This is a genomic window from Candidatus Pantoea symbiotica (genome assembly GCF_056491525.1).
Window position 1 is genome coordinate 509,692 of sequence record NZ_JBSZHR010000003.1, and the last position, 57,671, is coordinate 567,362.

The following is a 57,671-nucleotide window of genomic DNA, read 5'->3' on the forward strand; positions in this document are numbered from 1 at the left end:
CACCGGCAAACGCCGCCAGCACGCTGGCATCAATGCCGCTGTTCGGCACCACCTGAATAAAGGTGAACACGCTCGGGAAACCAAAGGAGTAAATGGTGGTGTGCCAGAAGCCGAGGATCGCCGCGCCCAAGGCGCCACCGATGCAGCCGAAGATAAACGGACGACGACGCGGCAGCGTCACGCCATACACCGCCGGTTCGGTGATGCCGAAGATGCTGGCGGTGAAGGCCGATCCCGCCATCGCTTTGAGTTTCGCTTCACGGGTTCGCAGGAAGATGCCCAGCGTCGCGCCCGCCTGGCCCAACACCGCTGGCATCAGCAATGGCAGCAGCGTGTCATGACCAAAGTTGGCAAGGTTGTTCAGCATAATCGGCACCAATCCCCAGTGCAGACCGAAAATCACGCATACTTGCCAAATCGCGCCCATCACCGCACCCGCAATCATTGGGCTCAGGCTGTAAATCCACAGATAGCCTTCGGCCAGCATGCGGCTTAGCCAGGTTGCCGCCGGACCAATCGCCAGGAACGTCAGTGGCACGGTGATCAACAGGCAGCACAACGGCGTAGTGAAATTGCGCACCGCGCTGGGTGAACGCGGATGCACCCAGCGCTCAATCAAACTGGAAACCCAGGCCGCGAAGATAATCGGAATCACTGAGGAGCTGTAGTTCAGAACTTCGAGCGGGATGCCGATGAACGTCAGCGCATTGCCCTGCTGCTGCTGTTGCAGCACCTCGAGAATCATCGGATGCACCAGCGCAGCGGCAATCGCCATGCTGACAAACGGATTGCCGCCGAATTTTTTACCGGCGCTGTAGCCGAGCAAAATCGGCAGGAAGTAGAACAAACCATCGCTGGCAACAAACAGCACTTTGTAGCTGCCGCTGTCGGCGCTCATCACGCCGAGCACCAGCGCCAACGCCAGCAACCCTTTGATGATGCCGGTGGCGATCATCACGCCGATAAACGGGGTAAAGATGCCGGAAACCAGATCGATAAAGCGTGCAAACAGGCCTTGCGGTGCAGCGTTATCTGCGGCCTCGTTCTGATTATCCAGCGCGTGGCGCGCGGTGAGTTCGCGATACACTTCCGCCACCTGATTGCCAATCACCACCTGATACTGGCCGCCGCTCTCCACCACCATGATCACGCCGGGATTGTCCTTTAACGCGGCGGTCTGCGCTTTTTGACTGTTTTTCAGCTTGAAGCGCAAACGCGTTGCGCAGTGCATCACGCTGATAATGTTCTCTTTGCCGCCAACACCGCTAACGATGTCATCCGCCAGTTCCTGATATTGCATCACTCTTTCTCCTGAACAATGCCCTAAACTCATGGCCTAATGCTCGCCAGTTAAGCGTCTTTCGGTCACCATAAATGGCGACCCTACAAAGGATTGGCGCGTTTTTCGTGCAAAAAAAAACCTGAGACGCGCCCTCTTCAACTGAAAAAGGGCGCGTCTCAGGTTTTGCCTGCCGAACAGTAACAATCCTTAACGGGCGCTATCATGCTTACAGCGTGGAAAAAGTGGCAAGCAGTTTTAACGAACGACGTAGAGAAATGTGAAGCTGGTCACCAATTAGCGTCATTCTCACTGACCAACAAAGCCGTGAATAATATGGCCGCACTTTTCATGCAGCCTTATCGCGCAATGTGTAAAAAAAGCCCCGGGACGTAATATCATAAAGACTATTTAAATAGATCATTCCGGTATTTAAATAGCTCCAAATCGCTACTAATACCTAATTTCCTCATGGCGGTTTGCTTATGACCGCTAACAGTTTTACGACTGCGCTTTAACTTCACAGCAATATCAACTATTTCCATCCCCTCCAAATAGCAATTCAACACCTCAGCCTCGCGCGGGGTTAATAATCTGGTTGAAATGAGTTGCTGACTATATTGCCGTTCCGATCCATTGATTAAATCCTTGTCGAGTTTACGCACGGGAACCTGGCTCAACTCTTCAGCAATACGAGGCGGGATATAACGCTGTCCGTTTGCAATGGTGCGAATCGCTGATAAATAGGTTGCAGACTCTTCTCGTTTAGCAATATAGCCTCTCACACCCAACATATAAGCGGTACGAATGACAGCGAGGCTATCTACAGATGTAGAAAGTAAAATCTTTAAATGCGGATAGTGCGCCATTAAATGTTTAATCAGTGATAAGCCATCCATCTCATCATCTTGCAGAATATAATCCAGTACCAGCACATCACATTCAGCAATGCGCAACCAGCTTAATAATTCCCGGCTATGGCCAAATTTCCCGACCACGATTAAATCATCCTGGTCAGCGCACAACACATCAAATGAGCGACAAATAATCGGATGATCGTCAAGCAGAGCCAGACGAATTTGGGACGTTAAAGGGTTCATTGAGACCTCATGTCGTCATGGTGTCCGGAGTGGACAGCATGTGTTCCTCTGTTAGGGTTTTTGCGGCGTTTTCTTCAGCCAGTTCATCAATTGTCCGGCGCTGGCATAACCACGAAAAATCGCGCTATAACCATCAAAGCGATTAGTCACCTCGCCAACACGGTTGTTGTAGTAATCCGACTCGGCGCTTAACACATCCAGCAACGTACGTTTCCCAAGGTGATACCACTGATCGAAGAAATCGAGGCGGATACGGTCCGATTCACGCGTTAGATTGCGGTAGAGATCCGCGCGCTGCAGCATTGACCGCGCGTCCTGATCGGCGGCACGCACCCGTTGTTGCAGGTCATCACGCTGGTTTTCTGACTCTTCCCGCATTGCGCTGGCGCGCTGTACAGCAGCCTGTTCTGCCGCGTTAGCTGAACCACCACGGAAAAGCCCCCAACTGACATTGATACCGGTTTGCCAGGCTTGCTCACGACCGTAATAGTCTTTGCCGGTGTCTTTACTTACTACCCAATTGATTTTTGGTAATGACGACGATTTCAGCGCGTCGGCTTCAGCAAAGGCAGCCTGTGACTGCGCCTGTGCTTTTAGCAGCGTTGGATGCTTGTCGACTGAAGCCAATAAGGCATCGAGTTGTGAAGGCTGCAATTGCCACTGCATCGCGGGTGGTAACGGAACCTGGGTTTCACCTAACAAGCGATACAACTGAATCTCGGTGTCACGTGCTTTTGAAACGGCATTATCCAGCGCTGACTGCGCTTGCAAGAAGCGGCCTTTCGCCTGAGTTAGTTCGCTGCGGCGGCCCTGATCAGCTTCAACAATGCCGGTCAACATGGTGACCAGCTCTTGCATACGTGCTACGTATTGTTTACTCATTTCGATGATCAAACGCTGTTTACTCAACTCCACCAGTCCGCTGCTCACCTGCCATGCCAAATCTTCGATCTGCGCGGTGTTCTGGAAATCTGCGGCCTGAACCGAGAACTCCTTGCTTTTAATGGTGTTGCTGGTCTGGCCGAAATCGATCAGATTCGTCGCCACGTTAACACCCAGAGCCGGCATATTGCTGTCATTGGCATTGCGGTTACCTTTACCAAACTCATAACGACGTGAGTTCGACGTTACGTCAACCTGTGGCCAGCGTTGACCTTTCGCGTTGCTCACGTCTTCTTTCGCAGCATCGATTTGCAGTTGCGTACTGCGAACCTGTGGACTGCGCTGTAGCGCGCTCATCACCGCACTGTAGAAAATATTACGCAGTTCCATTTCACCAGGGCTAACGCGCGCTACTGTCTGCGGTGCACGTGCTACGGAAAGACGCGGCTCAGGGGTTAAAGCAGGTTCATCTGGCTGCGTTAGCGTGGCGGCAACCGATGCCGGCGTTGCCGGTTTGAAGATTGGCAGTTCAGCGCTACTCAGGCTGCTTCGCTCCGCTTCTGTACGGTTTGTTGCTGTTGCCAGTGGTGTTGCAGGCACCTGTGTCACAATAATCGGCGCTTCAGACACAGCAGGTGTATTAATCACCGGCGCTTTCGCTACAGGCGCAAGCGCGGTGTTAGTTAATGGCACAGCAGCAGGCTGAACCGGTGCTGATTGCGTGCGTGCTGCCAGCATTTTCGCCATCTCATCTGCCGACATGGTTTTTACTGGTTGAGCCGCTCTTAATGCTGGCTTCGGTTTCGACACTTCAACAAACATCAGTAGCTCTTCTTCTTCACTCGTTGCCGTCTGTGCGGCGCCGCTTTGCAGCGCGAGGAACGAACCTATTAGCAGCGACAGCAAGCGCTTTGAACATTTAATTTGTTTCATCACTCAGGTCTCAATTAACGTTCGCGGAAAGCTTCACGTGCTTTCATCACCGGCTTCAGCAGGTAATCCAGGATAGTTTTCTCGCCCGTACGAATTTCAACGGAAGCCACCATGCCAGGAATAATCGGCAATGCTTTTCCACCGGCATTCAGGGTGCTGGTCTCCGTCAGAACCATGACGCGGTAATAGGTGTCATCCGGGCGTCCCGCAGCCGCTTTGGCATCATCTTTCAACGTATCGGGACTGATAAATTCCACGTGGCCTTTCAGCCCGCCATAGATCGCGTAGTCATATGCGGTGACCTTTACCGTTGCAGGTAAGCCAGGATGAAGAAACGCGACATCTGAAGGACGAATTTTCGCTTCCACTAACAGTTGGTCTTCTAGCGGAACGATTTCCAGAATGTGTTCGCCAGGCTGAATGACGCCGCCAATGGTGTTAAAGCGAATGTTTTTCACCGTGCCTCTCACCGGTGCGGTAATGGTGGTACGTTCCATTACGTCAGCGCGGCCAATCAGGTTTTCACTGGTCTGCGAAAGTTCGAGCTCAAGCTTGTTCAACTCGGAGTTAGCATCGGCCTGATAGCGGTTACGACGTTCAACAATCTGCGCCTGAATTTCATTGGCCTGGCGACGCATACGCAGCAGTTCTACTTCAGAGAGCAAGCCGCGCGCGGCCAGCGGTTCTGCGAGGCGGATTTCGCGCATCGACAGTTCATAGCTGCGCTGTAATGCGTTAACCGAGTCATCAAGCGCACGTTTGCGCGCCTGATAGGCTTTGGTTTCCTGATCGATAACGCTTTGATCTTTGCGCACCTGCTCATCATCGAAACTCAATGGCTGGCCATATGCTTCAGCACGCAGACGCGCAATCGTGGCCTTTAATCCCACCACTTTATTCAGTGCTTCGCGGTAGCTGGCTTGAGCTCGCGTTGGGTCGATCTTCAGCAGCACCTGGCCGCGTTCAACCTCTTCACCTTCACGCACATTCATTTCCGCCAGGATGCCGCCCTCCAGACTCTGAATAATCTGTTCACGGCTCTTGGAGATGATCTTCGCTTCACCTTTGGTAATTTCTTCGACGCGCGCAAAATGCGCCCAGGTAATGCCACCCACCAGCACCGCCAGCACCACCCATAACACCAGACGTGAACCGGGTGTGCGTTGGGTAAGCAGTGAAGACTGAATGTCATTCATGAAGTCGGCGTCTGCCGCCGACAGTTTGGGTTTACGTTTGAATAAGCTGAACATCAGGCAGAGACCTCAACATCTTTATCCAATCCCTTCGCTGGCACACTGCGCGTAACGATTGGGGATGCAGGTTTGTTAGCTGGTGCCGCCGACTGATTCGCAGCCGGTTGCGGAACAGTATTGGCAGCCGGTTGTTGTGCTGCCGCGCTCACTTTGCCGCTATTGGCTGGCGGAACGGGTTGTCCGCTCAGGCGGGCAAGCACCACGTCTTTCGGCCCATCGATGGCGACCTTTCCGGCATCAATCACAATGATGCGGTCCACCAGTGCCAGCAGTGATGGTCGGTGAGTGACCACCACCAGCGTCTGGCCTTGCGTGGCGGCATGCAGATGTTTCAGGAATTGCTGTTCGGTTTGGCTGTCCATGGCGCTGGTTGGTTCATCCAGCAGCAGCACTTCCGGGCGGCTGAGCAGCGTACGAGCCAGAGCCACCAACTGACGCTGACCACCCGACAAACTGCCGCCGTTCTCGCCTACCGCCAGGTTAATACCCAGCGGATGGCGTGCGGCAATCTGATCGAGACCGGTCAGGCGCAGTACACGCAGAAACTCATTCGGTGCCGCATCGGGCATACCGAGCATTACGTTTTCACGCAGTGTGCCGTAGAACAGACGCGATTCCTGGCTCACAAAACCGATATGACGGCGCCAGTCAGCGGGGTCGATCTGGTTAACGTCGAGGCCATCAGTAAACAGCTGGCCGCCGGTTGGCTGATAAAGACGTGCCATCAAGCGCAGCAGCGTTGATTTACCGCTGCCAATCGAACCCAGGATGGCGATACGCTCACCAGCTTTAATGTCGATATTGATGTTCTTGAGAATTTCCGGGTTAGGCTGCATCGGCGGCGCCGGATAAGAGAAGCCCACGCCTTTTAGGCTCAGATCGCCTTTCAGTTCCGGATTAGCGATATAGTCCTGCTCGCTATCACGGTCGGTTGGCATCTCCATCAGCCTGTTCAGCGAACCCAGCGCCGCTTTTGATGACTGATAACGCGTAGCTAAACCGATGACCTGACCTAATGGGCCAGTAGCACGCCCTGCCAGCATCACCGTACCGATCAAGCCACCCATGGTCAGGTTGCCGGCATCAATCATATAAACGCCGATCAAAATCAGCATCACCGTCTGGAACTGCTGCAGGAAGGTCACCGATGTGGTTGCCAGGGTTGAATAACGCTTTGATTTCGAACCACTGTTGGCCTGTAAAGCACTGAACTTCTGCCAGCGACGCTGCATATGGACGCCGCCGCCAGTGGCTTTCAAGGTTTCCATCCCTTCAATGGATTCGATCAATACGCCTTGCTTCAGTGCGGCATCTTTCAGGTTCTCTTTCATGATCTTCGCCAGCGGCCATTGAATAATGACGCTGATGATGATGATCACTGGCAACATCAGCAGTGGCACGAAGCCGAGTGGGCCGCTAATGGCAAAGATCACGCCCACGAATAACAGCACGAACGGCAGGTCAGCCAGCGCGGCTAAGGTCGCTGAAGAGACAAAATCACGCAGAGACTCAAACTCGCGCAGCTGATTAGCAAAGGTGCCTGACGAAGCCGGTTTGTGCTCCATACGGACGTCGATGGCCTGGCGGAACAGGATGCTACCGACGATCAAGTCGGCTTTTTTGCCTGCGGTATCCAGCAGATGCGCACGAATAAAGCGCGTCAACGCTTCAAACAGCATCGCCACCGTTACACCAATCGCCAGCGACCACAGGGTGACAAACGCCTGGTTCGGAATGACGCGATCGTAGACGTTCATGGTGAAGAAGATGCTCGCCAGCGCCAGTACGTTAATCAGCACGGATGCCACTGCCGCGCTTCGGTAGTAACGGCGATAGCGCCACAGGGTACTGAACAGCCAGTGCTTCTGATTCTCCGGTAAACCCTCTTCAACACGGCGATCCACTTTGGCGGTAGGCTTTGAGAAAATGGCAAAACCGCTGTACCACTCGGCAATCTCGGCGTGTTCAATTTCAACCGGCTTGCTGCCGACTTCAGGCATGACCACTTGATAGAACCAGGTCATCTTGTCTTCAGCATTCTTTTTGCGTACGCGATCAAGCAGGATGCAACCACCTGACTCTTTGCGTACCAGAATGACTGGCATGACCTGCTGAGGGACATCCCACAGGCTGCGCTCAACCAGGCCGGGTGTCATACCGGCACTCTCCAGCGAACTCAGTGCCTGAGAAGGCGTGAGGAAAACATCTTTTGGCAGGCCTGCCGTCAACGCGTCAAAGCTGCGGCCAAGGCCGTAATGGCGGCAGAGCCAGTCCACGCTTTGCAGCAGCGTGTCATCAATACGCGTCTGCACACGCGCCAGCGACTGCAATTCTTGCTCGTGCTGTTGGTTATCAGATTCTGTTGCGTTCATTAACCGCATCTCTTTGTTCGTTATTTCAGGCCCGCAGGGGCGGGGAGTAAGAAAATTCTCGCTTTTAGCCTTCAATGGCGATACAAGCCGGGTCTTGCTTCGTGAATGCCAAGGTGAAAAATCGCATTTAAGAAGCTGATTTATATCGTTTTTTATTATTTCGCGAGAATCTGCACATCCTGATCCGTGTTAGGACAATTCTCGGAACAAGCTGAAATCTGCATGTCGATTAATTCATTCGGTACCGCTGCCATTGTCAGCGCGTTACGCAACGCTTTGGCTTTATCGCGCAGCACAATTCGTGACTCATCACGGGTCACAAGGCGAATGACCACGCTGTGCAGAATGGGATGCTGCTGACGCAGTGTGACGACGGTTTCATTCAGTGAATTGAGGCCTTCATCGGTGAGCAAGGTGCGGCCAAGATCCTGTTTAAACAGCTCACGACTACTGAACAGATACTGACTTTCACTTTGTGCCGCAGCACGATCGAAAACGCAGGGAACGAGGGTGGTTGCACGTGAGTGCGCATGTACCTGACGGCGGTTGGGTTTGATTTCCTGTTCACCTTGCTGGCGATTAACCGCTTTTGGGGCATCCGTCATTTGCTGCTGTTCATCGACACGCAAAAAGTAGGTGCGTGCGCCGTGCAGTTCGGCTTGATATAAGCCCTCAGTTTTACCGCGATATTGCGCATCATTAACGAAGGCACCCAGCGTATGCGGGCCTGCGCGCAGACAAAAACTAGTAAACCCGCCCGGTAACAAACTGGTGTGATAGCGACCGTCAACGTAAACATGCGCCGGGCCGGCTGTCATAACGCCGCTGTTAGCGCGGTAATACACCACCTGCGTCAGCTCTTTGACTACTGGTGGTAGCGGCTTGTATTTTTCACCAAAGGCGTTGGGTGTTTGTAGCGTGGCCGAACTTGATACGGTGGTTAGCAGGCTAGCCATAAGCACAACCGATTTAACCGAAGACATATTCAACACAATTGACCTCTTCAGAATGTCCCGCGTGCTCTGGCATGCGGGGGAAATTAACTAGCGGATGTTGTAATCAGCCAACGGCTGCGATAAGTAACGGCACTCCGTTACTGCACTGGCTCGCGATAACACATGCTCCTGCAGATGTAGGTCAGCCAGCTCGCGCTCCGCCTCAATGCGACGCACAGGCTGAGGTTTGCCATCACCCTGCGTGTTCACGCGGACAAAATAGGTTTTGCCTGGCTTGAGCGTGGTTTGAAAACGGTGGTGGGTGGCCGCTTGCGCGCCCTGAGAGTCCATCCAGCCGCCCAGCGTATAGCTGCCCGGTTGAACGCAGATGCGGGTATACATGCCTGGCAGCAAGGCGGCTTGCAGCTTGCCATCAACGGTCACCAACGCGGCTTGCTGACTGGTTGATGGCTGGGTGCGGTAATAGACAACCTGGGCCTGGTCATTCACTACTTCCGCCTTTGCTTGCCAGCGCTCGCCAAAGGCCCCCGTATCCGGCGCTGCGTTCGCGTGCAGGGCGCAAAATAGCCCGCCAAAAATCACTGTTGGAATAACGATGTGTTGGATGAAATTATTCATAACGCCTCCGCGACGACCTTTCGCCGCTGGTTAAATTGCATCAAGGGGATCAGTTCAGGGGATGGCCGCTCAGCAACTCATCAACTACACGGCTGGCATCATCAGCCGGAGCCATGATGTGGTGTTCGGTGCCCGCATCGTCATATGCAGAGATGTGCGCCCAACTGCTGAGATCGGTGTCCGGCGGTAACAGATCGCTAAGGCTTAGTGTTTCAAGCGGCGTAGGATTCGCGGCAATCACGATTACCGCAGGGTCAGAAGGTGCAGAGACCAAACCTCCGGGATCGGTAGCAATCACCACAAATTCGTGAGTGCCATCAGGCAAAGGAGACGCGGGGGTAAAAGACCAGTTACCTTTGCTATCCGCGATAGCGGTGCCCAGGAATGTGCCGTTGTCACGGATCTCAATGACCGAGCCAGATTGCTGATCGCTGCCGTTGAGTGTTGGTGTGGTGTCATCAGTGACGTCGTTGGGCGATAGAGCGCCCTGCTGCTCACCGAAATCGTCCTGAAGCTTGTCGATAATTGCGACGGGATTCTCCAGCGGATGAGTGCCCTGTTCCGATGTCACTTCCGGGTTTAGGCTGGCAGCGTCGGGCTGTGTTTCTGGATTTACTGCGGCTTCTTCCGGCTTTTCGTCCGGCGGCGGCGATGAGTGGTGGTTGCGGTTGTTGTGCACCAGCACGGCTAAAGCGGCAACCGCCGCCGCGGCAGCCAGTGCGATCATGCCAAACGCCAGTGCGTTGCCATCGACTTCAAGTTTATCCATTGGGGGTAATACGCTGCTATCCAGCGCGGCAGTTGACTGCTCGCCATCCTGTAACGCCTGAGGATCTTGTGCGCGGTCAGCGCTGACTGCGGTAAACGCATGCCATTGACCGTCTTCACCCAGCCCCACGATCTCGCCTTGTTGCGGGTAATAATCTTCGATGATCAGGTTTGACTGTGCAGAATGTTCCCCCTGCAGCATCAAATGCAGATCGTTACCGACACGCTTAACGCTGACTGTGTCGGGTGCGGTTAGATCATCGCCTTCGGCCAGCACATAGCGTGCTCCTTTAACCGCTTTGACGTTCACCGCTTTCTCTGGGTTACGTGGTAGATTTTCCGCCTGGATAATGCGTTTTCCACTGACTATCGCCAGGTTGATGTCATCCATCAATTGATTCCTCATGCACGGCGATGCAGTACCGCAATCGCCTCACCTCCCGCCTCAGGCCGGGGTTCAGGTAAGTAATGGAGTGCATTTGTACAGGAATTATCTGACAGGCGACCACAGGCTGGGTCTTGGTTGAGAGATAGCGTGATTTAACACACCAGTAGCATAAAAAAGGCCAGTGACATCGTCACTGGCCTTTGACTTAACCGCAGTTATTACGATTGGGTTAACGGTGTAAAGGTTTTATTGCCTGTGTCAGGAGAGACGGTGAGTTTCACCGGCAACATTTCGTAATTACTGCGTTTGTACGCGCACCACCACACGGCGGTTAGGCGCATTACACTGGATCTGTTCGGCACGCGTGCCTGAACAGTCATTTACTACCAGTTCTTCACTTCCAGCACTGCTGGCACTGAGGTTGCGTGCTGGCAAGCCGCCCTGAACCAGCAGAGTGCGCACGGTGTTGGCGCGCTGTTGGCCGAGGCGCATATTGGTTGCAGGTTTACCAATCGGATCGGTATGACCAATAACCTGAATGCGGTTCAGCTGCACACCATCTTTGTTGATTTTACCGATCAGCTCGTTAATTGCCTGACGGCCCTGCTGGGTAATGTCATTACGGCCTGATTTTCCGAAGTTAAACAGCACATCACTCGACAGTGCATAATCCATCGTTTTACTGGCGGTGTAGCGACATTGTTCAACTGCAGAAGCACGGTTAAGCGTGTGCACCTGGGCACGTAATCCTTTCAGATCGTTGCTGGCTTGCTGCGCACTCACCACAATCGGCTTCCCTGCACTGTTACCGTCGACCATAACGTAGTAGGTTTTGCCGCCAACAAAGTTGTCGCGATAGGGCTGCGCCTCTTTGCCTTTGTAATACGGTGCATCCTTAAGGAACGCGCCCAGCGAGTGCTCGCCTGACGGTACGCAGAAGGTGGTGTACATGCCCATCAGCAGCGCTGACTGATATTCACCATCCACATAAACGTGCGCCGCATCTGGGCCAGTTACCGCGTTAGTGCGGTAATAAATGACCTGAGCCTGGCTAGGTGCCACGCTGGCCACCGGTTGGTAAGCTGTACCGTAGACGTTAGGTTCAACTGCTGCTTGTGCTGAGAAGGAAAACAGGTTCCCTGCCACCATCATCGCAATCAGCGAAGTGTTTACTTTATTCATGACTCCTCCACGGAGGTCCTTGCGGACCTCCGGTTTTGATTGTGTGTAAATGATTAGTGGTTGTTCAGGTTAGTCTGTACACCCAGTTGCACCAGCAGTTCAGTCTCGGCACCGGTGTGCTGATAAACCTCGTACTGCACGCCACTGACGGTGACGGTGCCTTCCGCTTTGGCCCAGTTGCCTGGGTCAGTGCCGTCTGGCAGCAGGTCGGACAGGTTCACTACATCACCCTCGTCGCCTTTGATCATCAGCTGTTTGGTGTCGTCGGCGGTAAACGCGCCTTCTTCACCGTGCGCCAGCACATCACCGAGGGTGATATTCAGCACGTTGGTCTGACTGTTCGTCATATCCACGGTCTGAATGTTCATATCCTCATGCACGATGCTATCAAAGTTGATAACCGGTTCAGCGGCCACAATTTTCAGTGTGGTGCCGTGCTGTTCAACCGTGGCTTCCGTCTGATGTCCATCATGCTGATTGTCATCAGCAGACGTGATAGCAGCAACATGACCGTCATCAATCATGTTGTGCGAATCATCACTCTGGATATCCGCCATAGATCGGATTCCGGGACCATCTCCCCATGCAATATTGTCAACATAAGACAGTGTGTAAGGTGAGACTATCTCGACTTTTCCAATCAAGACACCTTCAGGAGCCTGGTAGCTGTAGGTTCCCATGTTAGCGCCAGTTGCGAAGGTCTTGGTATCAAGAATATTGCCGTTGGTGTCGTACACACTAAACGAGTAATTCTGTGGAGTACCCGCATAATTGTTATATGAATACAAGAATGAAATATATTTCGAGTCCGGTATATCAATGTCTGCAACCGCACAATCAACCTGCATAAGCCTTTGTAAATTATGCACACCGACAATTGAATCCAATACCGCGCCTGGAACACCTGGTGTTGGAACATTGGTATTCAGGATCTTGCCCTGCATGACCAGGCCGGAACTGAACTCAATTGTTTTGGTGGCACCAGAACCCGTGATCACTCCATTATCATTCGTAAAGTCTTCATATCCAGTACCAGCGAACGGTTGGGTATCAACCACCACAGTCCACAGATTAGACTGGGCTGACACATTACCCGCGCCATCTTCAGCAAATGCCCTGATCTCATGGCTGCCATCTGGAATTTCTTTTTCAAGCTCCAGCTGCCATTTACCACTTCCATCAGCACGCACACTTCCCCACACCACGTTATCAACACGGATAGTGATCAGTGCGTTCGGTTCAGTCGTACCGCTTAACGTTGGTTTGTTGTCGTTGGTAGTACCTCCGTTCGCAATATCCCCGACGATGCCACCCGTAACATTGTCAACCAGATTGGTGATCTGCGGTCCAGCAGGCGCAACGGTATCAACGACCACATTCCAGCTATTGGATGCGCCCGAGGTGTTACCCGCTCCGTCCTGTGCCACCACGCTGAAGCTGTGGTTGCCATCCGGCACTCCTGCAGGCAATTCGAACGTCCAGTTTCCACTGCCACTGGCGTAGAAGCTGTAGATTGTGTTGGTACCGTCACGCAGGAACACCAGTGAATTAGCTTCAGCGGTACCGGTAAGCGTTGGACGGTTGTCGTTGGTCAGGCCGCCATTCGCGATGTTCCCAACAATACCGCCCGCCACGTTATCCGCTACGCTGGTAATGACCGGAACAGTTGGTGCAACCGTATCAACGACCACACTCCAGCTATTGGATGCGCCCGAGGTGTTACCCGCTCCGTCCTGTGCCACCACGCTGAAGCTGTGGTTGCCATCCGGCACTCCAGCAGGCAATTCGAACGACCAGGTTCCACTGCCACTGGCGTAGAAGCTGTAGATCGTGCTGGTACCGTCACGCAGGAATACCAGTGAATTAGCTTCAGCGGTACCGGTAAGCGTTGGACGGTTGTCGTTGGTCAGGCCGCCATTCGCGATGTTCCCAACAATACCGCCCGCCACGTTATCCGCTACGCTGGTAATGACCGGAACAGTTGGTGCAACCGTATCAACGACCACACTCCAGCTATTGGATGCGCCCGAGGTGTTACCCGCTCCGTCCTGTGCCACCACGCTGAAGCTGTGGTTGCCATCCGGCACTCCAGCAGGCAATTCGAACGACCAGGTTCCACTGCCATTGGCGTAGAAGCTGTAGATCGTGCTGGTACCGTCGCGCAGGAACACCAGAGAATTAGCTTCAGCGGTACCGGTAACCGTTGGACGGTTGTCGTTAGTCAGACCGCCATTCGCGATGTTCCCAACAATACCGCCCGCCACGTTATCCGCCACGCTAGTAATCACTGGCACAGTCGGCGCAACAGTATCAACGACCACCACCCAACTACCGGATTGTGGCGAAACGTTACCTGCGCTGTCCTGAGCGGTCACCGTTAAGGTATGAGACCCTTCTGGCAGAGCAGTAACCAATTCCATTGACCATGCACCGGTTGCGGTCGCATATACGCTACCCACCACCGTGTTTCCGTCCAAAATCTTGACCAGCGCATTGGGCTCAGCCGTACCACTCAGCGTAGGTTTGTTATCATTGGTCAGACCGCCATTGGCAATCGCGCCAACAATACCACCCGGCACGTTGTCCACTACGCTGGTGATTACCGGGGCGTTAGGTGCAACGGTGTCAATAACCAGGCCCCAGCTATTGGATTGTGGCGAAACGTTACCCGCACGGTCCTCTGCTGTCACCGTTAAGGTGTGTGTACCGTCCGGCAATGCCGTTGGCAATTCCAGTGACCATGCACCGGTCGCTGTAGCATACACACTGCCTACAACTGTGTTGCCGTCAAGAATCTTAACCAGCGCATTTGGCTCAGCCGTACCACTCAGTGTCGGCTTGCTATCGTTGGTCAGACCGCCATTGGCAATCGCCCCAACAACACCACCCGCCACGTTGTCCACTACGCTGGTAATCAACGGCGCGCTCGGCACTAACGTATCAACCGTAACGGTGTACTGAGCGGACTTGTCGCCTTCAACACCGGCCGCACTGACCTGGCTCGCAGTAAAGTTAAAGGTTGCATCAGACAGATCCACTGATGGCGTCCACTTCCATTTACCGCTGGCATCCGCCGTTACGCTGCCTTGCACCACACCGTTCTGATAAATAATCACGATGGCATTAGCCGCCGCGCTACCACGCAGTTCCGGACGCTGGTCATTGGTATAGCCGTTGCTAGCAACATCACCCTGTTTCGGATCAACATCATCCCAAACGGTATCAATCGAAGGTGCAACTGGCGGTTTAGTATCAACGATCACGGTCCATGGATCAGATTCCTGCGAATCGTTACCTGCTGGATCGGTCACAATGATGGTGAAATCGTGGCTACCTTCCGGCAGCGGCGTTTCTGGCGTATAGCTCCAGCTCCCGTCGTCACCCACTACAGTTGAACCAATTGGCTTACCGTTATCGATAATCGTGACAACATCGCCTGGCTCCTGACCGGAACCACCCAGTTCTGGCGTGGTGTCGTCGGTTAAACCACCATCTTGAATCGGATTAACAATGCCACCCACGTTATCTTTGATATCGCCGATGCCGTTGTTGTCTGGCGGCGTGATATCGATGGTCAGCTCAAACTTATCGCTCACCGCAACCGAACCATTTTTAGCTTCAGCCGAGGCAGTAAAGTTGTAATCACCTTCCTTCAGCTCAACAGTTGGCGTGAACTGCCAGTTACCGCGAGCATCCGCATACACCGAGCCAATCACCTCAGTACCATTTTTGATGGTAACCAGCGCGTTCGCCGTCGCGCGACCATTCAGGGTCGGCGTGGTGTCATCCGTTACGCTACCGGTGTTCAAGGTGCCGGTGACGCTGCCTGCATCGTCAAACACATTAGTAATGGAAACCACTACCGCCGAAGTATCAACAACGAAGTCAATCGGCGTGCTTGCAGCACTCAGATTGCCCGCCGGATCCTGAACCTGATGGCTCAGGCTGTGCGGGCCATCCGGCAACGGTGTAGCTGGCGTAAAGCTCCACTCACCTTTGCTATTGGCTGGCACACGGCCAATTTCACGATCGCCATCCTTAATGATGACGGTACTGCCAGGTTCAGCTACACCGCTATAAGTCGGGGTGCTGTCATCGGTAGTATCACCGCTGACAATGGGACCGACCTTATCGCCGACGTTATCGATCAAGCTCTGGCTACCCACATCCGGTGCAGTCGTGTCTACAACGATGTTGTATTCACCACTGGATGGCATTGGGTTGCCCTGAGGATCAGTTGCTGCAGCCACAATCGCATGTGGACCTTCTGGCAGTGCAGTAGTCGGTGTAAATGACCACTGACCTTTACTGTCAGCCACTACGGTTCCCTGCGCCTGTCCGTCAATCAGGATGGTGACGATATGACCCGGCTTCGCGGTACCAACGATGGTCGGTTGCGTATCGTCAGTAGCACCTCCAGGACGAATATTGCCGGTAATCGCGCCCACATCATCAATCACATTGACGATGGCTGGTGCAGATGGCACGCCACCGGTCAGCAGGTCAAAGCCAATGCTGTTGGACTCATCACTGATGTTGCCGGCCTTGTCCTGCGCCTTCGCGCTGATCTCATGGTCGCCGTTCAGCAGCGGCGGAACCGGGGTGAACTCCCAGTTGCCCGCGGCATCCGCCTCGGTGCGGCCGATTTCCACGCCCTTGTCGTAGACGATGACCGTGCTGCCCGCTTCTGCAGTACCGCTGATTTTCGGCTGCGCGTCGTCGGTGACGTCGCCGTTGTTGATCGGGCCGGTGACCGCGCCCTGGTCGTCGATGATCTCCTTGATCACCGGCGCAGCCGGCGCATCGGTGTCCACGACGATCAGGTACGGATCGGACGGCTCGGAACTGTTGCCCGCCGGGTCGGTCACGATGATGGTGAACTCGTGCTCGCCCTGGTTCAGCGGCGGGTTCGGGGTGAACTGCCAGCCGCCGTTCTCGTCCGCAACCGCCGTGCCGATCACCTCACCGTTGTCGATGATGCTGACCACGTCGTCCTTCTGCAGGCCGCTGCCTTCCAGCGTCGGCGTGGTGTCGTCGGTCACGTCGCCCGGCTTCACGCTGCCGCGGATCGGGCCCACGTCGTCGATGATGTCACCGATGCCGTCGCCGCCGGTGCCGCCTTCGCCCGGTTTGGTTGGCGCCTGGGTGTCGATGTCCAGCGCAAACTCAGCGGTCGGGGCGCTGACTGCGCCGGTCTTCGCGTCGGTCGCCGTGGCGGTGAAGCCGTAGTGGCCGTCCTGCAGCGCTGGCGTGGTGAACGACCAGCGGCCGAAGCTGTCGGTCTTCACGCTGCCGATAACCGCGTCACCGTTCATGATGGTGACGATGCTGTTCGCTGTCGCCTTACCGTGCAGCGTCGGGGTGTCGTCGTTGGTGACGCTGCCCGACGCCAGGTTGCCGGTACTGGCCTCCACGTCGTCGTAGACGTAGTCAATGCTGATCACCACGTCGCCGGTGTCCACGATCAGATGGATCGGATCGCTCGGCGCGCTTTCGTTGCCCGCCTCGTCGCGGATCACCACGATGATTTCGTGCTCGCCGTCCGGCAGCGGGGTTTCCGGAGTGAACTCCCAGTGGCCGTCGTCGCCGACGATGGTGGAGCCGATAACGTCGTCGCCGTCCTTAATGATCACGGTGCCGCCCGGTTCGCCTTCGCCGCCGATGGTCGGGGTGCTGTCGTCGGTGGTGTCGCCGTCGCCGATCGGGCCGACGATCGGACCGACGTTGTCGTCGGCCACGATGCCCGTCGCCGCGTCAGGCGCGTCGGTGTCGATCACCAGCTGGAAGTTGCCGGTCGCCGCCGGGTTGCCCGCGTCGTCGTGGGTCTCTGCACGGAAGTTGTGCGTGCCGTCCGGGATATCTGCGGCAGGCGTCCAGCTCCAGTTGCCCTGGCCGTCGGCGATCACGGTGCCCTGCACCTTGCCGTCCATGATGATGGTGACGGTTTCCCCCGCCGGCGCGGTGCCGCGCAGCTCAGGCGATGCGTCGTTGGTCTTCGCGCCGCTCTGCAGCAGGCCGGTAAAGGCTTCAACGTCGTCCCACGCGCCCACGATGGACGGCGCGGTGGCGTTGCCGCCGGCGATCAGCTCAAAGCCGATGCTGTTGGACGCGTCGCCGATGTTGCCGGCCTGATCCTGCGCCTTCGCGCTGATCTCATGGTCGCCGTTCAGCAGCGGCGGAACCGGGGTGAACTCCCAGTTGCCCGCGGCATCCGCCTCGGTGCGGCCGATTTCCACGCCCTTGTCGTAGACGATGACCGTGCTGCCCGCTTCTGCAGTACCGCTGATTTTCGGCTGCGCGTCGTCGGTGACGTCGCCGTTGTTGATCGGGCCGGTGACCGCGCCCTGGTCGTCGATGATCTCCTTGATCACCGGCGCAGCCGGCGCATCGGTGTCCACGACGATCAGGTACGGATCGGACGGCTCGGAACTGTTGCCCGCCGGGTCGGTCACGATGATGGTGAACTCGTGCTCGCCCTGGTTCAGCGGCGGGTTCGGGGTGAACTGCCAGCCGCCGTTCTCGTCCGCCACCGCCGTGCCGATCACCTCACCGTTGTCGATGATGGTGACCACGTCGTCCTTCTGCAGGCCGCTGCCTTCCAGCGTCGGCGTGGTGTCGTCGGTCACGTCGCCCGGCTTCACGCTGCCGCGGATCGGGCCCACGTCGTCGATGATGTCACCGATGCCGTCGCCGCCGGTGCCGCCTTCGCCCGGTTTGGTTGGCGCCTGGGTGTCGATGTCCAGCGCAAACTCAGCGGTCGGGGCGCTGACTGCGCCGGTCTTCGCGTCGGTCGCCGTAGCGGTGAAGCCGTAGTGGCCGTCCTGCAGCGCTGGCGTGGTGAACGACCAGCGGCCGAAGCTGTCGGTCTTCACGCTGCCGATAACCGCGTCACCGTTCATGATGGTGACGATGCTGTTCGCCGTCGCCTTACCGTGCAGCGTCGGGGTGTCGTCGTTGGTGACGCTGCCCGACGCCAGGTTGCCGGTACTGGCCTCCACGTCGTCGTAGACGTAGTCAATGCTGATCACCACGTCGCCGGTGTCCACGATCAGATGGATCGGATCGCTCGGCGCGCTTTCGTTGCCCGCCTCGTCGCGGATCACCACGATGATTTCGTGCTCGCCGTCCGGCAGCGGGGTTTCCGGGGTGAACTCCCAGTGCCCGTCGTCGCCGACGATGGTGGAGCCGATAACGTCGTCGCCGTCCTTAATGATCACGGTGCCGCCCGGTTCGCCTTCGCCGCCGATGGTCGGGGTGCTGTCGTCGGTGGTGTCGCCGTCGCCGATTGGGCCGACGATCGGACCGACGTTGTCGTCGGCCACGATGCCCGTCGCCGCGTCAGGCGCGTCGGTGTCGATCACCAGCTGGAAGTTGCCGGTCGCCGCCGGGTTGCCCGCGTCGTCGTGGGTCTCTGCACGGAAGTTGTGCGTGCCGTCCGGGATATCTGCGGCAGGCGTCCAGCTCCAGTTGCCCTGGCCGTCGGCGATCACGGTGCCCTGCACCTTGCCGTCCATGATGATGGTGACGGTTTCCCCCGCCGGCGCGGTGCCGCGCAGCTCAGGCGATGCGTCGTTGGTCTTCGCGCCGCTCTGCAGCAGGCCGGTAAAGGCTTCAACGTCGTCCCACGCGCCCACGATGGACGGCGCGGTGGCGTTGCCGCCGGCGATCAGCTCAAAGCCGATGCTGTTGGACGCGTCGCCGATGTTGCCGGCCTGATCCTGCGCCTTCGCGCTGATCTCATGGTCGCCGTTCAGCAGCGGCGGAACCGGGGTGAACTCCCAGTTGCCCGCGGCATCCGCCTCGGTGCGGCCGATTTCCACGCCCTTGTCGTAGACGATGACCGTGCTGCCCGCTTCTGCGGTACCGCTGATTTTCGGCTGCGCGTCGTCGGTGACGTCGCCGTTGTTGATCGGGCCGGTGACCGCGCCCTGGTCGTCGATGATCTCCTTGATCACCGGCGCCGCAGGGGCATCGGTGTCCACGACGATCAGGTACGGATCGGACGGCTCGGAACTGTTGCCCGCCGGGTCGGTCACGATGATGGTGAACTCGTGCTCGCCCTGGTTCAGCGGCGGGTTCGGGGTGAACTGCCAGCCGCCGTTCTCGTCCGCCACCGCCGTGCCGATCACCTCACCGTTGTCGATGATGGTGACCACGTCGTCCTTCTGCAGGCCGCTGCCTTCCAGCGTCGGCGTGGTGTCGTCGGTCACGTCGCCCGGCTTCACGCTGCCGCGGATCGGGCCCACGTCGTCGATGATGTCACCGATGCCGCCGCCGCCGGTGCCGCCTTCGCCCGGTTTGGTTGGCGCCTGGGTGTCGATGTCCAGCGCAAACTCAGCGGTCGGGGCGCTGACTGCGCCGGTCTTCGCGTCGGTCGCCGTGGCGGTGAAGCCGTAGTGGCCGTCCTGCAGCGCTGGCGTGGTGAACGACCAGCGGCCGAAGCTGTCGGTCTTCACGCTGCCGATAACCGCGTCACCGTTCATGATGGTGACGATGCTGTTCGCCGTCGCCTTACCGTGCAGCGTCGGGGTGTCGTCGTTGGTGACGCTGCCCGACGCCAGGTTGCCGGTACTGGCCTCCACGTCGTCGTAGACGTAGTCAATGCTGATCACCACGTCGCCGGTGTCCACGATCAGATGGATCGGATCGCTCGGCGCGCTTTCGTTGCCCGCCTCGTCGCGGATCACCACGATGATTTCGTGCTCGCCGTCCGGCAGCGGGGTTTCCGGAGTGAACTCCCAGTGGCCGTCGTCGCCGACGATGGTGGAGCCGATAACGTCGTCGCCGTCCTTAATGATCACGGTGCCGCCCGGTTCGCCTTCGCCGCCGATGGTCGGGGTGCTGTCGTCGGTGGTGTCGCCGTCGCCGATCGGGCCGACGATCGGACCGACGTTGTCGTCGGCCACGATGCCCGTCGCCGCGTCAGGCGCGTCGGTGTCGATCACCAGCTGGAAGTTGCCGGTCGCCGCCGGGTTGCCCGCGTCGTCGTGGGTCTCTGCACGGAAGTTGTGCGTGCCGTCCGGGATATCTGCGGCAGGCGTCCAGCTCCAGTTGCCCTGGCCGTCGGCGATCACGGTGCCCTGCACCTTGCCGTCCATGATGATGGTGACGGTTTCCCCCGCCGGCGCGGTGCCGCGCAGCTCAGGCGATGCGTCGTTGGTCTTCGCGCCGCTCTGCAGCAGGCCGGTAAAGGCTTCAACGTCGTCCCACGCGCCCACGATGGACGGCGCGGTGGCGTTGCCGCCGGCGATCAGCTCAAAGCCGATGCTGTTGGACGCGTCGCCGATGTTGCCGGCCTTGTCCTGCGCCTTCGCGCTGATCTCATGGTCGCCGTTCAGCAGCGGCGGAACCGGGGTGAACTCCCAGTTGCCCGCGGCATCCGCCTCGGTGCGGCCGATTTCCACGCCCTTGTCGTAGACGATGACCGTGCTGCCCGCTTCTGCAGTACCGCTGATTTTCGGCTGCGCGTCGTCGGTGACGTCGCCGTTGTTGATCGGGCCGGTGACCGCGCCCTGGTCGTCGATGATCTCCTTGATCACCGGCGCTTCAGGTGCGTCCAAATCGATAACGACTAACCATGGATCAGATTCAGGAGAGACATAACCGGTTGGCGTCTCAATAATGATTGAGAAGTTATGATCGCCTTGTGGCAATTCTGCTGGGGTAAAACGCCAGCCGCCATTGGCATCGGCCACGGTACTACCAATTACCTCACCATTATCGATGATGGTAACGATGGTACCCGGGCGTTGATATGAGCCTTCAAGAGTTGGCGTAGTATCGTCAGTGACGCCGCCTTTAGCTATAGAACCGGTGACAGGACCAACATCATCAATGATGTCGTCAAGGCCACCCGTGGTGCCTGTGCCAGGTTTGCCCGGGATTTCAGTATCAACAATGACTAACCAAGGATCTGAGGGCTCAGAGCGGTTACCTGCGGGGTCACGGGCAACGACTTCAATACTGTGATCCCCATCTTTTAACGGCTCATCAGGGGTAAATGACCATGAGCCATCTTCACCGACAATAACTGAACCGATCTCTTTACCATTATCAATGATTATGATGGTGTCGCCCGGTATCTGGCCTTCGCCACTGAACGTTGGAGTGTCATCGTTAGTGTAACCGCCATTAGCGACAGGCCCCATTTTCGGCTCAACGTCGTCAAAGACCTGGCCAATTTCTGGACGAGCCGGTGGATCGGTGTCAATGATGACGACAAACTCCTCACCAGGCACACTTTCGTTGCCGTGCTCATCACGCTCTACCGGAGTGATGTTATGCTCACCATCTGGCAGAGGATTTTCTGGTGTCCAGGTCCAGCTACCGTCTTCACCAACAATAGTTGAACCAATCACTTCGCCTTTGTCGCGAATAATAATGGTGTTGCCCGGCGTACCGGTACCGCCAAAGGTTGGTGTGTTGTCATCGGTCAGGCCGCCATTCTGAATCGGTCCCTGGAAGTCACCATGATCATCAACCACTTCTGACCAAACAGGTGCTTTAATAACCGGGCCAATCCCACCGCCACCGCCGTCTCCACCATCTCTGCCACCGTGATCGCCGCCATTATCGCGGTTGTGCGCAATAGCGGTTGCAAGGCCAGCAGCGGCAAGAATACCTGCCAATGCGCCCAGCGCCAGCAGCGCAGGTGAAAGCGCAAAAGGTGCCACCGCCAGGCCATCAAGTGCGCCAATCGCACCCGCACCCAGCACCAATGCCGAGGATTCACCATCCATCAGAAACGCAGCTTCGTGGTCGCTATCGCCATCAGAAGAGATAAATTCGTGCCACTGGCCGTCTTCTGCTTTACCCACCAGTTCACCTGGATTAGTAAAGAAGTCTTCAATGATCAACTGTGGTTGGTTCTCGTCGGTGCCTTCCAGCATCACATGCAGGTCTTTACCTACACGTTTAACGGTAATGTTCTCGGGTGCATAGCCTTTCTCGCCCTCGGCAAGAATATATTTGGCACCTTTGACCGCTTTAATTTTTACCGCTGTCCCGGCTTTTTCAGCACGCAGTACATCGGTTTTAACAATGGTGTTGTTCTCCACCATCGCAATGTTAACGTTATTGAGACTCATAAAGACCCTTTACACTGTATTTAACCCAATCCCGTCAAAACGGGTGAATGCCTGGGTGAGTTGTTCCTGGCCCAGATAACGTCAAAATTTACAGACGAGTCCTAAGGTTAAATACGAGCGCGGTCTTGGTTGAGTTCGGGCGTACCTATCATGTTCGCAACTGCTGAGTTTCATCGAAACATTCACTAAGCAGTTTCATTCGGCACGGCCTTTGCGCGATAAACGATAATTTATTGTTTTAATTGATATATTTTCAAAAAAAAAGCACTTCAATAAATGGGTTGATTTCAAATTAGGTGCACCTAGCCCGTTTAAATCAACGCGTCCTGAATTAACGTCACATCATATTTACATCTTCATATTTCCATCCAAGACCCAGCCTGGCTTTTTATCCTCAGATTTTACGCACAATTCCCGCCAGCTAATTTGTGGGAATTTACCCACATATCCGTCAGTTCTTTTTATATTTAATGAGATCACATATGACTACGCCAGTTAACGTCATCATCGTTGAAGGAAAAAATATCACCCGCAGCGTCGAACTTCCGCTGCAGGCCAATGCTGTACCTGCCAGACTCAAAGCGGTTAAAGGTGCCAAATACCTGTTTACCACCGGCAAAGACGGTGCGGTGAATGAACACATCATCATTAAACGCAGCGGTAAAAATCTGCAGCTGTTTCTCAACGAAGGCGACGACCAGCCTGAGCTGATTATCGAAGACTATTACGATCATCCGGGCGAGTTGGCCGGCATGGGCAATGACGGCAAATATCATACCTTCCTCGCGGAAAGCGGCAATGCACAAGCCTTCGAGATGATGGCCGACGGCAGCACCATGCCGCTGCTGATGGGCAGCCAGACCACCGCCGGTCTCACTGGGCTCTCAGCCTCAGCCGGTGCAGTAGCCGGCGGCCTCTCTACCGGCTGGCTGGTGGCGGGTGCCATCGGCGGTCTGCTGGCTATCGGCGGCATTGCCGCAGCAGCAGGTGGTGGTGGTGGTGGTGGTGGCGGTGATGGTGACTCAACACCTGCACCTGCACCGGCTCCGCAGCCAGTCAATCTCAGCGACCTGAGTATCACCGATAGTGCCGGCAGTCAGACCGGCCCAATCGGCAACGGCAGCGTTACCGATGATGCCCGTCCGGTATTCACCGGCAGTGGCACGCCAGGCAACACCATCCGTATCTATGACAACGGGCAATTAATTGGCAGCGCCGTAATTGGCGATGACGGCCGCTGGCAGTGGCAGCCAGAGAGCAACCTACCTGGCGGCAACCACGACATTAGCTTCTCCGAGATGAACCGAGAAGGCGTTGAAAGCGAACGCTCCGACAGTATCGGCTTTGAGCTCGACCTCACCGCACCAGCACGCGTTACCGAACTGGTTATCGCAGATAATGTCGGCGCTTCAACCGGCCCGCTATTGCCCGGTGAGACCATCAACGACCGGGCCCCGGTGTTTTCCGGCAAGACAGAACCCGGCGCAACGGTAGAAATCCGCGACAACGGCGAGCTAATCGGTACCGCGCTGGTCGGGCCTGACGGCAGTTGGTCGTTCACCCCTTCGCCTTTGCTGGAAAACGGCGAGCACAACTTCTCGGTGATCGTGGTTGACCCGGCGGGCAACAAAGGTTTACCGGTTAACGTTGGTCCGGTGTTTGTGGATGACCAACTGGTTGACGTGCCAGCCTTTGGCTACATCCGCGACAGCCATGACAACCCGCTGCAGTCGGGCGATGCGCTTAACGCTGGCCCACTGAAGATGGGTGGCAGCGGCAAGCCCGGCGATATCGTCTCCATCGTCCGCGACGGCGAAGTCGTCGATACCGTGGTGATTGATGAAAACGGCAAGTGGCAGTCCGAGCTGCCGTTGGCTGACGATCAGGAAGGACCGCATGATATCGGCTTTATCATCTCCACGCCGGAAGGCGAGGAGCTGGGCCGTTCTGATGACTTCCACTTTGACTTTGATATCACCGCGCCTGAAACCCCGGCGATCGAAGACATCTCCGTGACCGACGCTCAAGGCAACCCGCTAAACGCCGACGATATCATTAGTACCCGCGACATCATCTTCAGCGGCACCGCTGAAGAAGGCGATATCGTTCGTCTGTACGACGGCGATGAGCTGATTGGTTCGGTGCGCGTGGGCCCAGGCGGAAGCTGGTCAATCCCGGTATCCGACTTGCTGGAAGGGAGCCATCAGTTCCGTACCGAAATTGAAGATCGCGCTGGCAACGTCAGTGAAAAATCCGACAGCTTTGATGTGGACGTCGATGTAACCGCACCGGAGGCGGCAGACGTTAGCATTACCGACGGCAACGGCCGGGTGCTGGAAAGCGGTGATGATTTTAATACCAGTGAGCTGATCTTCTCTGGTAATGCCGAAGCAGGCACCATCGTCTACTTGTGGGAAGGCGATACCGTTGTTGGTTCAGTCCGTGTGGATGACAGTGGCAACTGGCAATTGCCAGCTGACATAAGCGAAGAACGTGCCTATAGCTTCCGCACTGAGGTGCGAGATGAGGCTGGAAACAGCAGTGGGCTTTCTGAACCGATGGAGTTCAGCTATGACGTTACGCCACCCGATGCATCGACAACGCCAGGCATCTCGCTGCCAGACGGGACTGCAGTGACAGATCCGTTAATTAATCAATCCGACATCATCCTGAACGGCCAGGCAACACCGGGCATGCTGGTGATGATTTATGAAGGCAACATTTGCTTGGGTAGCAGTGTGGCCGATGAAGCCGGCATCTGGCAGTTTAATTATGAAATGACCGATGAGCGTGAATATAACTTCCGCAGTGAAGTGGTTGATAAAGCGGGTAATATCAGTGAGAGCTCGGATGCCGTCAGCGTGGGTTACGATATCACACCACCGGATGCCATCACTTTTGGCACCGTGAGTAAAGGTGATGGCACCACGCTGAGTGACAATGGTTATAGCAACGATAACCAGCCGATATTCCGTGGAACCGGGACGCATGGTGACATCGTCTATCTGGTGGATGATAGCAACGGCAACCGATTAGGCTCCGCCATTGTTGATGAGAACGGCAATTGGGAGATTACGCCAGACCCCGCCTTCGAAGAGGGTGCCCAGTCATTACGTCTTGATGTTGTGGACCCTGCCGGTAACCAGCAGAACGGTAGCGATATTTTCGATCTGAATATTGATACCGTTCCACCGGAGGCCGCGAACGGTATCCGCTTAGAAGATGGCTCGCCAACGTTAAGCGGAGCTGCAAACAGCGCTGAACCGGGTACGACCGTGATTATTCAGATTGACGGCAAAGCAGTCGGCAGTGTCATCGCGGAAAGAAACGGGAGCTGGCGTTGGACAGGTGATACCAAACTGCCTGACGGAAATTATGCGCTAAATGTGGTGGTTGTCGATAATGCTGGGAACATTAGCCCGGCGAGTGCATCCATCGATTATAAGGTCAGTACCACACATTGGGATCTGGATGATGGCGCACAGGGCTGGCAAGCTGCGGGCGATTATCTTAAAGATGGCCTCACCACCTGGAATACGGGCAAATTCCATGCAGGAACGTCAGATGGTTATGATTTTGCCGGGCAAGTCATTTATAAAACAGTGGATGTTATTGCGGGGCAAACCTATCTGTTTAGTTTTGAGGGAACCGCAACAACATCCCCATCTCCGGCACAATTAGGGATTGAAGTGGATGGTTCGAACATTAGTTCCGGTTATACAACGCTGACCACATCAGGCAACATCGTTAGCGGTGAGTTTGTTGCACAAAGCAGTGGCACAGTAACTATCGCCATCGTGAATGCTAACAATGACTCAATTGGAAATGACTTCAACATTGATAATCTTTCTTTACGTGCTAGCGGTTCGGGTAGTGGGATTACTGCAAATGCAGTAATAAACCAGGTTACAGATGAGTTTCATTTGGATAATTATTCCCTGGTCCTGAGCGATGAATATTCACATCTGGATCTTTCAAAACTAATTGGCGGAGCACATGAAATTCATCAGGTTTCACTTGAGGACCACGGAAATAATACGCTGAATATTTCGCTGGGCGATATTCTGGTATTGGGCCAGCAAGATCTGTTCATGGCAGACGGCGCGAAACAGATGATGATCACCGGTAACACCGGTGATGTGGTTAATCTGTCGGATATGCTGCCAGACGGTGCTGACGTCGGTGACTGGAATAATAGTGGCATCGTCACTATCGGCGGTATTGAATACCAGGTTTACCAGCACTCCGGCCTCGATGCAGACCTGCTGGTGCAGCAGAATGTGACAGTAAATCTTGATAACCACTGAGACTAAACTTTGTGAATATTCAACCCGCCTTCACTGGCGGTTATTTATATTTCATTGTTGCCCGCAGCCGCCAACCAAGACTGAGCCTGACGGACTCAGCACTTACCTTAAGTGCAATTTTCAATGTTTGCGGGAAGTGATTTCCTGTATTTATCGTTAGAAGGAAAAAATGAAACATCTAATCCAGCACGCTCTAGCCACCAGCGGTGAATCAACAACGAATATGGAGAAAGACGACTCACGTGTTTCATTCCAGCTCACTGAACAAACTTCGCTAGATTCGCTAGACACGAACGAGGCCAAAGAGCGACACGGTGCACAATATCATCTGCGTCACCATCTTAGTGGCTGTGCTCAAACGTTACATATTGTCGATTTTACTAATGATTTTTCTCTACCTGTGCTGCAAGAACCGATAATAATCCCCCAGATTCATGCTGAGCCCACAGCCAGTGACTCAGACATTCCGGTGACAGAATTTAACGCACAAGCCATCGATCCCTTGCCTTCTTCGTCGACAACGATTGACGCGCCGTCTTCAGTCGCCACCGCAGCATTTAAGTCGGAAATCGAACCTTCACGCCATGTCGAGTTAAAGGCACTGTTTGCCAGCCATGCAGACCAAGCGGGCATGCCGATGATTCCGCTTGATGTTGCTTCTCTCGAACAAGATATCGGGTTAGATGATTTCATTGATGAGCCTGCTACGCCAACGCAAGCCCGTCAGGAAATATCATTCGAGTTGGCAGCGATGCCGCCTGAAGCGATGTTTGGACTTAGCCAGATTTCCGCCATTTCATATGAGACTGAACAACCCCTGGGATCATCGCTGAACGTTGCGATGGTGCTGAATAGTGCTGAACCTGAACTGTTTGCCGCATCCTCCACCATCCAATCCGAACCGGCTATGGAATTCGATATGGAAACCCTTGCTGATGCTACACAACCACAAATGTGGAATCACTTTTCGGAAGATTTCATTGAGTTCGCGCCAACGGTGTTAACCGAGATCTCGCCAATCATGAGTACGGATAGAATTGAGATGGACAATATGCTCAATTAAAAAAAGGCCTGTCGATAAATGACAGGCCTTTTTTATTCATTATTATTAACGGAACAAATCATCGCGGTACTTAAATAACTCAAGGTCTGAGCTTAATCCTAATTTCTTCATGCCGGTCTGTTTATGGCCGCTGATGGTTTTACGACTGCGTTTTAGTTTGGCGGCAATCTCAATGATTTCCATACCATCCAGGAAGCAGCGAATCACTTCTGCCTCACGCTGCGTTAACAAATTACTCAGCTCTGAAATGGGTGCCTTACGGCCTTCCACTTGCTCGTCGCCATCTAATAATCCTTCGTCACGTTTCCGGGTTGGAACCATGGCCAGTGCTGTTGAAATATCCACTGGCATAAAACGCTGTCCGTTGGCAACGGTACGAATTGCGTTGAAATAAACCGGTGCCTCTTCACGCTTGCCAATATACCCTTTTACGCCTGCCATAAAGGCCGCGCGAATCACCGCGATACTCTCAATCGACGAAGCCAGTAGGATTTTCAACTGAGGATAGTGTGCTTTTAATTGCTTTATCAATGACAAGCCATCGAGTTCATCAGGATTTAAAATGTAATCCAGCACCAGTACATCTACCGATTCGTTGCGTAAGAAAGCGTTTAATTCACGACTATGGCCAAAACTGCCAACCACCTCAATGTCGGGTTCAGAGGCCGCCACAACTTCTAATGAGCGTCGGGTTATGGGATGATCATCAAGCAGTGCAATGCGGATCTTTTTATGGTCAAAAAGTGACATAATTTGCCTCTGAACGGTGTCGGCACGAAACGAACGTGCGGTCAATTTGATGAAAGTAGTTTCGCCTGTTAACAAGACATTTCCTACCAGCCAGGTCTTGGTTGCCTTCCTTTCCCTCTTCCTCCGCTCAATGATCAAGCTATTAAGCAGGAAAACACTGCTATCCAGGACGCCGCCTGGCGCTTTGATTATTTTAGTCAGAAATAATAGTCAGCTGAAATGTTGTAATGTAAAGACAACATGAGCTGATGCGTATCTAATATCTTTTTTCCGCTATGCTATGGAAAGTCTTTTTTGTTCGGTGTTTTTCATCGGTCACTCAGGCCATATCGCTCGATTTCTTACCAGGAATATAGCTCGACCATGCGCTTTTCGCTCGTTAAATACGTTATGTTTATCGCTCCTCTGCTGTTTAGCGAATGGCTTTGCGCAGCGGAATTGCAGTTGCAACCCCGCATTCAAGTCAATGCGCCTCATGTCAACTTAAGCGCCGATGTGCAGGCCTGGCTGGCCAATAACGATGAAATCAGTGTTGGCGTGTGGGGCCCTTCTCATCCGCCGCTTGGCGAAGGAATGGCCTATGGCCAATTCCAGGGGATCGCGGCTGATTATCTGGCAATGCTGGAAGGCAGCCTGCAGGTGAAATTTCGTCTGCACTATTATGAAGACAGCAGTGATGCACTCGCAGCACTCAGTCAACATGAAATTCAGATGGTAGCGATGTGGAATCCGGCCCGTTGGCCAAGCAAGGCCGCGCAGGCAACCTCGCCGTGGTTGTTAGACAAATCCGTATTGATGATGCGCGAGAGTCAGGATGATGCGCCGGCTTCGCTGGACGATCTGACTCTCGGCGTGGTGCCTGACGATATCGGCCCAGCACCAATTCGTGAAGAGTATCCTGGTAGCCTGTTACGCTATTTCCCTGAATTCGACCAGGCAATGAACGCCGTGGCTTATGGCCAAATTAATGCGTTGTGGATCAATCGCGCCACTGCCGATTATTTGAAGCGTTATCAGCAAATCAGTGGATTAAAATCCATACCCAGCTCAGCTTTACCTAATCTGAATCTCAGTTTTGGTATTGATCGCCAACTCCCAGAGTTGCGCGCGGCTATTGACAGTACCTTGCAACAGATGCCGCTGGCATCACGTATGCGTATTGCTATTGGCTGGGGGCTAACCCGTGAAGCCGTGATTACCCGCAATCCTCTTGGCCTGAACTCAAAGGAGGAACAATGGCTGCACACCTTCAAGCAAATTCCCGTCATCATTGATGGTCGTCGTCCGCCGATCAGTTTCGTCCAAAATGGTGTCCCTGCAGGTTTTGTTGTCGATATGCTCGATGCGCTAACCGAGCGTTATGGCTTGAACTTCACTCTGCTGTTGGCTGATGAAAAGACGTCAGTTCAGAGTTTGCAACACGATCACCCCGACGCGCTGCTGGCAAATAGCTGGCGTCTTGAAAACATTACGGATGATGATATAACAGCGGCGTCAGGTTCGACGCTACTCACCTCTCCAATGGTGGTCATCATGCAGAAGTCGGTGACAACACCGGCAGAATTTAGTGATTTGAAGGGCGAACGCCTGGCCATTAATCGTGATAACCCACTGATTCCCTGGCTAACAACATGGTATCCGGCGATTGAGTTGACGTTGACTGATGATCTATATCTGGCTTTAGAACAACTGAAAAATAAAAACGTTCGCGGCATTATTGCCCCACAATTCGTTGCTCGCTATCTGGTGGAAAGTACTGATAACAAAGCCAATCACATCGCCATTACCGTACCTTCAGCCTCCCCGCATCTGGTTATGAGCGCCAGTAACTCGCCCTCACTTCCGTTGGATATTGTTAGCAAGGCATTGACAGATTTGCCGCCGGAAAATGTCATTGAGCTTGCGCGACCGTGGCATCAGCACAAGAGTTCCGTAGTGCCCGGGCTCAGCGACAGAAATTTGTTGCAGTCATTAGTTTGGGCTGGCGTGGTCGTCATGATCACTTTTATTAGTAGCATATGGATTCGTCGCCTGCGTGCCGCGCTAAAGAAAGGCCAACAATCACAGGAAGCCTTATCCAATCAGCTCAACTTTACCCGAGTATTGATCGATAACGCGCCCATCGCGCTTTATGCTCGCGATCGCGAAGGTCACTTGCTGGATTACAACCAGCGCTGGAGCGAAACCGTTGATGAGGATGGTGAGAAACTAAAAGGGCGTGCAATTACCGATATTGAAAGCATGCAGTCAGACATTAAGGATCAACTGGCGGCGCAATATAAGCTAGCAATTAAGCTGGGTGAACCCATACAGTGGTCTGGCCCTTTCCTGTTTAATGGTCAACAACATTATCTGGAGGGCTGGACAGTCCCGTGGCGCGATAACCGTGGCGAAGTCGGGGGATTAATCGGGGGTTGGCTGGATATTACGGAAAAACAGGCTTTAATTATCCGCCTTCAACAAGCGCATGCGGATCTGGAGCAAGCTAACACCAGCAAAGCCTCTTTTATGCAAAGTATGGGGCATGAAGTTCGTACTCCGTTAAACGCTATTATTGGCTTATTAGAGTTTGAATTGCAGAGCCAACAAGAGAGCGCTCAAACCAGCGAAAATATGCCTTTGATTTGGGAATCTGCCTGCAATTTGCTTTCCTTAATTGGTGATGTCTTCGATATTTTCCGCGCGGACAATCTTGCCTTGCGTGGCACAGTTCGCAGTGTACATCTACCACAATTAATAGAGAGCACCGTTGCACTTTATCGCCAGCAGCTTGAAGAGAAAGGAATGACGCTCCATATCGAAACGGCGCTGAACACACCGCGTTTTGATGCTGATTCACTGCTGATAATTCGCATTTTTTCTAGTCTGCTGCGTAACGCAATTAAACACAGTAGTGGGAAAGCCATTTCGGTAGCGCTGTATCAGGGACGCCAGGAAGGTGACGACCCACGTTTTCCTTTGGTAATTGAAGTCGCAAACAGTGGCGTAATCGACGAAAAGATTCTTGTAAATGAAATGGCTGATACTGCGAATGGCATCTGGCAGGAAACAGGGATCAGCTTGTCCGCTTGCCAGCAAATGGCCATTGCCAATGGTGCCGAGCTAACTATTGAGAGTGACCCTGAAGATGGTACTACGATCTGCCTCCATTTCAGTGCGAAGCCTTCTGCAGAAAATACCCCAGTAAAACAGATTATTGCTAACCGTGAACTCAAGATACTGATTGTTGACGACTATCCTCCAGGGCGCCGGGCGTTACAACAACAGCTTGAAGTTTGGGGACATCACACCGAACAGGCCAATGATGGGGAACAGGCGCTGCGATTATGGCAGAAGCAAAGTTCAACTTTCGATCTAATGATTACCGACTGCACCATGCCGATTATCGATGGTTTTAGTCTGACCAGAATGATTCGGGAGGAAGAAGCACAGCGCGAACTTCCCGCCCTGCCTATTTTCGGCCTGACAGCGATGACCGGTTTTGAAACAGCAACGCGTTGTCTGGCTGCTGGGATGAACGAATGTTTGGTTAAACCCCTTTCACCGGTAGCGTTGCAGACTGTAATGCAACGATACTTTCCTGATTTGAATTCAGTGAAAAAAAATGCTCCAGTTTCAGCACAGAAAAACCACGCGCTTCAATTGGAAATAATTGAGCTAAATAAGCAGGATAAAGAAAAATTACGTCAGGCTCTTAGCGACAGTGATGTCATCGCTTGTGGCCACCTGGCACATCGACTACGTGGTGCTGCGTCTCTGCTACAGGCAACCGATTTGTATAATGCTTGTAAGGATCTGGAATTGGCCTGTGAAACACGCGCAACAATCGATGAAATAAAAAATCTGGCAGAGCGTGTTTATCTTATTTTAGATCAAGTTAACATCGAAACATTGAACGCGGCAGAATAAAAACCTTTAAATTAAACTTAACCTACAAGGATGGGTCTTGTATTTATTTCATTCCAAATGTGATGGAGTATTAGAGAATCAACACAAGGAGAAACCAACGATGAAAAAAATCGTTATTTATGATAACAACCCGCTAGTAATTGCTGGGCTAAATTATTTTTTATCACAGCAAGGCTTTAACATTATCGGAAGCACAACTCGTCCTGACGAGTTGTTCCGACACGTCATATTATTAAAGCCAGACTTTATTATTCTTGATCCTGCCTCACTGAAGGAAGAGTATCTTTCCCGGCTATGTGACCTAAAGAAAATGTCAAATAATTTGAACATTGTCATTTATGCCGGTTCTGAAAGTGTTTATCACATATTACGCGGATATCAGCTCAACTGGATGGCTTATTTAAGCAAGAGCCAGCCTCTAGAAGCACTCTATAGCATTCTGCACCTGCCGAAGCATAGTCGTCCGCTGTTAATGGATATACAAACGGTGTCGCCTCATGATGATGTCTCTGTACAAGCATTGTCATCTTTGCGCAGTCTGACTGGCAGAGAGATGCAGGTACTACGTGAAATTGGGGCAGGTAAAACCAATAAGGAGATTGCCGATGAGTTACGCCTCAGTAACAAAACCATCAGCACTTATAAACGTAATATCATGGATAAGTTTCACACCAATGACGTGCGTGACGTCGTTGATATCGCGCGACGTCATGGTTTTTAATTAACTGAGCGGAGGCATTCGCCAAACTCAATGACCAGGGAAATGCCTGTTCCGCTCTCATTAATATTGCTATTTATCAATCACCTTGGGCCAACCAGCATTCAATTTCCTGCTGAAGGTTTTAAATTAACAGGTTCAGTAAAAGTGCTATCGAAACGATTTAATGCCTCAGCAAGACTACTAATCGAGCAGGGTTTAAACAGACATCCATTCATGCCTGCAGCTAGACAACGCTCAATGATTTCATGCATAGCATTTGCGGTAAAACCAAGGATATATACAGCCGGTTGCCCTGTGCAGGCTTCATGTTCACGAATATGTTGAGTAAATTGATAGCCGTTCATTTGTGGCATATTGCAGTCCGTAACAATCACATTAAATTTGTGCTTTTGCCACAACGCAATACCTTCCAATCCATCGACAGCAACATGTGCATGATGCCCCAACCAAGCCAACTGCTTTGCCATTAGCATGCGGTTAGCCGCATTGTCATCAACCACCAATACGTTAAGCGGTTCACCCTTCCTGACTACCGTTTCTGCCACTTTCTGAGGCTCAGCCCTGCTCTGCGCAATCGGCAAGGTAAACTCAGCTCGAACACGCGTGCCTTGATGTACCACACTACTGAGCGTCAGGCTACCACCCATCGATTCACACAAATTCCGACTTATGTAGAGTCCCAGTCCGGTTCCCGCCCGGCGATTATCCGCCTGGGCAAAGGGCTGGAACAGTGCGGTCTGCTGAGTTTCGTCGATGCCGACACCACTATCTATCACGTCAATCACATATCGCACCTGACCCGGGTTGAGATCTGTTTCCTGACGCAATTCAAGCGTTACTCCGCCGTGGTCAGTGAATTTAATCGCATTACCTAGCAAATTGGACAGTATCTGCTTGATGCGCAGCGGATCGCCGATCACGTCAACAATGTTTTCTACTGGCAGGATTTTTTTAAGGAAAATGTTTTTATCTATCGCCAGACCATTGAAGATAACCAGCAGCTGGTTAATCAATGCACCCAAATTCATTTGCATGGGATGGAACTCTAAATGTCCCTCCTCAATCCGGGAAATATCAAGAATATCGCCGATGAGACCTACTAGCCCTTCGGCTGATTGCTGAGCGACTTCAAGCGCCTGCAAATCATGCTCGCCCTGTCGCCCGCTTTTAATCGCCATATCCAGCATGCCGATAATGGCATTCATTGGCGTACGGATTTCATGACTCATGGTCGAGAGGAAAGTGGATTTCGCACGATTAGACGCTTCAGCACGATCGGAAATTTCTGAAAGCTGTTGCAGCAAAACAGAGCGCTCAGAAATATCCCAGGAACCCGCGACTACACCCACTATTCGTCCATTGTGATCGTACCAGGGTAACATCCAGATATTGATGGTACATATGGTCTCATCATTATCTTCTTCATTAATCAAGGTAATAGTAATATCTTCAATGTACGGTTCACCTGAAAGAATAATTTCATCGGCTTTTTGCTGGAAGTATTTTGCCTGTTCGAAAGTAATATTGCGTGGTAAGTCAGTCAGTTTTTTACCAATGATTTCATCATAAGGCACATTAACCAGTTTTAAATAGTACTGGTTACAGTAGGTTAATCGTCCGTCTAAATCACGTAACGTGATTGGGAAAGGCATCCCATCTAACAGTTTTTGTAAAATCTTAACCTGATTAGCCGCATTAGACACTTCGCGACGCAGCCAAAACGCACGTGCAATGGCCAGTAGTAAAACGCAAAGTGCAGCAAGGGCGATGATAAGTAATGACCTACGATGCTCACCCCAAAAATTATTCACAACCACCATATTATTGGGTCGCCAACGGTTAGCCAGTAATTCCAGTTCATCCGGTGGTAAGGTATCTAAGACTTTATTCAAAATATCGCGTAATTCTGGATCGTCTTTACTTACGGCAAATGCGACATGTGCAGTAATATCACCAACGGTGTTAACTATTTTAATTTTATCGGGGTAACGATTACTTATCCGATAATCCGCAGTCATCAGTAGGACAACCGCCGCATCAACCTTGCCACTGGCTACAGCGTTAAACATTTCGTCATCATTGTCGAAGGTAACCTGCTGAATTTCGGGATAGCGTGTGGCAATATTCTCGGAAAGTGCAGCATGCTTAACCAGTGCGAGCTTTTTTCCACGCAAATCGGTCAAGCGCATGACTCTGTTATTATCTTTCGCTGTGACTAAAGCAAATGCGGTGCGAATAAAGGGATTACTAAACAGCATTTGTTGACGGCGCCCTGAACTGGGTGCCAATGCCGCAACCATATTAGCATCACCCGAAAGGAGTTCACGCGTCATTTCATCAAGTGATTGCACGGTGTGAAAGGTGAATTTCACACCGGTTTTCAAGGTCATCAATGCCAGAACATCTGTAGAGATGCCACGGACCGCGCCGTTATCATCAATAAAAGCCGCCGGTGCCGTGTTGTCGTCACCGTAGAGCAATACTTTTATTTCCTGATGTTCGCTAATCCAGTGTTGCTCAGCCATCGTTAATTTTAATGACTGGCTCAAACCACTATCTAAATCCGATTGCCAGGGCTGCTGAATTTCGAATCTTTTTTCCGCTGTAATGGCTAATAAAGCGCTATTTAACAACGTCTCTAATGGCGACGTTGATTGGCGCAGGGCAAAACTCACCTGCCTTTCTGGCAATGAAGCAAATCGTTCTATGCGAATATTGTTAAGGAAGTTTCGACCTATGGGATAACGATTACCGAGAAACACTCTTGCAGAACCAAAAGCGACAGCACTTAACGCTTCCTGATAGTTATCAAATACCTGAATCTGTGCCCGTGGATATTGTTGCTGTACATCCTTTAACGAAACGTACCCTTCGACCATCGCCACTGTTATACCGGCCAGATCGGCGGGTAGCACTTCGCGATCCGATGTTTTAACCGCAAGTATCAGATTTTCATGATAGTAAGGAACCGACATGGTAAAACGCTTATTAATCTGCGCGGCGGTAACGTTTGGAATGACATCGATCTCACCATTACTAAGGGCGCGCCAGAGCTGCTCGCTATTATCAAATTGCACGAGCTTAACCTGCAATCCAAGTTGTGCGGCCACCAAACCGATGTACTCTGCGTTCAGTCCTTCATATTCTTTAGTGAGCGTGCGTAAGCCGTAAGGTGGTGAATCATAGGCAAGAATGCCCATCCTCAAAACCTGTTTACGCTTTAGCCAGAGCCGCTGCTCAGCAGAAACTGACAGTTGCTTCACATCAGCTAAAGGGGCGTGAGTCAATAACCCCCAAGTTTCCGCCTGAACCAACGGAATAGAAAAAGGGAAAAGAAACTGTAAGATCAAAAGCGTAGAGCATAGACGTTTATTCAATCAGCTGGTTCCTACGAGCAAAGTCAATGAGATCAATAATCGATCGTGCGTTAAGCTTAGCTTTAAGCCGTTGTTTGTAAGTGCTAATCGTCTTTTCACTCAGAGACAACTGAATACTGATCTCTTTGTTACTCAAACCACTAACCAGGCCGGTTAGTACACTGATTTCACGTGTTGAAAGCTGTGAAATTAATCTGTTGGCATCAACTGGAGCAGATTCACCGGAGGGCCATTTTTCCATATAATCTGGCCGTGGAAAATAACTATAGCCTCGCCCTACCACTCTAATCGCTTCAATTAATCCGGGAAGATCCTCTGTTTTAGCCACAAAACCATTGATGCCCGCTTTTTGGCAACGCATCACGATGTTTTTCGAAACCTGAGAAGTGATAACCAGGATCTTTGGCGGGTCCGAGAGATTACGTAAATGTTCTATCACTTCGAACCCGTTCAGTCCAGGTAACCCGATATCCAGCAAGATAATATCGGGCTGTATTTCTTGTGTAAGACGAATTGCATCAAAGCCATTCTCAGTTTCGCCAACAATCTTATGACCCACTTTCTCAAGTATTGTCCGCACCGCAAAACGAATAATCGGATGGTCATCAACAATTAAAATTTTCAGCATAGTGCGTTCCTGATTTCTGGCAACGAGAAATAGATGAACAATACCCGTATTTATTGCTTCTGAGATTAAGAAAATGGTGCTGAGGTTAAAACCAAGACTAAGCTCGACGTTTATTAAGTATTGTATGGCCGCATGATGTTTGAAAATTTCATGCTGATAACGTTGCGTTATTATACTCAGGAGGCGCTGCGTTTGAGCGCGTATAAAGCCAGCACGCTAAGCAGCGCACCAATCACCATCAGCAGCAGATAACTCATCCACTGCAGTAGCCAAATCCCCAACACGCCGCCGCCCAAAAACGCCAACACGGTGTAAAAATGCAGCTTTAGCCGCTCAATATAGAGCGGCGCATCTTTGGGTGATTCTTTACGGCGCAGCACATCAAACAGCATCGCCAGCTCAATACCGATATCCGTCGCGGTGCCGGAAACGTGCGTGGTACGCACGCGGGCGTTAGAGATGCGCGTCACGACGGCGTTTTGCAATCCCATCAAAAAACTCAGGCTAAGCACCAGCAGCACGCCAGAGCCGTTAAAGCGGAACCAGCTTTCAATCACACCCAGCACCAGTAACGCGATGCCTTCAATCAGGATATTAATGGCGTAGATACCGCGAATCTGGCGTCGTCTGCCTGAGTTAATAATCAGCGTTGATACCGACGATCCAGCGATAAACAGCAACACAATGAGCAGAAAAAACAGGCCGACGTGCAGATTGGCTTTGGCCAGATGGTCGGAAAGTGAGGAGACATTGCCGGTCATGTTTGCCGAGAAGAAACCGACGGTTTCAAACGCTGCGGTGTTGAGTGCGCCGGCAACGGCGGCCAGCGTGCAGGCCAGCCGAATGTCGGTATTGAAGGTGCGCGTGTTCTCGGCGGTGATCAGCATGGGAAATCCTGGCCCGGTGAAAGATGCGTATCTTCCTCCCGTGACCAGGAATTCTCAAGCGCCGTTAGGCGGTCTGTTGATCCTGCTCCTGCTCACTAAACCGCTCACGCATTTCGTTTTCGATCTGCTCAAGTGATTTGCCTTTGGTCTCAGGCAGCATGGTGATCACGAAGATCAGCGAGCCGACGTTGATGGCCGCAAAGATAAAGAATGCGCCATTGCCGGTCGCAGACAGCAGCGGCGGGAAAGCAAACGCCACCGCCGCGTTACAGATCCACTGGAATGAAACCGCAGCGCCGGTTAGCACGCCACGCACTTTCATCGGGAACAGCTCGGACATCAGCAGCCAATACACCGGCGAAATGCACATCTGCATAAAGAACAGGAACACCAGAATTGCCGCCAGCGCGAAGATACTTTGCGTCATGTCTTGTGGCATCAGCAGCAGTACGCAGCCGAGCACCAGCTGCATGGCGATTACCACTGTCAAACCGGTCATCAGCATGGTGCGACGTCCAAAACGTCCCACCGCTTTGATGCCCACCATGGTCGCCAGCACCGAGACAATGCCGTTACCGATGGTTGCCGCAATCGACGCGTTGGTGCCCATGCCGGTGGTTTTCAGAATCACTGGCGTGTAATACATAAAGGCGTTCACGCCGGTGAACTGGATAACAATGCCCAGTCCCGCACCCACCAGCAATAAGCGAAGAATCCATTTCTCTTGCAGCAGTTCACGCGCGGAAGGCCCCTGACGCGCCGCCTTGGCGTGCTGATGCATCTCCGACATCTCCTTTTTCACCTCGCGCGGTGTTTCACGCAGTTTGTGCAGGATACGGCTCGCTTCTTTGATGCGCCCTTCCGCCACCATCCAGTGCGGCGAAGCCGGCACAAAGAAGGTGCCGATGAACAGCAACGCGCCTGGAATCATCGCCATCGCCAGCATGTAACGCCAAAGATGCGGATCGTTTAGCGTGAAACTCATCACCGCGCTGACCACATACGCCAGCAGCTGGCCGGATACAATCATCAGCTCGTTGCGGCTCACTAGCGGCGCACGACGTTTGGGTCCGGCAATTTCGGCAATAAACACCGGCACGGTTGAGGAGCCGCCGCCCACAGCAATCCCGAGCAGAAAACGCATCGCCACCATCACGTGCAGGTTCGGCGCTAACGCGGTACCAATCGCGCCCAGCACAAAAATCAGCGCCAGAGAGCGCAGCGTGATACGGCGACCGAAGCGGTCGGAGAAGTAGCCACTGAGAAAAGCACCCAGCGCGGCGCCGAAAATCAGTGATGAAGTGACTAAACCTTCGGTGAATGGAGTGAGATTGAGGCCGCCTTGATCGAGCGGCAAAGTCATAAACGGCAAGGCACCCGAGATAATCCCGGTGTCATAACCAAAGGCCAGCGCGCCCATGGTCGCAACAAGTACCACAAAGAAGATGCGCTGTTTGACGGTGAGATTACTCAGCGCTGAATCGTCGTCACTGTTTTGCTGCGATGTGTCCATTCCTGTTCCCTGCATATTGAACGCGCTCTGGAGCGCAAAGGTTGAAACCCAAAAGGCAGAAGTATAGTCAGGAATTGTAAAATGTGACGGAGGTCACTGTTAAATCGATAAACATTTAAAAAAACTTTTTCATGATCCGTTTCAACGATCGTCATCTGCGCCCTGGCTTTACCTCAACGGCATACTAAAATTTCAGCGTGACTAGCTAGTCCTCAAATCTCACGGAACATTGATAAGAGGTCTTCCTATGAAACAACAGAGCTACAGAGGCGGCGCAGGGAATTTTGCCAACGACCCAGAACGTGCGAAAGAAGCTGGAAGAGCGGGAGGCAAAGCCAGTGGAGGTAATTTCAGAAACGATCCTGAAAGAGCCGTTGAAGCGGGACGGAAAGGAGGCAAGATTAGCCGTCGTCCTCCAACGAAGTCTGAGTAAGGCGCCTTAGGATTTTTTATGCCATGGATTGGCTTCACTGCTTGATCGTTTGTTTCTTACACCCTTCAATAGGACGTGTTTATATGAAGCGATTTTTAGGTGGGCTTATTATCTTTTCCGTCCTGATAACGTTATCAGGCTGCTATCACTCTGACCGCCCTATTGGCCCCGATGGTCGCCCTAATGTGCAAACCGAACAACCGATTCCCGGCGGCCCCATGAGTAAAGGACCGGTTGGGCAGCCGCAAGCTTAATTACGCGCACATAAGCAAATCACTAAAATTTAAGCCGGTGCGCATGAATGCGCACCCTACGAAAAACGCGTCAGTCCTTTGTAGGGTCGCCATTTATGGTGACCCTCATCGCACGCTATTACCGAAGCGAAGATGCGGGCGGAAAGGCCAATGCCTCGGCGACATTTTCGCTAACCTATCAATGAACCGCGTTGTCAGGGGGAAAAGCCGCCGCTTTCCCTCTAAAAAATTTCCCCTTTGCAAATCCGCTAATTCCTGAGTAGCCTATATACATATCGCATACATTTCATATATAGGCATCATCATGGGCATCGTAAAAATTTCCGACCTGATGCATGAGAATCTGCGCATCGCCAGCACGGCGATGAGCCGTTCCATCAATGCACAGGCAGAACACTGGATGAAGATTGGCATGCTGGCCGAGATTTATCCGTCACTCAATCATCAGGAATTGACGCGCTTACTGATGCGCGTTGAACGCGACAGCGGCGCGGATTTAGCGCAACTGCTCGACCATCCTTTATTCACCTCGCAGGGAATCGCGCAATGAGCATCAAACTGCACACCGCTGAAGAGATCGAACTGGCGCGTGCCGCCGGACATGCCGCCGCTAAAGTACTCGAAATCATCACGCCGTACGTTAAACCGGGCGTCACCACCGATGAACTGGATGCGATTTGTCATGATTACGTGGTAAACGTGTTGAAAGTGGTGCCTGCGAATATTGGCTACCACGGTTACAGCAAAACCACCTGTACCTCTGTGAACCATGTGGTGTGCCACGGCATTCCAGGCGAGAAAAAGCTTAAGGATGGAGACATCGTTAATATTGACGTCGGCATCATCAAAGATGGCTGGTACGGCGACACCAGCCGCATGTATTACGTCGGTCAGCCTTCGGTGCGCGCCAAACGTTTGGTGGATATCACTTACGAATCAATGGTTGCAGGTATCAAAGTAGTAAAACCGGGCGCGACCTTAGGGGATATCGGTGCGGCAATTCAGCAGGTGGCGGAAAAAGCCGGTTTTTCCGTAGTGCGCGAGTATTGCGGTCACGGCGTCGGCGAGGTGTATCACGGCGATCCGCAGATTCTGCACTACGGCACGCCGGGCGCGGGATTGGAATTGCAAGCGGGTATGATTTTCACCATCGAACCGATGATCAACGCGGGCAAAGCTGGCACCAGCGTGCTCTCCGATGGCTGGACGGTGGTCACTAAAGACCGTTCGCTGTCGGCGCAGTGGGAACACACCATCGCGGTAACCGAAACCGGCTTTGATTTGTTAACGCCGTGGCCAGAAGGTACCGGCGAATATCAGGCTATCTAACGAAAGAGATCCAGAACGCGTACACCGTTCTGGATCCACATCGCGTTAAGCGGTTTGACGCAGCGTAAACACACTCACGCTATTCACCATATTTGCCGCCTGCTCGCTCAGCATTGCCGATGCCGCCAGCGATTGCTCCACCAACGAGGCATTCTGCTGCGTGGTGATATCAATCTGGCTAATCGCAGTGTTGATCTGGCTGATGCCGTCGGCCTGCTCGGTGCTGGCCTGATTGATCTGCACCAGCAGCTCTTTCATCTCGGCCACATTGGACATCATGCCGTTCATCAGCTTATTGGCGTCGGTGACCATATCGCGCCCATCGGCAATGCGCGTGGAAGATTCCTCGATTAAATTGCGGATCTCATGCGATGAGGTTGCGGTTTTCTGTGCCAGCGCGCGCACTTCCTGCGCCACCACGGCAAAACCACGGCCATGTTCACCGGCGCGTGCGGCTTCTACCGCAGCATTCAGCGCCAGAATATTGGTCTGGAACGCAATCGAATCGATCAGGTTGATGATGTCCGCCATGCGGCTGGCAGAATCATTGATCTCGGCCATTTTAGTGGCGACGTTGTCCATCATGCTGGCATTGCGCCCCACCGTGCTTTCCGCTTTGGCGGAGAGATCGGCGGCAACGTGGGTGTTATTTCGCGTGTTGCTGATGGTGGCGCTGAACTCCTCCACCGAGGCCGCCGTTTGTTCCACCGAGCTGGCCTGCTCTTCCGTGCGGGCGGCGAGATCGTTGGTGCCCGACATTATTTCGCTCGCGCCGCCGGATATCTGTTCAGCGCTAATGCGAATATGGCTGACAATATCCGACATCTTCTCCTGCATCTGCTGAATGGCATTAATTAACTGACCCATTTCATCTTTACGTTGCTCATAAAAATCAGAGCTGAGGTCGCCATCCGCCACGCGGCCAAGGAATGCGATCACGTGTTTTAATGGCACAGTAATCGAGCGGATAATAATCCAGCCAATTAATGCGGATATTAAAATAGCCACCACAAAAATAATCAGCATGGAGATTTTAGTTTTACTGTATGACGCCATGAAATTATCGTAAGAGCCATTCATTTGCTGCTCTTGCAGATTAATGAAACTCTCAACCTCATTGATGTAATTTCTTTGCGCTGAGGCAAGGGTAGAAAAATAGAAATCCACCGCTTTTGTCACATCACTATTCACTAACTCGAAGAAAGTGTTTCGCTCCTTTAGAAAGTCAGCACGCTTCAATTCAACGCGTTTGAGAAAGGCAATGGATTCCTCATCCGTTGCCAGCGCGCCTAATTGCTTATAGGTTTCGCTGATATTTTTCGATGCTTCCTGAAGATTGTTTTGAATGGTCACTCTGCGCTGCGCATCAATGGGGCTCAGCAGCAACGCCTGCTGCTGCACCGTTACGTTGATTTCATCAATCAACTGGTTGCCCAATGCGATGGTCGGGTAATCATCCTTCATCATGCCATTGACGCCGGTTTCCGCTAGGAAAAGCGAATTTAATCCGAGCAACGCCACTAACAGTAGCATCGCGATATTCAACACAGAGGATATTGTAAGTTTGGTTCGCAACTTTACATTACGCGAAAATCTTTGAACTACGTCCATTTAGAAACCTCAATGATTTTGATTGAAAAGGTGTGAAGACAACGGTGTTATTTTAAAAATGGAAGAGGCTCCGGAAGTTAACCGGCAGCATCCCTGCTGTTATCGTCAGCTATTTCATTAACATTAGAGACGCAGGTACATCAAATAGACCCTATGCAGATGATCATTTTTGAAAACGATTTCATTGATCAGTTTCATTTATTGATAGCGAGTAATATAAAAGCAGCAAGCTGGTTTTTTTGCTTAATTTAAAATAAATGATTACGTGGTCCTTACGAATAGCGAAAGAATGATCTTTTTTTTAGCATTTAACGCAATTTGACTCAAAGGAAATAGTTTATCTAATCGCATACTTTAAAAATCAGCGTCAAATGCTGCGACCAGCAGATGCATGACCGCCGCTTTAGCACACGACGAACTGCCTTCGATCGCCGCGCCCGGCAGTTGATGAAGTCGCCAGGCCAGAGACACAAATGCTTGCACTGTTCGTGAGAAGAACCGCGAAGAGGCGGTTTCAGTGTCAGCGGGCGGGTGGGTTAAACATCAACTTATCCGGAGTAATAAATCATAATAAGCGAAGCGTTAATTAATACGACATGAGCAGATTAATTAAACATAGCAGGCAAGCATGAAGGCAAGGTAATACTAACGGAAATTGCGATTAAGTTTACAAGCAAACACGCTTGCCGCTTCGCTTATTATCCGGCCTGCACCACTTTCTTCTTGACGTTAAAAAACCCAAAGCCATAACTCATGCTAGTTACATTTAGAGACAATCGAAAATTTAACTGGAAGTAATACAAGCAAGCCTCTTAGAATTAAGACTTAAGATTAGTCCAGGCTTGAAACTGGTAAAAATGGCACTACATTTATTTTGCATCAAGTTGGTATTTAAGAGAGAGGAGAACCAATGACGGACGCTAAGAAGCAACCCGATGAGGAAGAAAAAAAGACGCAACGTCGTGGTGGTGCAGGCAACTTCGCAGAGAATAAGGAACGTGCAGCTGAGGCTGGACGCAAGGGTGGTCAGGCGAGCGGCGGCAACTTCAAGAACGACCCGGAGCGCGCCATTGAAGCAGGACGGAAAGGAGGAAAGATTAGTCGACGTAAATAACATTCTTCGCACAAGAATAACCATCTAACGGCGTTTTACTTCTGCACAAAACTCTCCTGACTCCGTGTTTACGCTTCGCTTAAATACAGATTCAACGATGTCAGGAGAGTTATTTCTAGCGAAAAATCCGAATCACTGATCATTTCTTGATCAATCTCACCATATTTACCGCTTCGCTTATCCTGGTTTTACCCTTCGCTTATTAATCAGAAAACTATATTTGCAGGCTAATAATAAATTGCGGACTTAACGTTCTATTTGTACACCGTCTCAAGGCTGGTACAACTTTCGAAGGATTATTCTTACGGGCCACTAAGAATAATCATGAATAGTTATCGAAGCGCTAAAACAGGAAACCGAAACACACAATCGATCCGGAACTCGTAGGGTCGCTATTTATGGTGACCAGGTGCGCATGAATGCGCACCCTACGAAAAACGCGCCAATCCTTTGTAGGGTCGCCATTTATGGTGACCAGTTGCGCATGAATGCGCACCCTACGAAAAACGCGCCAATCTTTTGTAGGGCCGCCATTTATGGTGACCAGGTGCGCATGAATGCGCACCCTACGAAAAACGCGCCAATCTTTTGTAGGGTCGCCATTTATGGTGACCAACTGCGCATGAATGCGCCCCTTTCGATGACGGCACACGCTTGACTCATTGTTTGATCTCAGAAATTTCACATTTAGTCTTATCGATTGTTATTTTGTTGTTGAAGAACCTAGGATTGCAGCACATTCACCTGCTAAAAATGGATATTTTAATGAAAACTCTCTTTACCTCAGCCAGCGCTATCCTGATTGCTACCAGCCTGTCAGCGGGAGCAGCACAACCGGCAGCAGCAAAAAATCCGCTCAGCGTACATGTATTGAACCTGCAGACAGGCTCGCCGACAGCGGGTATTGAAGTTGAACTCGATCAGAAACAAAATAATAACTGGGTGAAATTAGCCAGCGGCAAAACCGACAGTAACGGCAGAATCAGCGCGTTATTCCCGGAAGATAAAACCGTCAGCGCAGGTAGCTATCGCGTGGTGTTCAAAACCGGTGACTATTACAAAATGAACAATCAGAAAACCTTCTTCCCGGAAATTCCGGTCGAGTTCAATATGGATAGCAACGGCGAGCATTACCATATTCCGTTACTGTTGAGCCCGTTTGGTTATTCGACTTATCGCGGGAATTAAATTTAAAACGGTCGCCATCAATGGCGTGATGCACGTCATTTAACCGTAAAACGGTCGCCATCAATGGCGACCCTACAGGTTTTCGTAGGGTGCGCATTAATGCGCACCTGGCTGAATTAAAGCGTTATCCCTCTTTCATTAAATGCCTTGCGCCAATGCGTCGGCGTGGTATTCAAGCGCTGTCTGAAGTGATGGCGCAAGGTTTCCGGCGATCCAAAGCCCGCCTGCTCGGCAACCTGATCAATGCTCAGCTTGCCACTCTCCAGCAGTGCGCAGGCTTTTTCCAGCCGCACGCTCAACATCCATTCTCCCGGCGTGGTGCCGGTAGCGTCATGGAAGCGGCGCAAAAAAGTGCGACGGCTCATGCCGGCTTGCCTGGCGAGCTGATCAATCGCCAGCGGCGTATTGAGGTGATTGCGTAAATCATCGAGCAGCGGCGAAAGATTCTTTGCCGCACGCTGCGGCACCGGCTGCTGGATCAGCTGCGCCTGATTCCCTTCACGCAGCGGCGGCGTCACCATACGGCGCGCAGTGCGGTTTGCCACTTCAATGCCATAATCGCGACGAATCAGATGCAGACACAAATCCACGCCCGCTGCGCCACCCGCTGATGTAATGATGCTGCCCTCATCGACATAAATCATGCCGTGTTCAACCTGCACCTGTGGGAAGCGTTGCGCCAGAATCTCGGTGCTGTTCCAGTGCGCGGTAGCGCGTTTACCATCCAGCAAACCGGCAGCGCCCAACACGAAACTGCCTGCGCAGATCGAAACGATACGTGTGCCGTTGCGGTGTGCTTTTTGTAATGCAGCGATAAGCGCATCCGATGCCGGTTCATGCACGCTGCGCCAGCCGGGAATCACGATGGTGCCCGCCTCTTCCAGCAGCTCAAGTCCGCCGTCGACCACCAAACGCACGCCGCCTTGCGCGCCGAAAACACCCTCTTCCACCGACGCCACGCTCAAATCATATAAAGGCTGGCCGAACGCGTCGTCGACGCGCCCAAAGGCCTCAACCGCCGTGCCGAATTCAAAGGTACACAGGCATTCATACGCCAGCAAAACCATGCGTCGGTTAAACGGTGCAGGCGAACGGGCATGTAACGGAGCAATCATTTGCATTAAAGGTCACCGGAGAAATTGGCACGATCTTGACGATATATGGCATGCGGGCAGATTTCCACTGTCACGCCAATCTTTCATGCTGGCACGCTCTTAACGTATCGCAGGGATTGAGTATGAAGAACATGTTGGCGCTGATGGCGGTTTGTCTGGCCGCATTGATGTCGGGACTGGAGATATCCAGCGTACCGGTGATTCTGCCGGTGCTGGAAAAAGAGATGCACGCCAGTTTTCGCGAACTGCAGTGGATCATGAACGCCTACACGCTGGCTTGCACTGCGGTGTTAATGGCAACCGGCACGCTGGCAGACACTTATGGACGCAAGCGTATCTTCATCATCAGCATTATCGCCTTCGGCGTGACGTCGGTGATGTGCGGGCTGGCAGGAAATGCGTGGTGGCTGATCGTCGGACGGTTGCTACAAGGATTAAGCGGTGGCGCGATGTTAACCTGCCTGATCGCCATTTTGTCATTCCAGTTTCCACAGGGAAAAGCGCGCAGTCGTGCGTTCGCCGCGTGGGGCATTACCTTTGGCTTTGGGCTGGGATTTGGCCCGATCATCGGTGGCATGCTGGTCGCCTGGTTTAGCTGGCAATGGGTGTTTCTGGTGCACGGCTTTATCGCCTTGCTAACGCTGATCCTCGCGCTGAAAAATGTGGTGGAATCGCGTGATTCTGAAGCCAAAAAGCTCGATCTCGGCGGCCTGATCACCTTATCGCTCAGCGTGGTCGGCGCAACCTACCTCATCACGCAGGGTAGCAGCCTCGGCTGGAGCAGCCTGGCGGCACAGCTTATTTTGCTGGTTACGCTGCTCAGCGCGCTGCTGTTTGTATGGGTTGAGAAGCGTCATCCACACCCGATGTTTGATTTCTCGGTGTTCCGCATCCGCGCCTTTTCCGGGGCGCTGATGGGTTCGATTGGCATGAACTTCAGCTTCTGGCCGCTGATGATTTATCTGCCGGTCTATTATCAGAGCGGGCTTGGCTACAGCAGCATGGCAACCGGTTTGGCGCTGCTGGCTTACACTTTGCCGACCTTGCTGATGCCGCCGCTTGGCGAGAAATTGGTGGTGCGCTTTGGCGCGGCGCGCATGATCCCGCTGGGATTATTCACCATTGGCGCGGGCTTTATGCTGATGAAGTTTGCCGCCGCGCAGCAGATGAGTTTACTGCCGGGCGCGCTGCTCTCGGGTATCGCACTCGGGCTGACCAACACGCCGGTCACCAACACCACAACCGGATCGGTGCCGGGAAATCGCGTTGGCATGGCGTCTGGCATCGATATCAGCGCGCGCCTGATTACGCTTGCCATCAATATCGCGCTAATGGGCAGCTTGCTGGTGGCGGGCATCGCGGCGAGTCTGCAACGCATTATGCCGGGACAAAGTAATGTGTATGCGCTGGCCGAGCACATCGCCGGCGGCGGCGAGGTTTCACTGACCCACGATATTGCCGCACAGGTGCTGACAGACGGATTTTCCGGCGTGCTGTTGTATGGCGCGGCAGGCGTGTGTGGATTGGCGTTGGCGAGTTATCTGCTGTTTAACGTCCGTCGCAAGGCGCAGGAACAATGTACGCCTTAGTTACGGATTAACCCATTTGCTGTTGGTGAGTGTTCCGTCTGAGCGGTAATTCAGTAACGCTCTTTGATTGTTGTCCCGTGCCAGCAGGCACCAATCCAGTTGGGTAATTTGGATGATCAAGACGCCGAAATTATCCTCGGCGTTACTGACATCGTTGGATTGGTTGTCAATATCACTTCCCGGCGCAGCGCCAGCATAGGTTTGCTGCGTCCGGCGCGATAATCGTTGCCACGCCGCTTCAGCTATTACGCTGTGTGCGGCGTGCCGCTCGACCGTTCCCTGCAATCGCAGCTGGGTTTTCACGCAGTAACCCAAAACCGTTACGTCTGGATTAACCGCCAGCGCCTGCCATTTCGGGCTGCGCATATCGGTATGAAACTCCAGCGTGCGTTTTTCACGGTCAACCGACCGCAGCACCAGCGTTCTCGCCTGCGGCTTGCCTTGTTGATCAACCGAAGCGAGCGTTAAGAAGTGAAAACCGGAATCGGGCTCGCGTGCGCCAGTTTCCAGTTCTTTCCAGCAAGCGGTATCAATCTCGCGCAATAACATCTGTTGCTCCTGTTCGGTTACTGGTGGCGCTCCACCAGCGCCAGAATCAGCGCCTGAAGTTCCGCTAATCCTTGCTGCTGGCTGATATCGCCACATACCACCGCATTAGAAATCGCATCGGCAGCGCCTAACATTCCCCACATGCTGGCTTGCGGCAACGTTGCTTCGGCAAACCAGCCACGGAATTTTTCAATAAAATCGAGCTGGTACTTGCGCTTCACTTCCGCCAGTTCCGGCGAGCTATCAAGCGCCGACAGCACATCCGGGATTTCACGTCCCTGCGTCAACACGCAATCAACGTAACTCGACGCCACCACGTTAGCCCGCTCAGCAAGGCTGGCACCGGCGGCATTCATTGCCGCCTCGATAATCGCGTTCTGACGCAGGTCGAAATCTTCATACAGCGCCGCGAGCAGACCGTGGCGCGTGCCAAAATGATCGTAGACCACCGGTTTGCTGACACCCGCTTCTTCTGCCACGCGTCCTAGCGTCAGCGCATCGCTGCCCTGCTCGCGCACCAGATTCCACGCCACGCTAATCAGTTGCTGACGACGTGCCTGATGCGACATGCGCTGGCGAGTCGGTTGATTCATGCCAATTCCTTCACGTTAAAAAGTCGCTGCCCAAGTTGCTGAGCCAGCGTGTAATGCGCGTCGGGATAATTTTCATCGGTTGGCAGCAGCAATTCGCTGGTCACCACCGGCGCGCCGCAGTAGCCAAATATCCCTTCGTCAATTTGTGTACGCATGCTGCTGAAATAGCCACGGCGCACATAGGTGCGCTGACTCGCCGCGCCCAGCGCCAGCAGATGCACCTGCAAATGGCCGAGCTTTTTCACCACGGTTTGGCCGTCATCATCGTACGCCCAACCTTGGGTGAAAACGCGATCGATCCAGCCTTTCAGCTGCGCCGGAAACGACCACCAATAGATTGGATAAGCCAGCACCAGCGCATCCGCACGGTCCAGCCGCTGCTGTTCAGCCACAACATCGGCAGGCGACGGCGCAACATTTTTGAACTGATCAACATCGGCCTGATTGAAGCGCGGATCAAACTGCTCCGCCGCCAGATCGGCAATTTCATAGCTGTGGCCGCCAGCAGCAATACCTTGTGCCACCTGAGAAACAAGGTGATGAGTATAGGAGTTGGGATCTGGATGAGCAGTAACAATCAGAGCATGCATAGCGACAATCTCCGTGATGAGTAAGCTACTAGTAGTAACTTACCATTGGTAGGTTGTCAATTTTACCGCGCTCGTAATACGTAAAAAAGCCCGCCGTCATCTAAACCGGCGGGCTTGTGAGGGTAACAGTTATATCAAAACACCCAGCGTACGCCCGCGTTGTAATTCCAGCCTTGCACGCCGTTGCCGTCGATCTCTTTGCGGTAATTGGCTTCGGCATACAGCGAGACATTGTTGGTGAAAGCCGCATTGCCGCCGATGCCGGCATCCCACATCTGGCCGAACTTGCCGCTGTTGAAGCTCTCGCTGACGTCGCTGTTGCTGGCACCGACATTCACTTTCGCCGTGCCGCCCCAGCCGCGATAGTAGTTAGTGCGCAGATACGGCGTGTATTGCCCGCTGCCGCTATCCTGCCAGGTCCGCGCCAGACGTGCGCCGACGCGGCCAATGGTTTGGTCATAATCGTCGTAAGAGACTTTGGTTTGATCGTCGTCGGTGAAGTCATCCATCTTCAAATGCAGATGCAGCAGTTGCGCTTGCGGCTCAAGACGAATGCCGTTCGCCAGCTGGAACGGATAACCACTCTCCAGCGATGCGGTCCAGCCTTTGCCTTTCAACTTCGCCACCTCTTTCTGTCGAGCGATATCGGTGTCGCCACGATGCCAATCGAGTGAAAGCGCGCCATCCAGATAGAAGCCACTTGCGCGCTGCCAGGTGCCGTAAATTGCCAGGCTGTCGCTGTCGAAAGCGGTTGAGCTGTAACCATCAGCTGCATTCGGTCGGATGCGTGCATTGCCGCGCGTGTAAGCCAGGCCGCCGCGCAGGCTGTCTTGCTCGCCGTCCAATCGCAGTAGGTTGCCGCCGAACTGCACCGCGCTGTAATCGAGGTCAAAGTCGTAACCGTAATGCGCCGTATCAAGGTTAGTTTTGTACTTCTGGTTGGAGCCGGAATAACGGATGAACATTTCCGCTGATCCTTCTGGATTCTGCCGCAATTCGCCCAGGCGTTGATGCAAATCACCAATGGTTGCCAGGGTGTAATACGCCAATCCGACCGGCGCCGAAATGTACGAAGGAAGCTGTGGAATGACCGCCGGGCGCACCGCGCCGCTGCCTGCTGTCTGCGGCTGGCAAACGGCACCCTCTTCACAAACGTAGTTATTGGCCAGACGATAATCCCAGGTTGTATTGCCATTCTCGGGGGCAAAGCTGTAAAGCCCGTATTGCCACGGCCCTGCAGCGACATAACCCCGTTGCAGCGCAAAGCTATTGGCGCTGGCGCTACCAGCAACCTGCACCAAAGAAACGCCTTCATTAGCGGAGATCACGCCATCTCGATTGCTATCCGCCAGCGTGGCAGCACTCAGCGCATCGTTGATAAAGGTAGTGCCGGTAACGTTGCCGTTAACGCGTAAAGTGTCGCTTTGCGTGCCCTGCGTCCGCAACGCCAGCTTGCCGCCCGCCGACGCCAAATCACCGTTGATGGTCAATGTGTTGCCCGCCGCGCCGTTGGTGAGATCCAACGTACCGGCGTTGTTCACCACCAGCGAATCGTCAGTCTCGCCCGACAACACCGGATTGACCTGATCGCCGACAAACAGCGTTGAGCCGCTATCTACATTGATGGTGCTGTGCGCCAGCTTGAGATTGTCGGTGAGGGTAAATTGCGTGTTATAGAAGTTGATGGTACTCCAACCCGCGCCGAGGTTGACGCCGCGCGCCAGATCATCGTTGCTGAACGACCCCCCGCGCGCGTTGATTTCGCTAAAGTTCAGCGTGCTGCCACTGCCGCCTGCGGTGGTGATGTGACGCGTGTTTGCCAGGCTGACGTTAGCAATCGTCGCCACATTGTTGCTGCCGGTTCCCATCGTCACGCTGCCGTCAATGGTTCCGCCGGTGAGTTCAACCACGTCGGTGCCGTTGCCGGTGTTCACATCGCCCTTCACGTTGCCATCGACCAGCGCAATTTGGTCATTGGTAGCGCCACCCGCAACCACGACCGTTTCCGGGTAAGGCGCGGTGACGTTGCCTTCGTTGATAAATACCGAGTTGCCGCCACGCAGATCGATAATTGGCGAAACCAGGCTGAGCGAAACGATGGTGCCACGGTTGATCACCTCGCTGGCGGTGCTGGTGACAATCGCCGAGCCGCCATCAGAACTGTTAACGATGATATTACCGTTGGCGATCACCCGCCCGGAGGTGTTGGCGCGCACGCCAGTTGCCGGGCCATAGACAAAGAAGCTGTAACCTTGTGGGATGATCAAATCGTTGCTGGTGGTAGAACCATCTTCTTTGCTGAACACGTAGCCCGTCGCGCCTGCACCGCTCACCGTACCCAGCATATAACCGTTGGGATCAAATGAAGTCGCGGAACGAATTAACGTGCCGCCATCGGTGTTCATCCCGACATCTTGCAGGGAAATATTGCTGGTTTCCGCGCGGTTATTCAGCACAGTGCCGCCGCCAGAATTGTAGAGTCCGATGTTGCTGGCGGTTAACGACGCTGCGCCTTTATCCAGCAAAATGGTGTCTGCACCTGTATTGGCGTTGATGGTGCTGTAGTAAAAATTCGGCCCGGCGGTATCACCATTAATCGTTAGCCCGCCGTTATTGCCTACGCGCACTGCGGCGATGCCGCCCGCACTCAATCCGCTGTGATCGGTCCAGTAAACGGTCTTACCTTCAGCGGTATCCAGCGCGACGCCCGAGGCTATGTTGGTGCTGGATCCATCGAAGATATTTCCGCCGCCGCGAATACGCACACCGATGCTGTTTGGCCCGCTGAGATTTATGGTGCCACGCGGCGTTGATTCATAGATCACACCATCGCTGATATCAAAGGCCGTAGCGTTGGCTCCGTTGCCGGTGATCGGCGCCACGTTGGCGAAGAATCCGCCTTGCCCGGTGCCCGCAATGGTATTGTTGCCGTTCAGCTCAATCGGGTTGGTGATGGTCACGTCTGCACCCTCCGAGCTCTGAACCGCAATCGCCCCTTCGCCGTTAACGTGATAGCTGTCGGTGCCGTACAAGGTGGTACCGTAAAGTCGTGAACCGGCACCTGAAGCGACTATGCCGCGTGTGTTGGCACCGCTCAACGTCACATCAGCAGCCACCACCGGATTGAAGATCACGCCGTCATTCAGCCGATACAGTGCCGAACCTGGCGTGGCGACATCATAACTGCCGCCGTTGCTATCGATGTGCGCATAGTTGGTGGCTTGATAACCGGTTTGATTCGGCGCGTAGAAATGCAGTGAACTGGCATCGCTGATGGTTAATCTGGCGTCATCCCGCACATCAACGCCAACCGCGTTTTCGCCATACAGATTGATTGTGCCGTTTTGGGCAAAATTGGCCTGGCTGCCCGAAACTGCAACGCCCGTCGCGCCTTTGCCTTTGACATTGATGGTGCCGTTATTCTCACCGCTGGCATCCTCGAGCCGGATACCGATGCTGTTTATCGCGGTATTGATCACGCCATTGTTGATGAAGCGGCTGCCACCGTTGGCATACACGCCGGTGCCGCCCGCGCCAACCGTCGAGGCATCAACGCCGCTGCCATCGGCATTATTGAAAAAACCGCTGTTGATGACGCCGTTGTTAATGCCGCTGCTACCGTTCAGCAATTCCAGTGCGTTGCTGCCAACGCTGGCCAGCTTGCCGTCAATCACCGCCGTCGCGCCGTTGCTGGCACGCATCGCCGCGCTGCTGGCATTTACCACTTCCAGAATGCCGCTGCTGCCAATGGTTGCCCTGGCGTTGGGGCCATCGGCGCTTAACACAATGCGCTCGCCAATCGGCTGCGTCACTTCGTCGTAGTATTCGTCGGCATCGATCACATAGGCGATGACATCGCTACGCAAGGAGAGTGCTTTATTAAACTCGCTACTGTAGCTGTCGGCGGCCAGATTGCCGTTTTGCAATTGCTCAATCAGCCAATTGTTGTAGCTCTGCAAACTGCTGACGTTGGACACGTTGAATGAAGTGGTGGCGTTATCCAGCGTGGTGACGCTAAACGCGCCGCGCCACGAGACCACATTGTCGAACCATTGCCCCAGTTGATAGGTATAGGGCGTGTAGGAACCAAAAAAGGAGATGCGATTAGCGGAGTTCCAGTTCATGGTGCCGTTGCCGCTGGCGGTAAACAATTCGCTCTGTTTCGCCGCCATCGACCAACCGTTGGTGCTGGCGGTGGTGGCTGCGCCCTTCTGCCCGATATCAACATTGATGGTGCCATTGCTGACCTGCGCCACGCGCGCGTTGATATATTGCCCATTATTAACGTTATAAAAATTCGGCAAGGTATTGGTTTCAATGGCGCTAATCGCGGCGGAGTTATATACCTGCACGCTATTATTGCCGCTGCCAGTTGCGTCCGGCACGTTAATCACATAATTCTGCGCGCCCAGATCGACGCGACCTGAATCTTGCCAGGAATACGAAATAATTCTGCCGCTGCTGAGCAATTGTCCGATGGATATGGTGCCACCGCCGTCCTGACCGGGCGCAAACCGCTGATTACCACTTAATGTTTGAGTCGAGCCATTACAAATACAAAACACCCCGGCGCGATTGTCATTTAATTCCGGCGTAAAAGGCTGAAGCGTCGCCGCCCAAACTGGCGAAGCCGGATTAAACACACCGTAAGCGGTAATAAGGCTAATAAACAGCGGATGCAATCGAAACATCATCGTTCACTCCAGAGAAGCGTGCAACGCTGCCGCGATGCGTAAAGACATCGCCAGCAATGGGTTTGGCTACTATTAATTTGTGTAATTGAACGTAAGGAAACTCTGCGACGCGGCAATAACATCACTTTACGCGAGACAGTTCCAGCGCGACTTAAGCCAAATAGCGATGATTAGGTAACTTTAAGAAAAGGCCGGGGATTGAATACAATTAATCGTGGGACTGAAATAGCGGAAAGGATGTTGATCCTGTTAACAACAATATAAAAATAAGAAGCCACCATTAAGTGGCTTCTTACGATTTATTAGAATGGTCCCCAGTTGATCGCCACACCAATTAATAAGGTGACAACACAAATGGCAAACCAAATCGCCACTACCGGCGCAACGAATTTAATCCATTTGCCGAAAGAGATATTGGCGGTGGCCAAAGCTGCCATTAACACGCCAGACGTTGGGCTGATGGAGTTGACGATACCTTCACCCAGCAACACCGTTTGCACCGTCACCTGACGGGTTAAACCGAGGTTATCGCCGAGCGGCGAGAAGATCGGGATCAGCAAAGCGGATTCACCGGAACCGGATGAAATACCGAAATGCATCAACGCCGCGCTGATAAACATGCCCACCGCCGCAATGGCGGGATGAACCGGTGCCAGTAAATCAGACAGGAAGCCAACAATCGGATCAAGAATATTGCCCTGTTGCAGCACCACGGAAATCGCGCCAGCCATACCGACAATGAAGCCGCCTTTTACCAATTGCGAGCAACCCGTAAGGAAGGTGTTGGCAATGGCAGAACCCGACATGCGACCAATCATGCCGACCATAATCGACAGAATAATAAACATCGCCGACATTTCATTGGTGGCCCAATGAAATTGCACCGTACCAATCATAAATACAATCAGCGTTGCAGCGCAGGTGATCAGAATCAGTTTATGCCGACCGGTTATCGCCAGTGAATCGTCATTCTGCGCAGTTTGTTCTATTCGCACTTCACCATTATTGCGCGCGCGTTTCACCGAGATAATCAAATAGGTCATCACCGTTAACACGAACAATAAACAGGTAATGCCGCGCAACAACATGCCAGAGAACAGCGGTAACTGCGCCAGATGTTGGGTTAATCCAGTGGTGGCTGGACCTAATACCGCAACGTTAAAACCGGCGGCACAGGTTAAATACACCAGCGCCATACCAATCATTGGCGATAAACCCAACGAACGCGCCACCAGTAAACCAATCGGCACAAACGCTACTACTGAGTTCTGCACCACGCCTGTCGTTCCGAGAATGGCGAATATCACACCAAAAATAATGATAATACGCGTATCGCTAATTTTGGTACTGCGCGACAGAGAATTAAGCGCCGTAGCAATAGCACCGGTCGATTCGATCACCGCTAATAACCCGCCGGTAAACAGAATCAGGAAAATGATCGGCGCGGCTTTGATCATCCCTTGTAAAATCGCCATAAAAATTTCGCCGGGATATACGCCCGAACGCGAGACTTCATGCAAACTTCCCTTGATGGCGAAAGTAATGCCATTACGGGTTTCATGATCAAACTTGCCCGCCGGAATAATCCAGGTCGCCACTGCCGCCAGCACCAAAATAATAAACAGCAGCAGATAAGGACTTTGCTCGGTTTTTGCTGCTGGCGGTTGGCGCAGCGTATTTTTCTCCACATTAACCTGAGACATGCGCATCACCTCCGAGGATCAAACCCGCCACCAGCGCCGCGCGCGGAGCAATATCGGCAATAATGATATGTTCATGGCGTGCATGAATACCTGCGCCGGTTGCACCCAAACCATCCAACGTTGGAATGCCCAACGCAGCAGTGAAATTGCCGTCGCTGCCACCGCCAACCGCCTTGCCCTCCACGGTAAAGCCTAACTGTTCGGCAACTTGCTGCGCACGCTCCATCAACACCAACGATTCCGGTGTTTGACGCATTGGCGGACGTGATTGTGCGCCGCTAATATCCAGCATGATGCCAGCTAAATGTGGCGTGATCTGGCTGATTTCGGCGTGAATGCGCTCGGCTTCTGCTTCGCTGGTAACGCGCGTATCAATGCCTAACACCGCTTTATCCGCCACCACATTGATGCGGTTGCCGCCACGCGCGATTCCCACATTGACGGTGGTGCCGCGCTCCGGCGCATTTAAGCTGTGCAAGAACATGATCTGATGCGCCATTTCTTGTACCGCGCTGATGCCCTCTTCAGGGTTGTTCCCGGCGTGCGCTGCTAATCCGTTAATGGTGATTTCATATTGTCCGGTACCTTTACGCGCTGTTTTCAGTGCGCCCGATCCCGCCACCGCAGGCTCAACCACCAGCACTTGCGCCGACCCTAAGGCGTGCTGCGATAACCAGGCGCTGGAGCTTGGGCTACCCACTTCCTCATCGCTGCCGCAGAGAAACACGATGCGTTTGCCTGCCAGTAAATCGTGCTGTTGCAACGCGCGTACCGCCCAGATGGCCTGCACCAGGCCGGCTTTCATATCCAGCACGCCAGGACCGTAAAGCTTGCCGTCTTCTTCACGCATCACCAACTCGCCTTCATCCCAGACGGTATCGAAATGCCCGAGTAACACGGTTTGCTCGTCACCGCTTCCCAGCGTGAATTTCAGGT

General features: G+C 53.1%; 33 protein-coding genes (2 of these 33 only partly in view). 10 read left to right on the top strand and 23 right to left on the bottom strand.

Translation table 11 applies throughout. The features are described from left to right. The 10 genes from bglF to ACXIZX_RS23195 form a co-directional block, all read right to left on the bottom strand. Positions 1–1,300 carry the 5' portion of a PTS beta-glucoside transporter subunit IIABC gene (gene bglF / locus ACXIZX_RS23150; RefSeq protein WP_479405160.1) on the bottom strand. 569 nt of this gene lie to the left of the window's left edge, so 1,300 of the gene's 1,869 nt are visible here — the first part of the coding sequence; it begins with the start codon at positions 1,298–1,300; its stop codon lies off the left edge, out of view. 386 nt (positions 1,301–1,686) lie between these two features. Further along, a complete protein-coding gene (locus ACXIZX_RS23155; protein WP_179452783.1) occupies positions 1,687–2,379 on the bottom strand; it encodes a response regulator in 693 nt (230 codons plus the stop codon). A 51-nt stretch (positions 2,380–2,430) separates the two neighbouring features. Next, on the bottom strand, positions 2,431–4,194 hold the full coding sequence (locus tag ACXIZX_RS23160; protein ID WP_479405161.1) for a TolC family protein: 1,764 nt from the start codon (positions 4,192–4,194) through the stop codon (positions 2,431–2,433). A gap of 14 nt (positions 4,195–4,208) precedes the next feature. Then, positions 4,209–5,444 carry an HlyD family type I secretion periplasmic adaptor subunit gene (locus ACXIZX_RS23165; RefSeq protein ID WP_179452785.1) on the bottom strand — a complete coding sequence of 412 codons (1,236 nt, stop codon included), beginning with the start codon at positions 5,442–5,444 and terminating at the stop codon, positions 4,209–4,211. Then, on the bottom strand, positions 5,444–7,819 hold the full coding sequence (locus ACXIZX_RS23170) for a type I secretion system permease/ATPase (RefSeq protein ID WP_179452786.1): 2,376 nt from the start codon (positions 7,817–7,819) through the stop codon (positions 5,444–5,446). Before ACXIZX_RS23170 ends, ACXIZX_RS23165 begins: the two co-directional genes overlap by 1 nt. Before the next feature lie 155 nt (positions 7,820–7,974). Next, positions 7,975–8,775 carry a hypothetical protein gene (locus ACXIZX_RS23175; RefSeq protein WP_179452787.1) on the bottom strand — a complete coding sequence of 267 codons (801 nt, stop codon included), beginning with the start codon at positions 8,773–8,775 and terminating at the stop codon, positions 7,975–7,977. Positions 8,776–8,862: 87 nt separating this feature from the next. Continuing rightward, positions 8,863–9,393: a hypothetical protein gene (locus ACXIZX_RS23180; protein ID WP_479405162.1), complete on the bottom strand. Its 531-nt coding sequence runs from the start codon at positions 9,391–9,393 to the stop codon at positions 8,863–8,865. A 49-nt stretch (positions 9,394–9,442) separates the two neighbouring features. Further along, complete coding sequence (locus tag ACXIZX_RS23185) at positions 9,443–10,552, bottom strand: Ig-like domain-containing protein (protein WP_479405163.1); 1,110 nt, start codon at positions 10,550–10,552, stop codon at positions 9,443–9,445. Between the two features lie 294 nt (positions 10,553–10,846). Then, a complete protein-coding gene (locus ACXIZX_RS23190) occupies positions 10,847–11,731 on the bottom strand; it encodes an OmpA family protein (protein ID WP_179452790.1) in 885 nt (294 codons plus the stop codon). Between the two features lie 53 nt (positions 11,732–11,784). Beyond that, positions 11,785–22,818 carry an Ig-like domain-containing protein gene (locus ACXIZX_RS23195; RefSeq protein WP_479405164.1) on the bottom strand — a complete coding sequence of 3,678 codons (11,034 nt, stop codon included), beginning with the start codon at positions 22,816–22,818 and terminating at the stop codon, positions 11,785–11,787. Positions 22,819–23,300: 482 nt separating this feature from the next. Between ACXIZX_RS23195 and ACXIZX_RS23200 the strand changes: the two genes are divergently transcribed. Beyond that, positions 23,301–27,125 (top strand): Ig-like domain-containing protein, encoded by a 3,825-nt coding sequence (locus tag ACXIZX_RS23200; protein ID WP_479405165.1) that lies wholly within the window; start codon positions 23,301–23,303, stop codon positions 27,123–27,125. 169 nt (positions 27,126–27,294) lie between these two features. Then, positions 27,295–28,188, top strand: a complete 894-nt coding sequence (locus ACXIZX_RS23205; RefSeq protein ID WP_479405166.1) for a hypothetical protein — start codon at positions 27,295–27,297, stop codon at positions 28,186–28,188. Positions 28,189–28,233: 45 nt separating this feature from the next. On the opposite strand, the gene ACXIZX_RS23210 is transcribed toward ACXIZX_RS23205, so the two are convergent. Beyond that, positions 28,234–29,013 (bottom strand): response regulator transcription factor, encoded by a 780-nt coding sequence (locus tag ACXIZX_RS23210; RefSeq protein WP_286176282.1) that lies wholly within the window; start codon positions 29,011–29,013, stop codon positions 28,234–28,236. Positions 29,014–29,301: 288 nt separating this feature from the next. On the opposite strand from ACXIZX_RS23210, the gene ACXIZX_RS23215 reads away from it, so the two are divergent. Together ACXIZX_RS23215 and ACXIZX_RS23220 are read left to right on the top strand one after the other, a co-directional pair. After that, a complete protein-coding gene (locus ACXIZX_RS23215) occupies positions 29,302–32,847 on the top strand; it encodes a response regulator (RefSeq protein ID WP_479405167.1) in 3,546 nt (1,181 codons plus the stop codon). Between the two features lie 100 nt (positions 32,848–32,947). Next, positions 32,948–33,568 (top strand): response regulator transcription factor, encoded by a 621-nt coding sequence (locus tag ACXIZX_RS23220; protein ID WP_179452576.1) that lies wholly within the window; start codon positions 32,948–32,950, stop codon positions 33,566–33,568. A 101-nt stretch (positions 33,569–33,669) separates the two neighbouring features. Here ACXIZX_RS23220 and ACXIZX_RS23225 read toward each other — a convergent pair whose 3' ends face one another. The 4 genes from ACXIZX_RS23225 to ACXIZX_RS23240 all read right to left on the bottom strand — a co-directional run bounded on the left by ACXIZX_RS23225 (position 33,670) and on the right by ACXIZX_RS23240 (position 39,973). Next, positions 33,670–36,945, bottom strand: coding sequence for a transporter substrate-binding domain-containing protein (locus tag ACXIZX_RS23225; RefSeq protein WP_479405168.1), 3,276 nt, complete (start codon positions 36,943–36,945; stop codon positions 33,670–33,672). After that, the gene (locus tag ACXIZX_RS23230; protein ID WP_179452574.1) at positions 36,938–37,573 is read right to left on the bottom strand and encodes a response regulator transcription factor; all 636 of its coding nucleotides are present in this window, start codon (positions 37,571–37,573) and stop codon (positions 36,938–36,940) included. Before ACXIZX_RS23230 ends, ACXIZX_RS23225 begins: the two co-directional genes overlap by 8 nt. A 176-nt stretch (positions 37,574–37,749) precedes the next feature. Beyond that, the gene (locus ACXIZX_RS23235; RefSeq protein WP_179452573.1) at positions 37,750–38,460 is read right to left on the bottom strand and encodes a YoaK family protein; all 711 of its coding nucleotides are present in this window, start codon (positions 38,458–38,460) and stop codon (positions 37,750–37,752) included. Between the two features lie 64 nt (positions 38,461–38,524). Further along, positions 38,525–39,973, bottom strand: a complete 1,449-nt coding sequence (locus ACXIZX_RS23240) for a sugar porter family MFS transporter (protein WP_479405169.1) — start codon at positions 39,971–39,973, stop codon at positions 38,525–38,527. A gap of 247 nt (positions 39,974–40,220) precedes the next feature. Here ACXIZX_RS23240 and ACXIZX_RS23245 point away from each other — a divergent pair, with 247 nt between their 5' ends. From ACXIZX_RS23245 to map, 3 genes are all read left to right on the top strand, one after another. Beyond that, on the top strand, positions 40,221–40,406 hold the full coding sequence (locus ACXIZX_RS23245; protein WP_008106309.1) for a con-10 family general stress protein: 186 nt from the start codon (positions 40,221–40,223) through the stop codon (positions 40,404–40,406). 558 nt (positions 40,407–40,964) lie between these two features. Then, the gene (locus ACXIZX_RS23250) at positions 40,965–41,210 is read left to right on the top strand and encodes a ParD-like family protein (RefSeq protein ID WP_258145635.1); all 246 of its coding nucleotides are present in this window, start codon (positions 40,965–40,967) and stop codon (positions 41,208–41,210) included. Next, complete coding sequence (map, locus tag ACXIZX_RS23255) at positions 41,207–41,989, top strand: type I methionyl aminopeptidase (protein ID WP_154183751.1); 783 nt, start codon at positions 41,207–41,209, stop codon at positions 41,987–41,989. Before ACXIZX_RS23250 ends, map begins: the two co-directional genes overlap by 4 nt. Positions 41,990–42,034: 45 nt before the next feature. Here map and ACXIZX_RS23260 read toward each other — a convergent pair whose 3' ends face one another. Next, on the bottom strand, positions 42,035–43,600 hold the full coding sequence (locus ACXIZX_RS23260; protein ID WP_479405170.1) for a methyl-accepting chemotaxis protein: 1,566 nt from the start codon (positions 43,598–43,600) through the stop codon (positions 42,035–42,037). 910 nt (positions 43,601–44,510) lie between these two features. Here ACXIZX_RS23260 and ACXIZX_RS23265 point away from each other — a divergent pair. Next, the gene (locus ACXIZX_RS23265) at positions 44,511–44,714 is read left to right on the top strand and encodes a con-10 family general stress protein (protein WP_008106297.1); all 204 of its coding nucleotides are present in this window, start codon (positions 44,511–44,513) and stop codon (positions 44,712–44,714) included. 765 nt (positions 44,715–45,479) lie between these two features. Next, positions 45,480–45,902 (top strand): hydroxyisourate hydrolase, encoded by a 423-nt coding sequence (gene uraH / locus ACXIZX_RS23270; RefSeq protein WP_479405171.1) that lies wholly within the window; start codon positions 45,480–45,482, stop codon positions 45,900–45,902. A 116-nt stretch (positions 45,903–46,018) separates the two neighbouring features. On the opposite strand, the gene ftrA is transcribed toward uraH, so the two are convergent. Beyond that, a complete protein-coding gene (gene ftrA / locus ACXIZX_RS23275) occupies positions 46,019–47,023 on the bottom strand; it encodes a transcriptional regulator FtrA (RefSeq protein ID WP_479405172.1) in 1,005 nt (334 codons plus the stop codon). Between the two features lie 116 nt (positions 47,024–47,139). Here ftrA and ACXIZX_RS23280 point away from each other — a divergent pair, with 116 nt between their 5' ends. Beyond that, positions 47,140–48,606, top strand: a complete 1,467-nt coding sequence (locus ACXIZX_RS23280) for an MFS transporter (protein WP_479405173.1) — start codon at positions 47,140–47,142, stop codon at positions 48,604–48,606. Here ACXIZX_RS23280 and ACXIZX_RS23285 read toward each other — a convergent pair whose 3' ends face one another. The 6 genes from ACXIZX_RS23285 to ACXIZX_RS23310 form a co-directional block, all read right to left on the bottom strand. Continuing rightward, complete coding sequence (locus ACXIZX_RS23285) at positions 48,607–49,155, bottom strand: pyridoxamine 5'-phosphate oxidase family protein (protein WP_479405174.1); 549 nt, start codon at positions 49,153–49,155, stop codon at positions 48,607–48,609. Positions 49,156–49,172: 17 nt separating this feature from the next. Next, entirely contained in the window at positions 49,173–49,748 is a 576-nt protein-coding gene (locus tag ACXIZX_RS23290) for a TetR/AcrR family transcriptional regulator (RefSeq protein WP_479405175.1), read from the bottom strand. Continuing rightward, a complete protein-coding gene (locus ACXIZX_RS23295) occupies positions 49,745–50,338 on the bottom strand; it encodes an NAD(P)H-dependent oxidoreductase (protein WP_479405176.1) in 594 nt (197 codons plus the stop codon). The genes ACXIZX_RS23290 and ACXIZX_RS23295 overlap by 4 nt, the downstream gene beginning before the upstream one ends. A 134-nt stretch (positions 50,339–50,472) precedes the next feature. Beyond that, positions 50,473–55,032 (bottom strand): autotransporter outer membrane beta-barrel domain-containing protein, encoded by a 4,560-nt coding sequence (locus tag ACXIZX_RS23300; protein WP_479405177.1) that lies wholly within the window; start codon positions 55,030–55,032, stop codon positions 50,473–50,475. Positions 55,033–55,334: 302 nt separating this feature from the next. Continuing rightward, positions 55,335–56,735, bottom strand: coding sequence for a YfcC family protein (locus tag ACXIZX_RS23305; RefSeq protein ID WP_479405178.1), 1,401 nt, complete (start codon positions 56,733–56,735; stop codon positions 55,335–55,337). Next, on the bottom strand, positions 56,722–57,671 hold the 3' portion of the coding sequence (locus ACXIZX_RS23310) for a M20 family metallopeptidase (protein ID WP_479405179.1). The gene runs 193 nt beyond the window's last position; the window shows 950 of its 1,143 coding nt (coding positions 194–1,143); its start codon lies off the right edge, out of view; its stop codon occupies positions 56,722–56,724. The genes ACXIZX_RS23305 and ACXIZX_RS23310 overlap by 14 nt, the downstream gene beginning before the upstream one ends.

Excerpts from the sequence above, each read along its gene's own strand:
- ACXIZX_RS23155 (WP_179452783.1), bottom strand. The coding sequence starts at position 2,379 with ATGAACCCTTTAACGTCCCAAATTCGTCTGGCTCTGCTTGACGATCAT.
- ACXIZX_RS23160 (WP_479405161.1), bottom strand. The coding sequence starts at position 4,194 with ATGAAACAAATTAAATGTTCAAAGCGCTTGCTGTCGCTGCTAATAGGT.
- ACXIZX_RS23165 (WP_179452785.1), bottom strand. The coding sequence starts at position 5,444 with ATGTTCAGCTTATTCAAACGTAAACCCAAACTGTCGGCGGCAGACGCC.
- ACXIZX_RS23170 (WP_179452786.1), bottom strand. The coding sequence starts at position 7,819 with ATGAACGCAACAGAATCTGATAACCAACAGCACGAGCAAGAATTGCAG.
- ACXIZX_RS23175 (WP_179452787.1), bottom strand. The coding sequence starts at position 8,775 with ATGGCTAGCCTGCTAACCACCGTATCAAGTTCGGCCACGCTACAAACA.
- ACXIZX_RS23180 (WP_479405162.1), bottom strand. The coding sequence starts at position 9,393 with ATGAATAATTTCATCCAACACATCGTTATTCCAACAGTGATTTTTGGC.
- ACXIZX_RS23185 (WP_479405163.1), bottom strand. The coding sequence starts at position 10,552 with ATGGATGACATCAACCTGGCGATAGTCAGTGGAAAACGCATTATCCAG.
- ACXIZX_RS23190 (WP_179452790.1), bottom strand. The coding sequence starts at position 11,731 with ATGAATAAAGTAAACACTTCGCTGATTGCGATGATGGTGGCAGGGAAC.
- ACXIZX_RS23195 (WP_479405164.1), bottom strand. The coding sequence starts at position 22,818 with ATGAGTCTCAATAACGTTAACATTGCGATGGTGGAGAACAACACCATT.
- ACXIZX_RS23200 (WP_479405165.1), top strand. The coding sequence starts at position 23,301 with ATGACTACGCCAGTTAACGTCATCATCGTTGAAGGAAAAAATATCACC.
- ACXIZX_RS23205 (WP_479405166.1), top strand. The coding sequence starts at position 27,295 with ATGAAACATCTAATCCAGCACGCTCTAGCCACCAGCGGTGAATCAACA.
- ACXIZX_RS23215 (WP_479405167.1), top strand. The coding sequence starts at position 29,302 with ATGCGCTTTTCGCTCGTTAAATACGTTATGTTTATCGCTCCTCTGCTG.
- ACXIZX_RS23220 (WP_179452576.1), top strand. The coding sequence starts at position 32,948 with ATGAAAAAAATCGTTATTTATGATAACAACCCGCTAGTAATTGCTGGG.
- ACXIZX_RS23230 (WP_179452574.1), bottom strand. The coding sequence starts at position 37,573 with ATGCTGAAAATTTTAATTGTTGATGACCATCCGATTATTCGTTTTGCG.
- ACXIZX_RS23235 (WP_179452573.1), bottom strand. The coding sequence starts at position 38,460 with ATGCTGATCACCGCCGAGAACACGCGCACCTTCAATACCGACATTCGG.
- ACXIZX_RS23240 (WP_479405169.1), bottom strand. The coding sequence starts at position 39,973 with ATGGACACATCGCAGCAAAACAGTGACGACGATTCAGCGCTGAGTAAT.
- ACXIZX_RS23245 (WP_008106309.1), top strand. The coding sequence starts at position 40,221 with ATGAAACAACAGAGCTACAGAGGCGGCGCAGGGAATTTTGCCAACGAC.
- ACXIZX_RS23250 (WP_258145635.1), top strand. The coding sequence starts at position 40,965 with ATGGGCATCGTAAAAATTTCCGACCTGATGCATGAGAATCTGCGCATC.
- map (WP_154183751.1), top strand. The coding sequence starts at position 41,207 with ATGAGCATCAAACTGCACACCGCTGAAGAGATCGAACTGGCGCGTGCC.
- ACXIZX_RS23260 (WP_479405170.1), bottom strand. The coding sequence starts at position 43,600 with ATGGACGTAGTTCAAAGATTTTCGCGTAATGTAAAGTTGCGAACCAAA.
- ACXIZX_RS23265 (WP_008106297.1), top strand. The coding sequence starts at position 44,511 with ATGACGGACGCTAAGAAGCAACCCGATGAGGAAGAAAAAAAGACGCAA.
- uraH (WP_479405171.1), top strand. The coding sequence starts at position 45,480 with ATGAAAACTCTCTTTACCTCAGCCAGCGCTATCCTGATTGCTACCAGC.
- ftrA (WP_479405172.1), bottom strand. The coding sequence starts at position 47,023 with ATGCAAATGATTGCTCCGTTACATGCCCGTTCGCCTGCACCGTTTAAC.
- ACXIZX_RS23280 (WP_479405173.1), top strand. The coding sequence starts at position 47,140 with ATGAAGAACATGTTGGCGCTGATGGCGGTTTGTCTGGCCGCATTGATG.
- ACXIZX_RS23285 (WP_479405174.1), bottom strand. The coding sequence starts at position 49,155 with ATGTTATTGCGCGAGATTGATACCGCTTGCTGGAAAGAACTGGAAACT.
- ACXIZX_RS23290 (WP_479405175.1), bottom strand. The coding sequence starts at position 49,748 with ATGAATCAACCGACTCGCCAGCGCATGTCGCATCAGGCACGTCGTCAG.
- ACXIZX_RS23295 (WP_479405176.1), bottom strand. The coding sequence starts at position 50,338 with ATGCATGCTCTGATTGTTACTGCTCATCCAGATCCCAACTCCTATACT.
- ACXIZX_RS23300 (WP_479405177.1), bottom strand. The coding sequence starts at position 55,032 with ATGATGTTTCGATTGCATCCGCTGTTTATTAGCCTTATTACCGCTTAC.
- ACXIZX_RS23305 (WP_479405178.1), bottom strand. The coding sequence starts at position 56,735 with ATGTCTCAGGTTAATGTGGAGAAAAATACGCTGCGCCAACCGCCAGCA.